This window comes from Aeromicrobium senzhongii (assembly GCF_014334735.1).
GTDB lineage: Bacteria > Actinomycetota > Actinomycetes > Propionibacteriales > Nocardioidaceae > Aeromicrobium > Aeromicrobium senzhongii.
On the sequence record NZ_CP060587.1, the window covers coordinates 2,889,869 to 2,947,007 of the forward strand.

A 57,139-nucleotide genomic window follows, 5' to 3' on the forward strand; every position below is an offset into this window, starting at 1 on the left:
CCTGATGAACGTCTACTCCTCGTTCCTCGGCATCCGCAGCCTCTCGATCCCCACGATCGCCGCCGTGCAGGGCGCCGCCGTCGGCGCCGGGCTCAACATCGCCCTGGCCTGCGACGTGATCATCGCCGGTCCGCAGGCAGGCTTCGGCCCCACGTTCAGCCGCATCGGCCTGCACCCCGGCGGTGGCTGCACCTGGATGCTGACCCAGCGGATCGGCTCGGCCAACACGGCAGCGGCGCTGTTCAACGGCGACATCATCGACGCCGAGACCGGACTGCGCCTGGGCATCGCCCAGGAGATCGACAAGGACCCGAAGGCCCGTGCGGCGGTCCTCGCCCAGAGCTGGGCCAAGCGCAACCCCAAGCTGATGGCCGACATCAAGAAGTCCGTCGGCGTCGCGGTGCGGTCCGACCTGCACGAGTCGCTGAACTTCGAGTCGTGGGCGCAGGCCGAGTCGCTCAGCAGCGAGGAGTTCGCGGCCTTCGCCGCGAAGTTCGCCTCGCGCTGATCCCCCGCGACGGTCGACCCCGACCCGTGGGAAAGTAAGGGTCCATGTGGACCCTGCATGGTGACGGCACGAACGTGAAGCCCGGCGCGATCGTCCTGCCCGAGGAACGACTGTCGTGGCCGCGCACGATCGGGTTCGGCGCCCAGCACGTCGTGGCGATGTTCGGTGCGACGTTCCTCGTGCCGCTGCTCACGGGCATGCCGCCGACGACGACGCTGTTCTTCTCCGGCTTCGGCACGCTGTTCTTCCTGCTCATCACGTGGGGCCGCCTGCCCAGCTACCTGGGCTCGTCGTTCGCGTTCATCGCCCCGGTCAAGGCGCTCGTCGAGGACGGCGACATGGGCTCGGCGCTGTTCGGCATCATGTGCACGGGCATCCTGCTGGCGCTCATCGGCGCCCTCGTGCAGATCACCGGCGCGGCGTGGCTCGACCGGCTCATGCCGCCCGTCGTCACGGGTGCGATCGTGGCGCTCATCGGCTTCGCCCTCGCCGGCGCCGCGACGGAGAACTACGGCAAGGCGCCCCTCGTCGCGACCATCACCCTCGCCGTCGTCTGCCTGTCGGCCGTGGTGCTGCGCGGCTTCGCCGCCCGCCTGTCGATCCTCTTCGGCATCATCGTGGGATACCTCGTGGCACTCGGGCTGGGTGACGTCAGCTTCGACAAGGTCGACAAGGCCGCGTGGATCGGGCTGCCCGACTTCCACCACCCCACGGTCGACTGGTCCGTGCTGCCCATGTTCCTGCCCATCGTGCTCGCGCTCGTCGCCGAGAACGTGGGTCACGTGCGCAGCGTCGCGCACCTCACGAACCGCCCCGCGATCAACCGCGAGTCGGGCCGTGCGCTGATCGCCGACGGGGTCGCTACGACCGTCGCCGGCGGCTTCGGCGGCTCCGCCACCACGACCTACGGCGAGAACATCGGCGTCATGACCGCGACGCGCGTCTTCTCGAGCGCGGCCTACGTCGTCGCCGGCGTCGTCGCGATGCTGCTGAGCCTCTCCCCCAAGTTCGGCGCCCTGCTCATGACGATCCCCGAGGGGGTCATCGGTGGCGTCACCGTGGCCCTCTACGGCCTCATCGGCCTGATCGGCGTGCGGATCTGGTCGGACAACCACATCGACTTCGCCGACCCGGTGAACCTGTACACCGCGGCCGCCGCCCTGATCATCGGCATCGGCAACCTGACGGTCGCCCGGGGCGACGTGTCCCTGTCGGGCATCACGCTCGGGTCGATCGCCGCGATCGTGATCTACCACGTGATGCGGGCGCTCCAGCGCGATCCGCACGAGACGGTCTCGAAGGACCCGGTCGACCCGGGCGCCTGACGCGCCACCCGGCGCTGCGGGCCTCGAGACGGTAGACACGTCCCGTGGGCCTGGAAACGGTGGTGCTCGTCGGCGTGTGCGCCGTCGCCACCTCGGCGCTCACCGCGGTGCTCGGCTTCGGCGGCGGGATCGTGCTGCTGGCCGTCCTCGTCGCCTTCGTCGACCCCCTCGTGGCCATCCCGTTGCACGCGGCCATCCAGGTGGTCTCCAACGGCACGCGTACCGTCGTCCGGCACCGGGACGTCGACTGGTCCGTCGTCTGGAAGACCTCGCTGCTGCTCCTGCCGGCCGGAGCGCTGACGCTCCCCCTCGCGCGGGAGGCGCCGGAGGCGGCGTTGCAGGCGCTCATCGCCGTGGCCGTGCTGGCCGCGACCTGGCTGCCCGAGTGGCTCTCGCGGCCCTTCCGTGCCCCGGGCACCGCCGGGTGGATCGGTCTGGGCGGCGTGATCGGCGCGCTGAATCCCGTGGTCGGTGCGACCGGCCCGCTGGCTGCGCCCTTCTTCCGAGCCGGCACCAGCGACCGACTGGGCTTCGTCGGCACGTTCGCCGCCACCCAGGTGTCCGGGCACCTCGCCAAGCTGGTGCTGTTCGGCGTGGTCGGCCTGCTGCCCGCGTCCCAGGCGCCCGCGGCCGCCGCCGGCATCGCCGGTGTCATCGGCGGGACCTGGCTGGGCAGCCGGTTCCTCGACCGCATGCCCGAGCGCAGGTTCGACCGGCTCTACCTCGTGGCCATCACCCTGGTCGCCCTCTGGCTGCTGGTCGACGCCGCCCGGTGAGGGTCAGAGCGCGCCGTGGCGATCGGCGACGGCGCGAGCCTCCTCGCGCAGGGCCTGCACCACGAACCGCACGCTGGGCCGCTCGAAGCGGTCCGGTCGCAGGACGGCCGTGATGTCGCGCCGGGCACGGATGCCGACCAGCGGGCGCGTGACGAGCCCGTTGTCGCGGGTCCGGGTCGTGAACCGCGGCAGGATCGCGATCCCGTGCCCCGCGCCCACGACGGCCTCGACGACGCCGTTGTCGTCGAACCGCTGGGCGATGCGCACCGACTCGCCGGTGACGGTCACCAGATGCTGCAGCACGCGGTCGTAGGGGAAGTCGCGCGGTGCGCCGATCCAGGTCTCGCCGACGACGTCCTTGGGCGAGAGGCTCGGCCGGTCCGCGAGCCGGTGGTCCTCGGGCAGAGCGACGTCGAGGGGCTCGCGCATGAGCGGGACCAACTGCAGGCCGCGGTCGTGCCACTCCTCGGTGGCCGACGGGGAGTCCGCGACGACGATGTCGAAGTGGGCCACCATGTCCAGGACCTCGAACCGCTGCGTCGGGTCGCGGTCCGAGCAGATCAGGTTGACCGCCGGCTCGGCGCCCACCCGCGACAACAGTCCCGGCAGGAGCATCTCGCCGCCGGTCGGGAACACCGTCAAGGTGACGTCGCCGGCGGGGCCGCCGAGGTACTCGCGCCACTTGGCCTCGGCCCGCTCGAGTGCGACGGCCACCTCGGTCGCCGTCTCGGCCAGCGCCCGCCCTGCGGCAGTCAGCCTCACGCCGCGGCCGGCCGGCTCTAACAGCGGCACTCCCGCCTCTGCCTCGAGGATCTTCAGCTGCTGCGACACGGCCGAGGGAGTGACGTCCATCTCATCGGCGACCGCCCCCACGGTGCCCCGTTCGGCCAGTTCCCGCAGCATCGCAAGGCGTCGCGCATCCATGTAGACAAACTACATCTTCGATGAAGTTCTGTTGGATTGTCCTTGACAGTGGCACGACGCAGAATGGAGGGAGAACGAAAGGAGCACCCATGACCTTCCTCACCCTCGCCGCTGTCGTCGCCCTCACCGCGGGCACCATCCACACGGCCTACCTGGTCGCCACCGACGGCCTGACCCGCGTCCCTACGCGTCGCGTCTGACGGCACCTCCCCAGAACCGACCCGCTCTCCGCACGGAGACGGGTCGTTTTTCTTTCCGGGATCGCCTTTCGCACTGGTACGACGCTGGAGTACGATCTAGTTACTGGCCAGTAGAACCCGCCAGTAACACTGGCAGCTTCATCTTCCCGGAGGTCCACGGCCCATGAGCCACTACAAGAGCAATCTGCGCGACGTCGAGTTCAACCTCTTCGAGTTGTTCGACCGCCAGTCCGTCCTCGGCACCGGTCCCTTCGACGAGGTCGACGTCGACACGGCGAAGAGCATCCTCGCCGAGGTCGAGCGCCTGTCGCGCGAGGACCTCGCCGCGTCGTTCGTCGACGCCGACCGCAACCCGCCGGTCTTCGACCCGGCCACCCACACGCTGAAGCAGAACCCCGAGTTCGCCAAGAGCTACCAGGCCTGGATGGACGCCGAGTGGTGGCGCCTGCAGCTGCCGACCGAGCTCGGTGGCCAGCCCGCCCCCTCCTCCCTCGTGTGGGCCATGGGCGAGTTCGTCCTGGGCGCCAACCCCGCCATCTGGATGTACGGCGCCGGCCCGGCCTTCAGCCGCGTCGTGTGGGAGAACGGCAACGAGCGCGACCAGAAGATCGCGCAGACCATGATCGACCGCAAGTGGCTGACCACGATGGTCCTCACCGAGCCCGACGCCGGCTCCGACGTCGGCGCCGGCCGCACCAAGGCCTTCCCGAACGAGGACGGCACGTGGCGCATCGAGGGCGTCAAGCGCTTCATCACCTCGGCCGTCAGCGACCTGGGCGAGAACACGATGCACATGGTGCTGGCGCGTCCCGTCGGCGTCGAGGGCGCCGGTGGCCCGGGCACCAAGGGCCTGTCGCTGTTCCTGGTCCCCGAGCACCACTTCGACCTCGAGACCGGCGAGCTGACCGGCGAGCGCAACGGCGTCTACGTCACCAACGTCGAGAAGAAGATGGGCATCAAGGTCTCGGCCACATGCGAGGTCACCTTCGGCGATCCCCAGCTCGGCGGCCCGGCCACCGGCTGGCTGCTCGGCGAGGTGCACGACGGCATCAACCAGATGTTCCGCGTCATCGAGAACGCCCGCATGATGGTCGGCTCCAAGGCCATCGCGACGCTGTCGACCGGCTACCTCAACGCGCTCGAGTACGCCAAGGAGCGCGTCCAGGGCGCCGACATGCTGAACCCGGCCAAGGACGCCCCGCGCGTCACGATCACGCACCACCCCGACGTGCGCCGCTCGCTGCTCACGCAGAAGGCGTTCGCCGAGGGCCTGCGGTCGTTGATGATCTACACCGCGTCCTTCCAGGACGAGGTCATGGTCAAGAAGGAGTCGGGCGAGGACGCCAGCCTCGAGCACTCGGTCAACGACCTGCTGCTGCCGATCGTCAAGGGCTACGGCTCCGAGCGCTCCTGGGTCCTGCTGGGCACCGAGTCGCTGCAGACCTTCGGCGGCTCGGGCTTCCTGCAGGAGTACCCGCTCGAGCAGTACGTCCGTGACGCCAAGATCGACACGCTCTACGAGGGCACCACGGCGATCCAGGGCCAGGACCTGTTCTTCCGCAAGATCGTGAAGGACCAGGGCCGCGCGCTGGGCTACCTGTCGGACCAGATCAAGGCGTTCATCGACAACGAGTCGGGCAACGGCCGCCTCAAGGTCGAGCGCGACCTGCTGGCGAAGGGCCTCGAGGACACCACCGCCGTCATCACGGCGATGTTCAACGACCTCATGGCCTCGAACCCGGCCGACGAGAACGGCGACGCCCGCAACGTCTACAAGGTCGCGCTGAACACGACGCGCCTGGTCTACGTCCTGGGCGACCTGGTCGTGTCCTGGCTGCTGCTGCGTGGCGCCGAGGTCGCGCAGAACAAGCTCGATGCCGGCGCCACCGGTGCGGACAAGTCGTTCTACGAGGGCAAGGTCGCCGCGGCGTCCTTCTTCGCCAAGACCGTCCTGCCCCGCCTGGCCGCCGAGCGTGCGATGGCCGAGGCCGTCGACCTCGACGTCATGGAGCTGGACGAAGCGGCCTTCTGAGCCACTGACTCACTCGAGCGGCGCGCACCCGGTGGGTGCGCGCCGCTCGTGCGTGGGGACGTCCCTCACCCCGACCCCGGCTCCACTTTTGGAACCGGATCCACGTCGATCGGCCGGTGGAACGTGGATCCAGTTCCAAAAGTGGAGGGAGTAGGACGGGGACGAGCGACGGTCAGGCCGGCGGGCTCAGCAGTGCGTCGGCGTCGACCGAGGTCTCCCAACTCGGGTTGGGGCTGCGGCCCGGCCACACGTAGTTGCCGCCCCTCGAACCCTTCAGCCGTGCCAGACCGACGTAGGCGTCTGCGCCCCGGGTGGAGTCCGGTCCGACGACGATCAGCACCTGCTCGCCAACCCCGGCGTGCTCCACGCCGTCGGACCGGAAGTCGACCCACTCGTCAAGCTCGCCCGGTTCCAGTTCTCGGCCGAGCTTGCCCTCGAAGTCCGAGCGGACCTGGGAGACCTGGACCAGACCACCCTGTTCGCGGACCTCGACGGTCGTCGGCCGCGAATCGTCCCGCTGCCGAGTGACGTCCACGGTCAGGATCGTCTCGACGACGTTCGCGGGCTGGGTCACCAGCGGGCGAGTCGCGGTGACCGTGCCCTCGATGACGTTCGTGACGGAGGCCTCGTGCGCGAACTCCGCGAGCGTCGGCACAAAGAACGTCCTCACCCGTTCGCCTTCCATCTCCACCACGTGGCGTGGGGTCGGGACCGTCGGGCTCGGGTCCGTGCGCCATCGGTAGCCGGGCGCGTCGCCGCTCTGTGCGTTGGGGGTGCACGAACCCAAGGCCACGACGGCCGCCAGCAGCAAGCCTGCTGCATGCCTGCGGCCCCACTGTCGGGCTGGAGTCATCACTCACCCATCCGTCGGACCGATCTCTGAGAGCGCACACTATCGACCATGTGACCCGGAGTTACACCCAACAGGTTGAACCGGCCGGAACGACCCCACGCCGACGAGCACCGAAGAATGAACGGGACGCGCTCCGCCGATGAGTCCTCGACGAGATCGCGGCGGCGGCCCTCTAGGCTGACGAGGTGCACCTGACCCGACGGCGTTGGTACCTCGTCGCGGCGCTGATCGCGGCGCTCGCGTGGGTCGCCGGTACCGCGTTCGCCGCCTCGGCGTGGGATCCGTTGCGCTCGGCCGAGGTCGTCCCGGTGGGACAGCCTGTCGCGTCCAGCGGCGAGGACGACCTCGCCGTCCTGACCGACCTGCCACAGGCCGAACGTGACATCAGGTGCGTCGCCCGATCCGGCAAGAAGCGCACGCCGGTGCCTCCGGCCACCGTCGACATCGTGGTCGACAGTGACGGCAGCCGCTGGCACCTCCTGGGGGTGGTGTCCGACGCCCCCGACCAGACCCGGATCGTCTGCAAGCCCCGGGACGGTCAGACCGACACCGCTCGCTACGGCACCGCCCTGGTGGACCTCTCGAGCCGGGTCGGCACCGGACAGGCGATCGCCTGGACCGGCTTCATCGCGGGACTGGGGCTGGCCGGAGCCACCCTGACCGCTCGCACCCGCAGGACGTTGGCCCATGACTGATCTGTCCCCCTACCTCGACGCCTGGCGTCAGTCCGTCTCCTCCGTGCTCGCGCTCGAGCCCGACGACTGGGACGTCCCGACGGACCTGCCCGGGTGGACCGCGAAGGACGTGCTGGCTCACCTGGTGCATCTGGAGCGCGTCATGGTCGAGGGCGAGACCACGCCGATCGGCGGTTCGGCCGTGCCGGGCGACTACACCGACGCCGGCGTCGCCGCCCTGCGCGACGTCCCCGTGGAGCAGCTCAAGAAGGACCTCACCGACCTCGTCGAGCGGCGGGCCGGGGCACTGGCCGACCTGCCCGATCCCCAGGCCCTCGCGGTCAACACCCCGGCGGGCGTGGAGTGGACGTGGGAGGTGGCGCTGCGCAACCGGGCCATCGACCTGTGGACCCACGAGCAGGACATCCGCCGCGCGGTGGGCCTCCCGGGCGGCCTCGGCGACATCGGCGCCCACGTCACCACGGCGACGTTCGCGGCCGCACTTCCCTTCATCCTGGGTCGGCGCGCGAAGGCCCCGGTCGGCAGCGTCGTCCGTTGGGTCGTCACCGGCCCGGTCCCGGTGGACGCCACGATCGGCGTCGGCGAGGACGGCCGAGCCCGACCGACCGACGCCGCACCGACGGCGACCCTGACCATGGACACCGAGACGTTCACGGTGCTGGGCGCCGGCCGCCGTGGTCCCGACGCAGTGACCGTCGAGGTCCAGGGTGACGAGGAGCTGGCCGGGCGCGTCCTGGCGTCGATGGCCGTCACGCCCTGATGCGCGTGCGGCCCGCGGACCCCGTCCGGGCGGTCGTGCGCCTGGCGCGGTGCGGGCTCGCTCGGTGGCAGCGGCCTGCGGCAGCGCGTGAGCGCGGACCCGCGACCGCCGTCACCTGGCCACCCGAGGTGATCGGCCGACTCGAGGCCCACGTCTCGCAGCTGTCCGTCGCCGAGCGACGAGCCCTCGACCCCACCACGCATCCTCGCGACTTCCGCCAGCCCGACCAGCTGTCGTGCGGGGCGGCCGCCCTGGTCGTCTCGCGCCTGGTGCACGACCGCCCGTACGCCCTGTGGATGGCGACCGGCCACGACCCGCACGGCGATCGCACGGACTCGTCCACCGCTGCGGATCGGTGGCGGTCCGAGGTGCTCGCGATGCACCGCCGGGTGACCGGCCTGCGGGACCACGACGGCGACCTGCAGTGGCCGTGGCTGCGCATGGTCGGCACCTCGCCGTGGGGTGCCGCACGGCAGATGACCGGCGACGGCGGCTCCGGCGTGCCCGGCGCCCGGTACACGGCCCGCACGCTGGACCCGGAGGATCTCGGCACGGAGTTCGATCGGCTCATGGCCGCGGTCGAGGCGGGGCACACGGCACCGCTCTACGTGGGCAACGACCTCCGCCCGGCCCATGTGGTGCTGGCGGTGCGCGCGGCCGGCCACGACCTCGAGGTGTACGAGCCGAGCGCCGGCCGGATGGTTCGTGTCGCGCGCGACGAGTTCGCCGCCGGTAGGTTCAGCCTCGGCGGATGGACGGTGCCGTGGTTCGCGGTCCTGCCTCGCTGAGATCGGAGAGAACATGGGTTGGGACACGTCCGCGATCGGTGACCTGACGGGCCGCCGCGCCCTGGTCACCGGGGCCACGAGCGGGATCGGCACCGAGACGGCGCGCGAGCTGCTGCGCCACGGCGCCGAGGTGGTCATCACCGCACGCGACGATCGCAAGGCCGCCGCCACGGTCGCCGAGCTCGGTGACGTCGAGGTCGTCACGCTCGACCTGGCGGACCTGCCCGGCACGATCGCGGCCGCCCAGGGCGTGGTCGACGCGGGCCGTGGCTTCGACATCGTCGTGAACAACGCCGGCGTGATGATCCCGCCGTTCACCCGCACGATGGACGGCTTCGAGCTGCAGATCGCGACGAACCACCTCGGCCACTTCGCGTGGAACGCCACCCTCTGGCCGCTGCTGCGCGAGGGAGGCACCCGCATCGTGACGGTCTCGTCGCTGGCCCACTCGATGACCAAGGGCATCGACCTGCGCTCGCTGGAGCCGAAGGGCGACCCCCGCCGCTACAAGAAGTGGCGCTCGTACGCCGAGTCCAAGCTGGCGAACCTGCTGTACACGAAGGAGCTCGATCGCCGGGTCAAGGCAGCCGGGCTCGACGTCGTCTCCGTGGCCGCGCACCCGGGCCTCAGTTCGACGAACCTGACCAAGCCCGGCGGCATCGCGCTGCACAGCCTCTCGACCGCGTTCACCCAGCCGGCCCGCGCCGGGGCGTGGCCCTCGCTGCGCGCGGCCACCGACCCGGAGCTGACCGGCGGTGAGTACCTGGGCCCGGACGGCTTCCGCCAGACCCGCGGCCGGCCCCGGTTGGTCGGCATGACCCCGGCCGCGCGTGACCCCGAGTTGGCGGCCGAGGTGTGGTCGGCCAGCGAGACGGCCACCGGCGTCGTCTTCGACGTGGCCTGAGCGCCTCCCCCCGTCCCGAGATTTGCTCTCTTTTCCACCTTTCAACCGGTCTCAAAGGTGGAAATGGGAGCAAATCTCGGGACTGGGCGGGACGGGGTGGGTCAGCCGATCCGCGCGTGGCGGGCCCAGCGGCCCGGGTCGTCGCGGATCATGCGGGCGCGGGTCTTCACGCGGTAGCGCCAGACCTGCAGCAACCCGAGGGCCCAGAGCACGTACTGGAAGCTCATCGCGGCCTTGAAGTTCTGGCCGGTGGCGTCGAGGATCACGCCGACGGCGATGACCGTGATGAGACTGGCGAGGAACCCCGCCTGGTTGACGATGCCTGTCGCGGTCGACAGCCGGTCGATCGGGTTGGACGTGCGCACGAGGTCGAAGCCGATCATCGAGGCCGGTCCGCCGACGCCCACGACGATCACCATCACGACCAGCAGCCACCCCGGAGCGTCGCCGGGCCACGCCAGCACGGCCGTCCAGACCACGACGATCGCCGAGACGATCGTGAGGACGATCGTCGACCGGTGCCACGGATGGTTGCCGATGAGCCGGCCCAGCACGGGCCCGGCAATCATGACCGCGACGACCATGAGGGTCAGCAGCGTGCCGGCGAACGTCTCGGAGGTGTGCTCACCGCGCACGAAGAACGGGTAGCCCCACAACAGCCCCAGCACCGTCGAGCTGAACTGGGTCACGAAGTGCATCCAGAAGCCCAGCCGGGTGCCCGGGTGCTCCCACGAGGCGCCGAGGGACGTGCGGATGTTGGTCCATGACAGCGCGGCGCCGCGCACCGAGCGCGCCTTCGGCTCATCGCGGACGAACGCGAGCACGGCGACCGTGATGACCAGGCCGAAGCCCGCGGCGAGCAGATAGGCCTTCGTCCAGCCGAGCTGGCTCAGGGCCCAGGTCATCGGGACGGCCGCGATGATCGCGCCGAGCTGGCCGATCGGACCGGTCAGCAGCGTGATCTGGGGGACCTTCCCCGGCGAGAACCAGGCGTTCACCAGGCGCAGCAGGCAGACGAAGGTCATGGCGTCGCCCATGCCGACGAAGAAGCGCGCCGCCAGCGCGGTCGCGTAGGACTCCGAGAACGCGAACGCCGCCTGCGACAGGGTCAGCACGACGGCGCCGGCCAGCATCACCGCGCGCGGGCCGAACCGGTCGACCGCCAGACCCACGGGGATCTGCATGCCGGCGTAGACCAGCAACTGCAGCATGACGAAGGTCGAGAGCTGCGCGGCGCTGATGTCGAAGCGCTCGGAGGCGACCAGACCAGCGACCGCGAGGGACGAGCGGTGGAAGACGGCGAGCAGGTAGGCGGCCAGACCGACCAGCCAGACGAGGTAGGCGCCCCGGTGATTCTGCTCCTGGACGCTCACCCACCCATCCTAGGTTCGTGTCACCGGGGACGTCGCGCCGGATCAGTAGGCGAGAGCCATCGCCGGGTCCTGCAGGATCGTCGCCACGTCGGCCAGGAACCGGGAGGCCTGTGCCCCGTCGGCGACGCGATGGTCGAACGTGACGGCGAGCGTCGTGACCCACCGCGGGACGACCTGCTCGTCGACGACCCACGGACGACGTGCCACCTGGCCCAGCGCGAGGATCCCGGACTGCCCCGGCGGCAGGATCGGCGTGCCGCCGTCGACCCCGAAGACCCCGACGTTCGTGAGGGTGAAGGTGCCACCCGACATCTGGTCCGGCTGGATCCGGCCGGCCCGGGCCGTCGCGACGAGCTCGTCGATGGCCCGGCCGAGGTCGACCAGCGGCAGACGCTCGGCCTCGCGCACCACCGGGACGACCAGTCCGCGATCGGTCGCGGCGGCGATGCCGAGGCCGACCGACGCCGGGTGCTCGATCGTGGACTCGTTCCACCGGGCATGCAGGTCCGGCGTGCGCGCCAGCGCGAGGCAGACCGCCCGCGCGGTGAGCAGCGTCGAGGTGACCTTGACGTCCGCGAAGCGGCGGTCGGCCTTCAACCGGTCCATGAGATCGACCGTCGCCGAGACGTCGACCGTCACCCACTCGGTCGCCTGGGGAACCTGCACGGACGCGATCATCGCCTCGGCGGTCGCCCGACGGACGCCCGTGACCGGAGCCGCTGTCGTGGCGGTGCCGGACATCACCCGGGCGAACTCCTCGACCTCGGCGCGGGTCACGGCATCACCGCGGGACGGCACCTTCGACAGGTCGATGCCGAGGTCCTTGGCCAACTTGCGCACCGGCGGCTTGGCGAGCACGCGCAGTGACAATCCGACGCTGCCGTTCCGGACGCGGTTGCGGGTGCGGCGCCGACCCGAGCTGGGGCCGTAGCCGACGAGGACCTCGCGCCTCTCCTCCGCAGCCGGGGACTCGACGAGCGGCTCCGCCAGGGGCACCCCGCCGCCGATGTGCACGATCGCCGTGCCGACCTGGACCATCTCGCCCTCCTGCACGAGCAGCGCGCCGATGCTGCCGGCGAACGGGCTGGGCAGCTCGACGATCGACTTCGCTGTCTCGATGTCGACGAGCGGGTCGTTCACCTTGACCTCGTCGCCCACCGCGACGTGCCACGTCACGATCTCGGCCTCGGTGAGACCCTCGCCCACGTCGGGCAGGCGGAACACCTGCGGGCTGTCGGCGCTCATCAGAACTCCCCCGTGACGGCCACGGCGTCGAGGATCCGCTCGACGCTGGGCAGGTGGTCGTGCTCGACCCGGCACGGCGGGTACGGCAGGTCGTAGCCGGTGACGCGCTGGACCGGCGCCTCCAACGAGTAGAAGCACTCCTGGGTGATCCGGGTCGCCAGCTCCGCGCCCAGGCCCAGGGTGCGGGCCGCCTCGTGCACCACCACGGCGCGTCCGGTGCGACGCACCGACTCGAACACCGGACCGAGGTCCAGCGGCGACAGCGAGCGCAGGTCGATGACCTCCAGCGGGACGTCGGACTCGTCGGCGGCCGCCAGGCAGGTCTTCACGACCGGTCCGTAGCCGACGACCGTCACGCCGTCACCGTCGCGGACGACGCGACTCTCGTGCAGGCCGAGGCCGGGCTCGTCACCCACCTCGCCGGTGTCCCAGTAGCGCTGCTTGGGCTCGAGGAAGACGACCGGATCGTCCGACGCGATCGCCTGCTGGATCATCCAGAAGGCGTCGTGCGGGTTCGACGGCGAGACGACGGTCAGGCCCGGCGTCATGACGAACTGCGCCTCCGGGCTCTCGGAGTGGTGCTCGACCGCGCCGATGCCGCCGCCGTACGGGATGCGGATGACGATCGGCATCGCGACCGCGCCCTCGCTGCGGAAGCGCAGCCGGGCGACCTGGCTGACGATCTGGTCGTAGGCCGGGTAGACGAAGCCGTCGAACTGGATCTCGACCACGGGCCTGAACCCGCGGTACGCCAGTCCCACCGAAGCGCCGACGATCGCCGACTCCGCCAGGGGCGTGTCCATGACGCGCTGGTCGCCGAAGTCCTTCTGCAGACCGTCGGTGACGCGGAAGACGCCACCGAGCCGGCCGATGTCCTCACCGAGCAGCAGGACCTTGGGGTCGTTCTCCATCGCTGCGCGCAGGCCCGCGTTGAGGGCCTTGCCGATGCTCAGCTCCATGACCGGACCTCCTCACGCTGCGCGACGAGCTCGGGTGGGATCTGGTCGTAGACGTGCTCGAAGAGCTCGGCCAGATCGGGATCGGGCAGCTCGCCGCAGACCTGGCGCAGGTGCTCACCGAGCTCCTCGGCCTCGGCCTGGACCTCGGCGTCGAAGTCGGCGAAACCGGGGTCCGTCCGCTCGAGCAGCGACCGCAGCCGCAGGAGCGGATCGCGCTCGGCCCACTCGTCGGCCTCGTGGGGGTCGCGGTAGCGGCTCGGGTCGTCGGACGTCGTGTGCGCGCCCATCCGGTACGTGATCGCCTCGACGAGGGTCGGACCACCGCCGGCACGGGCCTTCGCCAACGCCTCGGTGGTGACCTGGTGGACGGCCAGCACGTCGTTGCCGTCGACGCGGACGCCCTCGAAGCCGAAGCCGGCGGCACGCTGGGCGATCGGCACCCGGGTCTGCCGCTCGAGCGGGACGCTGATCGCGTAGTGGTTGTTCTGGCAGAAGAAGACGACCGGGGCGTTGTAGGACGCGGCCCACGCGAACGCCTCGTTGGTGTCGCCCTGACTGGTGGCCCCGTCACCGAAGTACGCGACGACGGCGTCCTCCTTGCCCTCGAGCGCCAGACCGATGCCGTAGCCGACGGCGTGCAGCGTCTGGGCGCCGATGATGATCGCCGGCAGGGCGATGTTGTGGTCGGACGGGTCCCAGCCACCCAGGCTCGTGCCGCGGAAGATGGCCAGCAGCAACGCCGGGTCGAGTCCGCGGCACCACGCGACGGCGTGCTCGCGGTAGGACGGGAAGACGAAGTCGTCGGGGGCCAGGGCCCGGCCGCTGCCGATCTGGGCGGCCTCCTGGCCGAGCATCGGGGGCCACAGGCCCAACTCGCCGTGCCGCTGCAGTGCGAACGCCTCGGTGTCGATGCGCCGGGCGAGGACGAGGTCGCGATGGAACGCGCGCAGGTCGTCGGTCGTGAAGTCGTGCGCTGCGACGAGCTGGCCGTCGGGCGCCAGGGTCTGGGAGATGGGTAGGCCCATGACTGCCTCCTGTGCCGAGGGCGGGATCGCCGCCCTGTGGACGTGCCCCTGACTCGAGGTGGTGAGTCGTGGGACACCGATGTGACAGGCATCACATCTGCTCCGAGGCTATCAGGCAGGTGTCTCCCGCAGGAACGTCGCGGCGCGCTCAAGGAAGGTCGTGTTGATCTCCGGAGTCCCGATCGACACGCGCACTCCCTCGGGGAACGGGCGCACCGAGATCGGCCGGACCTGCTCGGCGAATTCGGCCGAGCGGTCCCCCAGGGGCAGCCACACGAAATTGGCGTGCGAGTCGGGCACGTCCCAGCCCTGCTCCCGCAGTGCCGCGACGACACGGGTGCGCTCGTCGACGACGGACGCGACCCGCACGGCGAGCTCGGCCTCGGCCTCGATCGACGCGAGCGCGGCGGCCTGGGCCACGTCGCTGACCCCGAACGGCGGCAGGGCCTTGCGGATCGACTCGGTGATCGCCGGGGCGGCGATCGAGTATCCGACGCGCAGGCCGCACAGACCGTACGCCTTCGAGAACGTCCGCAGGACGACCACGTTGGAGTACCGCGCGAGCGCGTCGGCGCCGGCGAGCGCCTCGGGATCGCGGACGAACTCCAGGTAGGCCTCGTCCACGACCACGACCACGTGCCCGGGCACCTGCGCCATGAACGCGTGGAACTCCTCGGCGCCGACCGTCGTGCCGGTCGGGTTGTTGGGCGTGCACACGAGCACGACCTTGGTGCGGTCGGTGATCGCCGCGGCCATGGCCGGCAGGTCGTGCCGGTGGTCGGCGGTCAGCGGAACCCGGACGGAGGTGGCGCCGGGCAGGTCGACCGCGATCGGGTAGGCCTCGAACGAGCGCCACGGGTAGACGACCTCGTCGCCGGGTCCGCACCAGGCGTCGAGGAGGGCGAACAGCACGGACACCGAGCCGGTGCCGAAGGCGAAGTGGTCGGGGGTCAGCCCCGCGCGCTCGGCCAGCACCTCACCGAGGGCCGTCACGCCCGGATCGGGGTATCGGTTCATCCGGCCCAGCTCGACGGCGGCGGCCTCGATGACCCCGGGCAGCGGCGGGAAGGGGTTCTCGTTGCTGGAGAGCTTGTGCTCTTCGTTCGTCGAGGGCAGTCCCGGACGATACGCCGGGATCGTGGCCAGGACCGGTCGGGGACGAGGCTCGGACATACCCCGAGCGTACGACCGTGGAGTCACCCCTCTTCCGCCGCAGTCTGGTGCCACACTTGACAGGTGTCACAGCCCCACCCGCGCCGTGGGCTCGTCCTCGTCGTCACCGCCGCGGTCTTCTTCGGGATCAATGCCGGGGTCACCCGCATCCCGATCGAGGCGGGCCTGCCGGTGGCGACCTACACGACGATCCGCGTCACCTTCGCCTGGCTGGTGTTCTTCGCGATCGCCGTGGCCTTCGACCGCTCGGCGCTGCGCCGGCCGCGCGGACGCGACTTCCTGCTGGTGCTGGCGCTGGGCGTCGTCGGCGTCGCCTTCGTGCAGTGGACCTACAACATCGCCATCGTCCGCCTGCCCATCGGCGTGGCCCTGCTGCTGGAGTACCTCGCGCCGGTCCTGGTCGTGCTGTGGGCGCGGTTCGTGCGGCACGAGCGGGTCCACCCCCGGGTGTGGCCGGCGATCGCCCTGGCGCTGGTCGGGCTCGCCCTCGTCGGGCAGGTCTGGGGCGGCCTCGAGCTGGACGGGATCGGCGTGCTCGTGGCGCTGACCGCGGCGGTGTGCTTCGCGGCCTACTTCCTGATCGGCGAGGAGTTGACCGCCACGTCCGCCGAGCCGCTCTCGGCCCTGCAGACCGTCGTGTGGTCCTTCGGGATCGGCGCCATCGTCATGAACGTGCTCGGCGGCTGGGAGGGCACGAGCGCACTGGGCACGACGGCGTCCATGCTGGGCCGGCTCGACCACCTGACCGTCCCCGCGTGGCTGGCGATGACGTCGGTGGTCGTGACGGGCACGGTCGTCCCCTTCTTCCTCTACCTCGCCTCCCTGCGCGACCTGTCCAGCGCGAAGGCGTCCGTCATCGCGATGCTCGAGCCGGTCGTGGCGGTCATCGTGGGCTGGGTCTGGTTCGCCGAGTCGCTGTCCCCGGTCCAGACGGCAGGCGTCGCCGCCGTGATCGGCGGCATCGTGCTGGCCCAGACCGCCCGTCACACGCCGGACGACGAACTGCCTCCGACGCTCTAGGGTGTGGGGCATGGAACGCTTCCTGTCCACCTGGTTCGTCAGCAGCCTTGCGCTCGGACTGTCCGCCCTCATCCTCGGCAGTCACATGAGCATCGGCGTGGAAGGCGAGACGACACTGAACCGCGTCCTCGCCCTGGCCGCCGTCGGCCTGGTCTTCACCATCGTCCACGAGATCGTCGGCACGATCGTCAAGCTGATCTCGCTGCCGTTCATCGTGTTGACCCTGGGCCTGCTGCTGGTCGTCATCAACGCCCTGCTGTTGCTGCTGACCGAGTGGATCACCTCGCAGTTCGGCGTCGAGTTCGTCCTCGACGGCTTCTGGTGGGCGGTCCTGGCGGCGATCGTGGTGTCGATCTGCCAGTCGATCCTGTCCGCGATCATCTCGGACTGAGTGGAGTCCATGACCCGCCGCATCGCACTGGTCTGCCTGGGCAACATCTGCCGCTCCCCCATGGCCCACGTCGTCCTCGAACAACGCCTGGCCGACGCCGGGATCGACGACGTCGTCGTCACGTCCTCGGGCACCGGCGACTGGCACGTCGGCCAGCCGATGGACGAGCGCGCCGCGGCCACCCTGACCGCCGCGGGGTACGACGCCACGCGCCACCGTGCCCGGAACTTCACCCCGGACTGGTTCGGCGAGCAGGACCTCATCTTGACCATGGACGCCAGCAACCACGCCGACGTCCTGGCGCTCGCCCGCAGTGACGAGGACCGCGCCAAGGTCCGGATGTACCGCTCGTTCGACCCTGAGGCGGACACGCCGGACGCCGAGGTCCCCGACCCCTGGTACGGCGGCCCCGAGGGCTTCGACGAGGTGCTGAAGATGGTCGAGCGCACCACCGACGGGATCGTCCGGTACCTCTCCGACGCCTCGTGACGCACCGACCCTCCGGCGAGATCCTGCGACTGGTCACGCCCGACGACGCCGAGGAGCTCGCCGCCGTGTGGTCGAGGAACCGCACATTCCTCGCGCCGTGGGAGCCGCTGCGCGACGACGCGTTCTTCACCCCCGAGAGCCAGCGCGCCGGCATCGAGCGCGACCTCGCCGAGCACGAGGCGGGGCGGATGGTCCCCTTCGTCATCAGCGGGCCCGACGGTGGCATGGCGGGCCGGCTCACGCTCAGCGGCGTCACCCGCGGCGCGTTCCAGTCGGCGGCGATGGGCTACTGGGTCCGCGAGGACCTCAACGGGCGCGGCCTGGCGACCCGCGCCGCGCGGGAGGCGGTCGACCACGCGTTCGCGACGCTGGGCCTGCACCGGCTCCAGGCCGAGACGCTGCTGCACAACGTGGCGTCGCAGAAGGTCCTCCGTCACGCGGGGTTCACACCCTTCGCCGTCGCGCCGGACTACCTGAGGATCGCCGGCCGCTGGCAGGACCACCTGCTCTTCCACGTCCTCGCGGCGGCGTCCGAGCCCGCGACCGCCGAGGAGCAGGCGGCCGCGGAACCCCCCGGAGGTGCGGGGCAGCAGTGACCACTGTGACCTCGCCGCTGGCGCCGAGCCGGTAGGTTTCAGGCATGGCACGTATGGCTGGAACCGCTGCACTGGCGGAGTCACTGTTGGACGTCGCGGTGGTCTCGACGACCTCCGTGGCCGGCGGTGACATCTGCACGACGACACGGTTGCGGCTCACGGACGGACGCAGCGCCGTCATCAAGACCCGGCCCCAGGCGCCGCCGCGCTTCTTCACCACCGAGGCCGAGGGCCTGCGCCGGCTGGGCGCGGCCGGCGGCGCCCCCGTCCCCGAGGTCCTCGCAGCCAACGACGAGTGCATCATCCTGGACTGGATCGAGCCGGCCAAGCCGTCCGCCGACCTGGCCGAGGGGCTGGGCCGGGGACTGGCCGCCACCCACGCCGCAGGCACCGGGGGCTTCGGCGCCGACCACGACGGCTACGTCGGGCTGGCTCCGCTGCCGAACCGGCCGCTGCCCACGTGGGAGGAGTTCTACGCCAGCCGGCGCGTCATGCCGTACGTGAAGGCCGCCGTCGATCGTGGCGCCCTCTCGCTGGAGCAGGCCGCGACCATCGAGAAGGTCATGAAGCAGCTGCCCTCGCTCACCGCCGATCCGGAGCCGCCGGCCCTGCTGCACGGCGACCTGTGGTCGGGCAACCTGGTCTGGTCCGCCGACGGCGTCCGCCTCATCGACCCGGCCGTCCACGGCGGGCACCGCGAGACGGACCTGGCGATGCTGGCCCTGTTCGGCGCCCCGCACCTGCAGCGGATCCTGGACGCCTACAACGAGGCCGCTCCCCTGCAGGAGGGCTGGATGGACCGGGTGCCGCTGCACCAGCTGCACCCCCTGCTCGTCCACGCCGTCATGTTCGGCGGGGCCTACGGTCCCCGTGCCGCCGCGGCGGCCCAGAGCCTGCTCGACGGCAAGTCGTAGGAGCGGAGGCGGAGCATGCGGATCCTCATCGTCGACGACGACCGCGCGGTACGTGACTCGCTGCGGCGTTCGCTGGAGTTCAACGGCTATGCGGTGGACGTGGCCGCCGACGGCGCCGAGGCACTGGCGAAGGTCGCCCAGTCCGCCCCGGACGCCATCGTGATGGACGTGATGATGCCTCGCCTCGGTGGCCTGGACGCCACCCGCGCCCTGCGGGCCGCGGGCAACGACGTGCCGATCCTCGTGCTGACCGCTCGCGACGCCGTCAGCGACCGGGTCGACGGCCTGGACGCCGGCGCCGACGACTACCTGAGCAAGCCGTTCGCGCTCGAGGAGCTGCTGGCGCGGGTCCGGGCGCTGCTGCGCCGCGTCGTCCGGTCGCGGGAGGAGCTCGACGACGAGCCCGCGCTCACGTTCGCCGACCTCACGCTCGACCCCGTCACCCGCGAGGTGCGCCGCGGCGAGCGACCCATCTCGCTGACGCGGACGGAGTTCGCCCTGCTGGAGTTGTTCATGCAGCGTCCCAAGCGCGTGCTGGAGCGGTCGTTCATCCTCGAGGAGGTGTGGGGCTTCGACTTCCCCACGACCGCGAACTCCCTCGAGGTCTACGTCGGGTACGTGCGCCGCAAGCTCGAGGCCGAGGGCGAGACCCGCCTGCTGCACACCGTGCGCGGGGTCGGCTACGTGCTGCGGGAGACACCCCCGTGACGGTGCTGGAGAAGATCCACGCGCGGGCGCACACCCTGTTCGAGCCGATCACCACCCGGCTGTCACTGGCCGGGCGCGTCGCGCTGCTGACGACCGCCGCCGTGGCCGCCGTCCTGACGATCATCAGCATCAGCGTCTTCGTGCTCGTGCGTCAGGAGATCATCGGCGCCCTGGACGACTCGATGCTCAAGCGCGCCAACCAAGCGGTCGAGGCCGGCTACACCCCTCGCAACCTGACCGTCAACGAGGCGAACCTGCTGGCCATCGCCGGCATCCAACTGCTGACCATCCGCAGCGGCGGCGGCGAGTTCCTCGTGCACTCGGCCGACGCGTTCCCCTACGACAACCGCGAGCGGGAGGTCGCCCTCGGGCTGGTCGACCACTCCGCCCGCACCGCGCACGTCGACGGCGTCACCTACCGCGTCGTCGCCGTGCAGGCCGGTCCCGGACAGGCCTTCGTGCTGGCCCAGTCCATGGAGTCGACCCGGCGCGCGCTGGAGCGGCTGCGGGTCGTGCTGACCCTCTCGACGCTCTCGGGCATGATCCTGGCCGGTGTCGCCGGGTGGGCGGTGGCCGGCAACGGCCTGCGCCCGGTCCGCCGACTCACGGCGGCCACGGAGCGGGTCGCGGCGACCCGCGACCTCACGCCGATCGACGTCGGCGGCAAGGAGGACGAGCTGGCACGCCTGACCCGCTCGTTCAACGCCATGCTGCTGGCCCTGGACGACACCCAGCGCCGCGAGCGCCAGCTCATCGCCGACGCCGGCCACGAGCTGCGCACGCCCCTGACCAGCCTGCGGACCAACGTCGACCTGCTCCGCCAGGCCAGCGGCCAGTCCGATCGCCGGCTCGACCCCGCCGCCCACCGCGAGCTGCTCGACGACATCGGCGCCCAGCTCGACGAGCTGACCACCCTCGTCAGCGACCTGACCGAGCTGGCCCGTGACGAGCCGCTGCACCGCGACCCCGAGCCCCTCGACCTGGCCGAGGTCGTCCAGCGCGCCGTCGACCGCGTGCAGCTGCGCGCCAGCACCGTCACGTTCGACGTGCTGCTGGACTCGTCCTGGATCCTCGGCGACAGCCGGTTGCTGGAGCGCGCCGTCACGAACCTGCTGGACAACGCCGTGAAGTGGAGTCCGCCGGGCGGCACCGTCCGGGTGCGCCTCAGCCGCGGCACCGTCACCGTGGCCGACGAGGGCCCGGGCATCGCCGCCGAGGACCTGCCGCACGTGTTCGACCGCTTCTACCGCTCGACCGAGGCGCGAACCCTGCCCGGCTCGGGGCTGGGGCTGGCCATCGTCAAGCGCGCCGCCGATCGCCACGGCGGATCGGTCGACGTCGACTCCGAGTTCGGCCACGGGGCCACCTTCACGTTCCGCGTGCCGTTGGACGAGGAGTGAGCGCCCCGACGACGGCGAGCGGCCGACCCCTGAGGTTGCTCGCGCCGGGGCCCCGTGAGGCAATGGGTGGGAGCCCACTGCTCCCCCGGCTCTGCGCCCCGCGCCCGCCTTCTGGGATGGTCCCCAGCGCGTTCACAAGTGATTCTCAGGTCACCGCAGGAAGGTGTAACCATGACAGACCAGCGTGATCCGTACGCCGACCGTCCGTACGTCCCGCCGACGGCACCCCAGGAGTCGCAGCCCACCGGCGCGTCCGGTGGCTGGCCCTTCTCCGAGCCGCGCGCGCAGGACGCGCCGACCGGCGATCTCCCGACCCATTCCCCCACCACCGACCACGAGCCCACCGTGGCCATGTCCGAGCCGACCGTCGCGTTCGGCGGCGGCCCCGGCGGCCCTCAGGGTCCCGGCAACGGCGGCCCCCAGGGCCCCGGCCCCGTCGCACCGCAGCCGCGCAAGAAGCGCCGCGCCGGCCGCCTGGTCGCCGCCGCCACGGGTGTCGTGCTGCTGGCCGGCGCCTCCGCCGCCGGCGGTGCCGCCATCTACGCCGCGATGGAGGACGACGGCCCCGTCACCAGCAACACCGGCACGACCCTCGACAAGCCGGTCTCGTCGTCGCAGACCACCAGCGACGTCATGGCCGCGGCCGAGGCCGTCCTGCCCGCCACGGTCAAGATCAACGTCACCGGCAGTGGCGAGTCCGGCACCGGAACCGGCGTCGTCATCAGCGAGAACGGCACCATCTTGACGAACAACCACGTCATCGAGGCGGCCGCCGACGGAGGCTCCATCACCGTCGCCTTCAACGACGGCACCAACGCCAAGGCCCGCATCGTGGGCCGGGACGTCGCCACCGACGTGGCCGTCATCCAGGCCGAGGACGTCGACGACCTGCCCACCGCGACCCTGGGCAACTCCAAGGACGTCAAGGTCGGCCAGACCGTCGTGGCCATCGGTTCGCCGTTCGGCCTGGAGTCGACCGTCACCACCGGCATCGTCTCCGCGCTCAACCGGCCGGTCTCGCCCGGCGACGGCTCGGGCTCGGGTGGCACGACCACGACGTTCCCCGCGATCCAGACCGACGCGGCGATCAACCCCGGCAACTCCGGCGGCCCGCTGGTCGACATCCAGGGCAACGTCATCGGCATCAACTCGGCCATCAACACCGGCGGCAACGGCAACGGCTCCGTCGGCCTGGGCTTCGCGATCCCGATCAACCTGGTCAACAGCGTCGCCTCGCAGATCCTCGACGGCAAGACCGTCGAGCACGCCCAGATCGGCGTCCAGGTCAGCAACGCCACCAGTGAGGACCAGGTGACGACGACCGGCGCCGAGATCAGCGAGGTCAGCGCCGGCAGCGCGGGCGAGAAGGCCGGGCTCAAGGCCGGGGACATCGTCACCAAGGTCGACGGCAACCCGATCTCGAGCAACGGCGCCCTGGTCGCCACGGTCCGCGGCTACCGGCCGGGCGACACGATCGACCTGACCGTGCTGCGCGACGGCAAGACCCGCAACATCTCGGTCAAGCTCGGCAGCGACAACGGCGCGGCCGCGAAGGCCCAGGACTGAGCCAATCGCAGCACGAGGCGGGCCCCGTCACCGATCGGTGACGGGGCCCGCCTCTTTCACTGGTCAGGACCGGCGGATCACCACCAGCGACCCCACAGGTGCCCGTGGCGCTTGAACCGGGGCTTGCGCTTCGCCTCCTTCGGGTAGGCGGCATCGACCTCGACCTCGACCAACCAGCCGGCGACCGGCAGGTTCGCGACCTGGACCATGAACCGCGACGGACGTGCCGCCGTCGCGACGAAGGGAGGAGCAGCCGGAGCGGTGCCCAGACGCACGTCGATCGCCTTGCCGGTCGACACCGAGGTGTTCGCGAAGTACTGACGGTAGCCGCGGTTGAATCCGTTGAAGTCCGCGGTCGAGCCGTCGGGCGACGCGACGAACACGCGCATCGCGTAGACGTCGTCGAAGTCCAGGCCCTGGGCCTGCAGATTCTCACCGATGCGCCGCATGACGTTGATCGCCTGCGCCTCGGTGACCGTCACACCCTCGGGCAACACCCCGCCGGGGAAGATGGCCGTGTCGATGTAGCGCTCCGGGGTTCCAGCAGGTGCCGCCGAGTTCAAACCCGACGGGCCGAGCCCACTGGACTTGTAGGTCGGCGTGTCCTTGCCGATCGCGACGCCGTTCGCGATCTGCGGGTTGTCGGAGCCCTCGGGCAGGACGGAGGACGTCGTTCCGGGCTTGGGCGGGTCGGGCTTGACCGATGCGGCGACGACCGCGGTGCCCGGGACGAGCACGATCGCCATCACGGCGGCGATGAACCCGATCTTGCGTGTGGACATGGTTCTCCTCTGGATGGTGGAGCGGGAAGGACGGGGCGACGTCATCGGGACGTGACCCGCTGATGGATCTGCTCGACGACCTCACGGGCCGACACGATGCCGCCGTGCTGCCAGGCGATGGTGTGGGAGAGCCAGTCACCGGCGAAGTAGACGTTCTTCGTCGGGGCGACCAGACGGTCGTAGTGGCCGTCGGTGCGCGACCGCCAGCCGACCCAGGCTCCTTCGATGTGCTTGACGGTCGACCAGTTGACACTGAATGCCGAGGCGACGTTCTGCTTGTAGGCCTGGCCGTGGATCTCCGCACCCTGCTCCAGCGCCTTGGCCAGCCGCTGCTTCGGTGTCAGCGCGCCGTAGGTGTTGGCGCTCGATCCGGTGTTGTAGTAACCGACCATCACGCCGCGCTTGCTGTGGAACCCCGAGCTGGGGTACCACATGTTCCCGAGCTCGTTGTTCGCGTTGGTGATGCCGCCGTAGATCTGGTGATCGAGCTCCCACCACCGGCGGGAGTACTCGATGCCGATCTTGCCCGCGTTGGTGACCGTCGGCGCCTGGAGCGCGGTGATGACCTCCGTCGGCAGGTTGCTGGGGATCTTCGCCGCGATCTGCGGCGGGACGGTGCAGATCGCGAAGTCCGCCTCGATCTTGCGCTTGGACTGACCCTGTTGATAGACGACCTCGACCCCCTTGGCCGTGTTCTGCAGCGACAGGGCCGGCGCGCCGAACTTGACCCGGTGCCGGCCGATGGCACGGACGAACGCCTCGGAGATCGCCTGCATGCCGCCCTTGGGGTGAAGCATCTGCATCGCCTGGTCCCAGCCGCTCTCGAAAGAGAAGTAGTTGCCGATCCCACTGGCGAACACGTCGGAGAGGCTGAAGGGCTCGGTCGGCGTACCGGCGGTGACACCGGGCTCGACCGAGTAGCCGCGCCGGCCGCTGCCGGTGTACTTGAAGCTCGCGGCCGGGTCGCCGGGCACCTTGGGACCGATCGATCCGAAACTGCGGGCGAAGGAGATGATGCGTTCCTTGTCCTCGGTCGTCACGTACTGGTCGAGCGCACCCTGGTCGGTCGCCTTGGCCAGCAGCTCGGCCACGTAGCCGTACGTGTCGGCCTTGGCCTCGCGGTGCCTGATCGCCTGGCCCGACAACCCGTGATCCCCCGAGCGCCACAGGTAGCCGTGGGCGTTCTGGTTGACGAACGTCTCGAGCTCGACCCCCAGTTCGCGGCAGTAGTCGACCGTGACGTGGTGCTGCGGCAGGCGCCCCGCACCAGCGTTCATCCACTGGCCCCGACTGAATCCGGCGCGCTGGGTCTGACCGACGGTGTCCGTCACCTTGTCTCCACCCTGGACGGTCCAGGCGCGGCCACCGGGCCGCTCGTTGGCCTCCAGCACCGTGACGTCGTAGCCACCCTTGAGCAGCTCGTACGCGGCGGTGAGGCCCGCAACGCCAGCGCCGAGAATCACGACGCTCTTGCGACCGTGACGCCCCAGCGACCCCGGCTTGAGCGGGTTGAACGGAGGGGTGTTGGCCTGGGCGGCCGAGGTCATTCCCAGCGAGCCCATCGTGTGGAGCATGACTCCGGCGCCACCGGCGACGCCCACCTTCTGAAGAAAGTCCCTCCGAGTTTGTTGCATGTGTTTCCTCCTGGACCAAGGTCTGTGACTGCGAACGGTCGCCCGAGAACATCCACCGGACGAACAGGAAGTTATGGAGGGGCCGTTTCGGCCACGGCACTCGTGGATGCCACTGAGGTAAACAGTCACTTACTCCGGCGACGGCAGACGCCGGGACCTCCGACAGCCTCGGATCCCAAGGAAAACATCGGGGCGACGGCCAGCTGGTGACCGTCTCGAGCGCATCCGCGTCGAAACACCAACGTCATCGGGGCACGTCACCGGATCGGTCGCGGGCAGCGGCCGAACGCGTCGCCGGCTGGCGGGGAGGGGGCGGACCGCGGGCGCCCGGCCGCGCCGGACTGCGGCCCGTGACGGTCAGCGGCGCTGGGCGTCCTCGTCGGTCGAGAAGTACTCGTCGAGGTCGAGATCGGCCTTCAGGTCCAGGTCGATCTGGGACTCCAGGTCCTCGCGCAGCCGCTGCGAATGCTCACGGAGCTCGCGGATCGTACGGCCGGCCGTGCGGGCCATGTGCGGCAACCGCTCAGGGCCGAAGACCACGAGCGCCACGAAGGCGAGCAACGCGAGCTCCAGCGGGCCGAGTCCGAACATGCCGCGACGCTAACACGCACCGCTGGTCCGGTCGCAAGGCTGAATCGGCCGGGAAACACAGGTTTCACGCGATCGTCTCGACGGTGAAACCCGCCATCTGGGGTGCTGGCTAGCGTGATGAGGGCACACCCACCACGGATGGAGAACCATGCCTCATCTCGGCCCCACCGAACTGCTCATGATCGTCGGCGTCGTGGTCCTGCTCTTCGGCGGACGCAAGCTGCCCGAGCTGGCCCGCGGCACCGGACAGGCCCTGCGCATCTTCAAGTCCGAGGTCACCCAGCCCGACGAGCTGACGGCTGAGACCGACTCCCGGCCGACGTCGGACGTCGATCCGATCGCGACCGAGGTCGTCGCCGAGCCGACCAACCCGCGTTCCTGAACCCTTGTCCACCGTCGGCACGCTCCGGGCCAAGCTCCGGCGCCGCACGGCCGCGAGCCGGCCCGGTGCGGCGATGACCTTCACCGACCATCTGCGCGAGTTGCGCCGACGTTCGGTCAGGGCCGTCGTCGCGATGGCCCTCGGAACCGCTGTCGCCTGGCTCTTGTTCGAGCCGATCTTCACCTGGCTCGTGGCCCCGTATGCCGAGGTCAAGCCCGTCCTCGCCGAGCGGGGCATCGACACCACTCTCGTCTTCACCGGGATCGGCGGCGCGTTCCAGTTCCAGCTGAAGGTCTCGATCGTCGCGGGATTCGTGCTGTCGAGCCCGTGGTGGATCTGGCAGGTGTGGGCCTACGTCGTGCCCGCGCTGCACCACGGCGAGAAGCGCGCCGCGCTCACCCTCAGTGCCGTCTGCACGCCGCTGTTCCTCGCCGGCGCCTGGTTCGGCTACCTGATCCTGCCGCGTGCCATCGAGTTCCTCGTCGGGTTCGTCCCCCAGAACGCCGAGTCCCTGCTCACCGGGGCGGACTACCTGGACTTCTCCTTGCGCATCATGCTGGTGTTCGCCGTCGCCGCGCAGCTGCCCGTCGTCATCGTGATGCTGCACCGCCTCGGGATGATCAACGGACCCCAACTCGTGCATGCCCGACCGTGGATCATCACCGGCATCTTCGCGTTCGCGGGAATCGCCACCCCCACGGTCGACCCGGTCACGATGGCGCTGCTCGCCACGCCGATGGTCGTGCTGTACGGCGTGGCCGAGGTGATCGTCAGGGTGCGCGAACGCCGGGGCGCTGTGACGCCGGTCGCCGCGCCCTGACCATCGCTCAGCCCAACAGCGCCTCGGACAGCTCGCGCAGGATGCCGTAGCCGTTCTGCGTCAGGATCGACTCGGCGTGGAACTGGATCCCGCGGTAGTGCGGTCCGGCGACGAGGTGGATGTCGCCCGGCTCCGGGTCGGTCTCGACCGTGACGCCCTCGGGCAGGCCCGCCTCGGGGACCCGGCCGACGAAGGTGTTGTAGAAGCCCACCGTCTCGGTGCGGCCCAGCACCGGCAGCGCGCTCTGGGTTCCCTGGAAGACGATGTCCTTGTAGACCAGGTCCAGCCCCAGCGCGTCGCACAGCGTCTGGTGACCCAGGCAGATCGCCAGGAACGGCTGGCCCCGGTCCAGGAGCCGGCGGGTGGCACGGCGCAGCACCGAGATCTTGGCGTCGTCACCGTCGCGCGGGTCGCCGGGGCCGGGGCCGATCACGACGAGGTCGTGGTCGTCGAGGGCGCCCTCGGTCCACTCGTCGTGCCGGACGATGTCGGTGGTCATGCCCATGACGCCGAAGACGTGCGACAGCATGTTGACGAAGTCGTCCTCACCGTCCAGGACGACCACGCGCTTGCCCGACAGCGAAGGAACCTGCGGCGTGCCGGACTGGTCGCTCAGCCAGAACTGGCTGAGTCGCTGGTTGCGCGAACCCAGCGCGATGAGCACGTCGTCCTCGCGGGTGAACGCGTCGAACCCCTCGACCGGCTCGGGCGCGGACTCGACCAGGCCGAAGGCGCTCAGGACGCCCGAGGCCTTCGCCCAGGTCTCCTTCGTCTCGTACTCGGCGTCCGAGTCGCGCACGAGTGTCGCACCGGCCGCAACGGTGAGGTGTCCGTCCAGGTCGACGTCGGCCGTCCGGATCAGGATCGGGGCGTCGAGACGCGGGGCGCCCTGCTCGTCGCGCCCCATCAGCGCCGCGACACTGGCGTAGTAGCCACGACCCTGCGGCTCGTACTGCTTGATCAGGCGACACGCGTTCTCGACCGGGCTGCCCGTGACCGTGGCGGCGAACATCGAGTCGCGCAGGATGTCGCGCGGATCGAGGTCGGTGCGGCCGGCCAGCAGGTACTCCGTGTGCACGAGGTGGCTCATCGGCTTGAGGTACGGCCCCAGCACGAGGCCGCCCTCGTGGCAGAGGTCGCACATCATCTTGAGCTCCTCGTCGACGACCATGAAGAGCTCGTAGATCTCCTTCTCGTCGGACAGGAACCTCAGCAGCTCGCGCTTGCGGTCGGCGTGGGTCTCGAGGCCGCGCATGCGGAACGTGCCGCTGATCGGGTTCATCCGCAGCTGTCCGGCGTCGAGGCTGACGTGCCGCTCGGGGCTGGCCCCGATCAGGTAGCGGTCGCCGGTGAAGATGCAGAACGTCCAGAACGCCCCCCTCTCGCGCTCCAGCAGCCGGCGGAAGACCGACAACGCCGCCGCGTGGCCCCAGTCGGCGACGGTCGCGCGATAGCGACGTCCGATGACGAGGTTGGCGCCCTCGCCCTGACCGATCTCGTCGTCGATGATCCGCTGGGCCATCGCCGCGTACTCCTCGTCCGAGGTCTCGAAGCCACCGCGGTCGGCCAGTTCGATCTGGTCCGACGGCAGCACCTCGAGCAGATCGGCGAGGGCGACGTCCTGGTTGAACCGCGCCTCGATGACCGACAGCGGGGTCCCGTCCTGGTGTGCCTCGAAGCCGCGCTCGGCGACCTGCGCGAAGGGCACCAGCACGAGGTGGTCCCACGCCGGGCCGGGCCCCTCCGCGAGGGGGACCTCGGCGAGCTTCTCGACGTCGTGGCGCGGGCCGCCGATGAGCGTGACCCGATCGGTCTCGCGCCCGCGGATCAGGGCGAACGCCGGCTGGGCCAGCAGGTCGTCGAGCATCTGGTGCGTCATCGTGGTCTTCTTCCCGCGGTCGGACGAACGACGCCCAGACCGCCATGTGGGGGTCTGGGCGTGGGTACGTCGACAGTCCTCCTAGCGGAGGTGCCACCAGCAGCTGGTCGTCGACATGGCGCCAGCGTACCCGTCCCGGCCGGGCGTTCGCGGGCGGAGTCAGGCGAAGAGACGGCGCACCCGGTCGCGGGCGCGGCGCCACGTGGCGCGCGCGAACCCGGCAGTCGGCACCGGCTGGGCGCCGAGCATCGCCTCGGGAACCTTGCCGCCCCCGACGACCTCGGGCAGACCACTGGCGTGGACCAGACCCATCAGCGCGGCGGCACCCAGCTCCGGCGGCACCGAGGCGGTGGGCGTGCCCGCACCCTTGGGCCGCACACCGGAGGTGGGCATGGCGCCCAGCGACGCGGGATCGCCGACGACATGGACACCGCTGGCCGCGATCCACGCGCCCATGCGACCACCGAGCTCGGCGGCCTCGCGGGCGGCCCACCGAGGCGTCAGCAACCGCGGCTCGTCCGGCGCCGGGGTGCGCTGCTGGAGGTACCGCGCGACACCGAACCGGATGGCGTGGTGATGCACCGCCTGTGGCAGCCCCGACTTCGCGAACTGGCGGTTGAACTCGCGCAGCAGCTCGATCTCGGGCCAGGTCAGGGAGCGGTTGTCGACGACGGGGGTGCGCAGGGTGCCGGCCCGCAGCGAGAACAGGCCTTCGACGTCGCGCAGCAACTGCTCGGGGTCGGACTCGTCGAGCACCACCACGACGACTCGGTCCGGACCGACGACCTCGGCCCACCGGGCGACCAGCTGGTCGTGACGGTGCCGCCACCAGAACGACGGGGTCAACCGCGTGGTCTCGGCTTCGCGCAACATCGCCTTGAGCCACTTGCCGTAGCCGGTCTTCACCCCGTTCTGGACGTACTGCTGCCACTGGGACGGCATGATCCGCGGCAGCGGTCGCAGCGTCACCAGCACGTAGGGGTTCTCGCCGCCGAGCTCGGCCACCGCGCGGCGGATCGCCGACTCGCGGGCGTCCGCGAAGAACTCGCTGCTGACCAGCACGACCCGGTCCCGGCTCTCCTGGACCTCCTTGACGAGGCGCCGCCACGGCCGGTCGGTGGCAGGAGCGTCGACCGGCGGCCGGGGGTTCTCGCCCGCAAGCATCGACAGGACCTCGTCGATCGGCTGGCTGGTGGTTCCGGCGTAGTGCAGACCCTGGGCCGCCACCGCGTCGCGCGCGTCGTGCAGGGACCGCTGCACCGAGGTCGTCCCCGTCTTGTGCGGGCCGATGTGCAGCACCCGCGCACCGGGCGGGAAGTGGAAGCTCGAGCGGAAGGTCACGTCACCCTCCTCAGGGCGCCGCTGCCACGGGCAGGGTCGTGTACGCGCCGACGTCGATGACGGCACCGGGCTTGAACGTGACGACCTGGAGGCCGACGGCACGGCCGTCCTCGAAGGTCAGCACGGCCACCTGGGCGTCGCGACGCAGCTTGGTGCCGAGCGCGAACGCGTAGACCGCGCCACCGGTGGAGCCGATCGTCAACTGGGTCGACGTGCCGTTCGGCCCCTCGGTGCTGACCGGGCCCTCCTGACGGTGGAGGTGTCCGCTGATGGCCAGGTCGACGCACCCCTGCGCGACGGTGGCCTTGGCGGAAGCGGCGCTGTGGGTGGCCAGCAGGCTGACCTCGCCGTCCTCACACGCCGTGTCGGCCAGCGCGACGTTCTGGTCGGTGATGGCGGAGATGTTGTCGTCCTCGTTGCCGTTGTAGCCGGCGGTCAGGCCCGAGCTGCGCGGATCGCTCTCACCGAGGATCCGCACGCCCTCGACCTCGACCGGCTCGCCGTCGAGCACGATGAAGTCGTGACGCTCCATCTCGTCGAGCACGTGGTCGCCGGTGTCGTGGTTGCCCGCGACGGCGACGATCGGCAGGTCGGCGAAGGTCTGACGCAGCGACTTGATGCTGAAGGCCTCCCAGGACGCACCGTTCGACGTGTCGTCGCCGAGGTCGAGCACGAAGGACGCGTCGGCGGCGTCGGCGACCTCGCGGGCAACGGGGTCCATGCCGACGTTGTTGTGCCGATCGGTGACGACCAGCGCGGTGGTCTGACCCGGCTCGGGGGCGCGGACGGCGATGCCCTTCGCCTTCTCGGCCAGGTCCGAGTAGAACGACAGCGACGCCTGGTAGGTGTCGAGCGCGCCCTGGACGATGGCCTTGCTGGTGGCGGTGGCCGCCCCCCGCGAGATCTCGACCTTGTCCAGGCGTGGCTCGTCGGGCAGCTCGGGGAACTCCTGGCGGATCGGGACCCAGGCCACCTCGCGCTCGGTGTCGGGGTCCTGCGCATAGGCCATGACCGCGCCCAGCACCACGATCACCAGGACGCCCATGACCAACGCGGGGCGCGGGTCGGGCGGCCACGCCTCACGCAGCTCGCGGCGACGCCGGGGACCCAGCGCCCACCACACGCCGCCCACGACGACCATCGCGACGACGCCGGCGGCGACGCCCCGCTGCAGGGCCGCCAGGGCCATGTCGGTCATCTCGGAGGTCATCGCGGCGATCTCGCCCTCGGGCTGGCTCGCGATCGCCGCGTCCTGCGCGAGGACGCGCTCGAGGTCGGTGTCGGGGCTGTCCCGCAGCACGACCTCGGCGCCGATGCCCAGCACGGCGTCCGAGGGCATGCGCAGCTCGGGCAGCAGCGGTCCGGCCACGATCGTCACGTGGCCGTCGAAGGTGGGACTGGCGGTGGCGTTGTGGGCGCCGATCGTGACGGCCCGCTCCGTGTCGAGGAACGTCGCCGCGGTGACGGGCACGGCCACGACCAACCCGACGATCGCCAGGGCGAGCGCCGCGAGGGCACGGCTCACTCGGCCACCCGATCGAGCCACCGGCGCGAGGTGCCCACGGTGACAAGTCGCTGGGTCGCACGGGTCAGCACGACGTAGAGCGTGCGCCAGCCCGCCGCGGCCTCGGAGACCACGGCGTCGGGATCGACCAGCACGACACCGTCGAACTCCAGTCCCTTGGTGTCGAGCGGCTCGAGCACGCGGAGCCGTTCGTCGGCCGGCACCGCCGCGCTGACCTCGGCCAGACGTCCCGCGGGGGCGACGACGGCGACGGTGCCCTCGACCTGCGTGAGCATCTCGGCGGCCATGTCGGCCACCCGGCCGAGCAGCTCGTCGCCGGGCACGACCTCGTGGCGCGGGTCGACTCCGGTGCGGCGGACCGCGTCGGCGAGATCGGGACGCTCGATCGCGTGGGTCGCGACCTGGGCGGCGAACTCGTAGATCTCGGCGGAGTTGCGGTAGTTCGTCGAGAGTCGGAAGCGGTGGACCGGCATCGTGCCGAGCGCCTCGTCGCGCGCGGCGGCCGATTCGGACGGGACCGGCCACGAGGACTGTGCCTCGTCGCCCACGATCGTCCAGCTGGCGGTGCGGCCACGACGGCCGAGCATGCGCCACTGCATCGGCGAGAGGTCCTGCGCCTCGTCGACCAGCACGTGCGCATAGCCCACGTCGTCGATGCTGCCGGTGGCCTGGACCCGGTCCTCGCGCTCGCGCTGCTCGAAGCTCATCATCTGCTTCGGCGTGGCCCAGTCGTCCTCGGAGCGGGCCGGCGCCTCACCGAGCAGGTGCCGCAGCTCGTCGATGAGCGGGATGTCCTCGATCGTGGGGTGGTCGGCCCACTCACGGCGCAGGACCTGCTGCTCGAACGAGGTGTAGAGATCGGACGCGACCTCGCCGAGGCGCGACGGGACGGACCGCCAGACCTCGACCGGGTCGAGCTCGGGCCACCACTCGTCGACGAACGTCTCGAACGTCAGGTCGCCGTCGAGCTGGTCGGCGAACGCCTCCTCGCCGCGGTCGAGACCGCGATCACCGGTGACGCGCTCCCACAGGGCCTTGACCAGTTCCTCGCGCGCGACGGCCTGGGTGGTGTTGGGCAGGCCGTTCGCCAGCACCCGGCGCCGGATGCGGGCCAGGTCGGAGGCCTCGAGCACGAGGCGGTCGTCGCGGTAGAACAGGTCGAAGCGGTGGGGTGCCCCCGCCTGCGGCGACCTCGCGACGCGGGCCAAGACCTTCGCCATGCGGGCCGAACCCAGCAGAGCCGCCATCTCGGGCGACGCGTGGCGGTCGGCCCGGATGCCGTCGACGACCTCGCCGATCGACCGCAGCACGACGCTGGTCTCGCCCAGACTGGGCAGGACCCGCTCGATGTAGTTCATGAACACGCCGGACGGACCGACGACCAGGACGCCACCGGACTCGAATCGGCGCCGATCGGTGTAGAGCAGGTAGGCCGCGCGGTGCAGCGCGACGACCGTCTTGCCCGTGCCGGGACCGCCGCCGATGATCGTGGCGCCCCGGGCGGGGGCGCGGATGGCCTCGTCCTGCTCCTTCTGGATCGTCGCCACGACCGAGTGCATCGAGCTGTCGCGGGCCCGGCTGAGGCTGGCCAGCAGGGCGCCCTCACCGATCACGACCATGTCGTCGGGCGCGGCCTCGGCGTCGAGCAGCTCGTCCTCGATACCCACGACGCGGTCGCCCCGGCACCGCAGCACGCGACGACGGACGACGCCGGCCGGATCCTGGGCGGTGGCCTGGTAGAAGACGGCGGCCGCGGGGGCACGCCAGTCGACCAGGATGATCTCGCGGTCCTCGTCCCGCACGCCGATCCGTCCGATGTAGCGGGCGTCGCCGCCGTTCAGGTCGAGGCGGCCGAACACGAGGCCGTCGTGGGCCGCGTGCAGGGCACTGAGCCGGCGCGAGGCCTGGTAGACCATCGCGTCGCGCTCGACCAGTCCACCCTCGTGGCCGATGTGGCCACGGGCCAGTCCCTCGGCGACGAGCGACTTGGCGACCTTCGTGGACTCCTCCAGGCGCTGGTAGACCGTGTCGACGTACGCCTGCTCGTGGGCGAGCTCGCGTTCATCGGGTGAGGGGCTGCTCATCAACGTCCTTCGCTGGCATGGGGGAACTCTCCATTCTAGGCACCGGATGCCAGCCGGTCGCCCCCACCGCCACGCTTCAGGCGTCAGTTGATGCGCAGGACCTTCGTCACGGTCTTCGCAGCGACCTTCCCATCGCCGCTGTACGTTATCGAGAACGTGTGCTGACCCTTCGGCAGGTTGCTCGCCGTCAGGATGCTCACGCCGAGGAAGACCCGGCCCTTCGCCACGGTCCTGTCCCCCAGCTTCACCGTCACGGTGCCGGTCGGGACGGTGCCCTTCGCCGACACCCCGACGGTGAAGACCGCCGAGCGCCACAGGCAGACCGCGCCGACCTTGACCGTCGGGGCGAGCAGGACCGGACCGCTGGTCGGGCCTGTCGTCGGCGCGGTGGTCGGCGCGGTCGTCGGCTCGACCGTGAACTGGGTCGTCGGCACGGTGCTCGGCTCGGTCGTGGGCCCGGGTGTGGGTCCCTCGGTCGGCTGCTCTTCGATCTCGAAGCTGCGGATCAGGCGGTCACTGGGTCCCGTGCAACTCACGGTCGACGGGATCTCGTCGCTGTCCGTGTAGACCGAGAGATCCAGCCGGAACGTGGCGGGCAGGCCCAATGTGACGGCGCCCCTCGTGTCGCTCGCCAGGGAGATGAACGGGACCTCGCCCCGTCCCGCCAACACCCACGGCTCGCCCGCCTGCTGCGGGACGGGACTCCGGGGGAACTGCACGCCCACGGGAAGGTCGAACGGGGCTCCGTTGACCGTCACCGCCAGCGGCAGACCCGGGACCGAGCCCGAGGATTCCCGTCCGCCCACGATGTCGGCCACGGTGCCGCGCAGCAGCTCCGGCATGTGGAGCCGCAGGTAAAGCGGGCTGGGAGGCAGGACGTTGTCGCCGTAAATCACCCCATAGTCCGTCGTCGCCGTGACCGCGACGTCCCGGGTGCCCAGGTTCAGGCCACCGACGATCGTCTCGCACCGGTACGCGATCGTCCGCGAGAGCTGACCGCCCCGTGGGCACCTCGCCACCGGGCTCACCGGGCGGGTCCGTGGGGAACGGCGGAGTGGTCGGGTCGGTCGGCGGAGTCGGAGAGGTCGGCGGAGTCGGAGAGGTCGGCGGAGTCGGAGGGGTCGGCTGGCTCGGGAGATCGAGCACGGGCGGCTCCGGGGCGGTCTGACCGGCCAGCGCGATGCCGCCGAGCAGGCGGTCCTGACCGGCGGCGCACGTCGCCACCATCGGGTACGTCGAGTTGTCCGCCTTGTACAAGACCTGGGTGATCGTGAAGTTGTCCGGCAGCCCCAGCCAGACCGCGCCGGTGGCGTCCTGCGGGACGGTGATCGCCGGGATCGTGGCGGTGCCCTGCATCGTCCACGGCGGGTCGGCCGTCTCGGAGACGGACGCCCGCGAGAATGCCAGCGCGGTCGGCTCGAGCTCGGTGGTCCGGCCCGCAGTGGTGACCGACAGCGCCGCATCGGCAGCGGTCCCCTCCGCCTCCGTCGCCCCGAGCAACAGCGCCACGGACTGCCGCAGCCGCTCGCTCGACGTCCACCGGACCGTCAGTTCACGCGCCGCCAACACGTCCCCGGGCGCCGCGGTCTCGGGGTAGTCGGCCGTGGCCGCGAGGGAGAAGGCCTGGGTGCCCAGGTTCAGACCTGCCGCGGTCACCGCGCACTGGTAGGAAGCGGCTCGGGACAACGTCCCGGGTCCGACCGGGACCGCTCCTCCGGGCCCGGGCACCGGGTCGGTCGGCGGATCGGTCGGGTCCGTCGGGTCAGTCGGCGGGTCGGTGGGATCGGTGGGGTCCGGGGACGGGTCGGTCGTCGGATCGGACGGCACGGGCTCGGTCGTGGGGTTGACCGTCGGACGGTCCGTCGGGGGCGTCGGGTTGGTCGCCCCTGCGACGCGGATACCGCCGATGGTGTGATCCTCCGGGGCCTCACATGTGAGCGACGTGGGGATGCTGCCGCCGTCAGCCGACACGAAGGATCCGGCGATGGCGAAGGTCCTCGGCAGTCCCAGCCAGAGCGCCTCGCGAGCATCGTCGGGCACGGTGATGGCCGGCACCGTGGCCTCGGCGTCCAGCGTCCAACTCCCCGATGCAGGCAGGTCGGCCCGCGCGATCGTCAGCGAGGTCGGCGGCAGACCGGACCAGCGGCCGGCGGTCTCGATGGCGAACTGGACACCGTCGGCCTCTCCCTCGAACGACCTCGCACCCAGCAGGTCGTACGAGGCCTGCCTGATGAAGTCGGGAAGCACCACGGACATGTCGAGCGCCCGGGCGGGGAGCACGTCACCCGGTGCGGCGGTCTCGGGGTACGTCACCGACGGGGTCACGACGACCGGGCGAACTCCCAGGTCCAGGCCGCCGGACTCGACGTGGCAGTCGTAGAGCAGGTTCGTCGCCAACTCGCCCGGACCGACGGGCAGGTCGCCGGCAGCAGCTTGCGCCTGGGAACCGCCGAGGACCGCTGTCAGCGTGGCGGCGACGGTGGCCGCGGGTACAACGGCGGCGATGAAGGACTTGACTGGCGACACGACGACTCCTGGCTCCCACAGGCCCCCGAGGCCAGCCTGTCACTGACAGTTACAGTGTGACGGTACTCACATCCGGGCGCGATGACCAGCCCCCGGGCCACGGAGTGGGCGCGGCCGAGGCGCAGCCCGACTCCAAGTCGGAGGTATCAGGAGCGAACGGCACGGCTCTTCAACGACGGCGCCCCGCGAGCGCCGAACGTCGAGGGGGGACGGCCGGAGCCCGCGGGGCGCTCCCGGGCGAAGTGGGACGAATGTGGCAAATGTTTCTGACGTAACTCCTGTTGTCACCTCGCGGCGCCGCGAGCGCGCCTAGCCTGAGGACCCATCCCCCGAGGTCAGGAACCACCATGCGCCTGGGCTGACCCGCACAACGGTCGTTCGAGCGCCCCCTTCAGCTCGGGGGAGGGGGCGCTGCTCGATCGTCACCACGTCTGCGCCGTTCAGGGCGCACGACGGGTCGGTCTTCGCCAGGTTCGGGGCGATTCGTCACTGATCTCGGGGAGTGTGTCGTCATGCGCGTGCGCATCATCGCCGTGGCCGCTGTGCTCGGCCTCGTCGTCTCACTCGCGCCCGCCACGGCCGCCGAGGCGGCCGGGAAGCCTCGCTCCCGGTGCCGCACCGGTGCCCATCCGCCACACGCTGACCGGCCGTCGGGTCCTCGGCCTGGGCGACATGGGGAACACCGCAGTCGTGATCTCGCCACGGATCCGTTGCTCGCTCAACGCACTGCCCGCACTGCCGCTGCCGTGAGCCACGGCGCTTCGGCTGATTTCGGCGTTTCGACGGACGGGCCGAGCCGGACTCGTTAAATTGTGGCGACCACAAATACATCTCGGGGAGAACATCCATGCGTCCACGCTCCATCGCCGTCGCCGCTGCCGTCGGCCTGATCGTCTCGCTCGCGCCCACGGCCTCGGCCGAGGCCGCGAAGAAGCCGACCTACAAGGTCTCGATCAAGTTGTCGACGACGAAGGCCGACGTCGGTCAGACCGTCAAGGTCTCGGGCAAGGTCCGAGGGCCCAAGGCGGCCAAGAAGCGCCTCGCCGTCCAGGTCAAGGTCGGCGCCGGGAAGTGGAGGACCGTCAAGAAGGTCCGCACCACCAAGAAGCGCGGCTACGCGACCCGCATCAAGGTCTCGACCGCCGGTGCTCATGCCGTGCGCGTCGTCGCGCCGAAGTCCAAGCGTGCTCGCGCCGGTAAGAGCACGGCGCGCCGGTATGTCGGCTGGCGCTGGCTCGACCTCACGCAGCAGCCGATCGACGCGGAGGCGAATGCGGTGACCACCGGGCCCGCCACCGTTGCCGGCCGGACCTACCCGAAGGCCTGGCTCGTCTGGCAGTACGTGTCGCTCTTCATCGCGCCCGCCGGCTCGTGCGACACCTTCAGGTCGACGGTCGGAGTCCTCGACGAATCGGAAGGTGACGCCACGCTCCTCACCGTGAAGTCGCCTTACGACGTGCTGGACGACGATCCGAAGCCCGCGGAATCGCATTTCCAGGTCAAGGCGAAGACGGCGCCGCGCGCCTTCAACGCCTCGCTGACCGGCCAGCGTCTCTTCGGCTTCATGCACGGGTACACCCAGCGGATCGCGGTCATCGCCCCGCAGGCGCACTGTTCGGTGAACGCACTGAAGCCGGTTCCGTCGCAGGACTGACCTGCGCACGACGAGCGCCCCTCCCAGTCTCGGGAGGGGCGCTCGTCGTGGGGCCTGGGTCAGCCCTTGCGGGACAGGAACGCCAGCATGGCCTCGCGGGCCTCGTCGCTGCCGAAGAGCCGCGCCGACTGCTCGGCCACCTGGTCGCCCAGCCGATCGATGCGCTCGACGAGGTCGTGGTTCAGCAGCGCCTTCGTCTCGCGGAACCCCTGCGGGTACCCCTGGGCCAGGTCGGCGAGCACGGCCTGGAGCCCGGACTCGAGCTCACCGTCCTCGACGACGCGGGTGACCAGGCCGATCTCGGCCGCCTCGACGGCGTCGAACTTGCGCCCCGTGAGGAAGAGGTCGGACGCCGCTCGCGGGGCCAGCCGCGGCAACAACGACAGGCTGATGACCGCGGGTGCCAACGCCAGCCGGACCTCGGTCAGCGCGAACGTCACCGGACGCGTGGCCAGCACGATGTCGGCGGCACCGACCAGGCCGAGACCACCCGCGCGCACGGGACCGCCGAGCACCACCACGACGGGCTTCGCGCTCGTGGCGAGCCGACGCTGCAGGTCGATCAGCGCTGCCGCGCCCTGCTGCATCGAGCCCTCCGCCGCCTCCGACAGATCGGCACCCGAGCAGAACACGCGGTGAGCCGAGCGCAGCACGATCACCTTCGCGTCGGCGTCGGCCTCGGCGCTGGCCAGGTGGTCGCGCAGCTCGGTGACGAGCTGGCGGCTCAGCGCGTTGCGGTTGTGCTCGCTGTCGAGGGTGATCGTCGCGACGCCGTCCGCGACGTCCAGGTGGACGAGTTCGGTCATGGTGCTCCTCCGACTCAGTAGGACTTCGGCAGGCCGAGCGAGAACTGGGCCACGAAGTTGAGGGCCATCTGCTTGCTCACCGGCGCGATGTTCGACAGGCGCGACGCGGCCAGGGCCTGGACGAGACCGTACTCGTTCGCCAGGCCGTTGCCGCCGTGGGTCTGGATCGCCGTGTCGACGGCCCGGGCGGCCGCGTCACCGGCGGCGACCTTGGCCATGTTGGCGGCCTCGCCGGCGCCCATCAGGTCGCCCGCGGCGTAGAGCGCCGCGGCCTTCTGGGTCAACAGTCGCGTCATCTCGATGTCGATGTGCAACTGCGCCAGCGGGTGGGCGATCGCCTGGTGCGCGCCGATCGGCTTGCCCCAGACGTCGCGCTCCTTGGCGTAGGCGACGGCCTTGTTGAGCGCCCAGCGCGCGGTGCCGGTGCCCATCGAGGCCGCCATGATGCGCTCGGGGTTGAGGCCGGCGAACAACTGCTCCAGACCGGCGTCCTCGCTGCCGACCAGGGCATCGGCGGGCAGGCGGATGTCGTCGAAGAACAGGGTGAACTGCTTCTCGGGACTCGTGATGCCCATCTCGATCTCCTGGGCGCTGAAGCCCTCGGCATCGGTCGGCACCATGAACAACGCGGGCTTGAGCTTGCCGCTCCTGGCGTCGGCCGTGCGACCGACGACCAGCACGTGGCTGGCCTCGTCGACGCCGGAGATGTAGGTCTTGCCGCCCTTGAGGATCCAGCCGCCGTCCTCGGTCTTCGTGGCCGTGGTGACCAGGTTGTGCGAGTTCGACCCGGCATCCGGCTCGGTGATGCTGAAGGCGTACGTCTCGGTGCCGTCGGCCAGGCCGGGCAGCCAGCGCTGCTTCTGCTCGGGCGTGCCGTACTGCGCGATGACCGTGCCGACGATGGCCGGCGAGACGACCATCAGCAGCAGCGGGCAACCGGCGACCGCCAGCTCCTCGCACACCGCGGCGAGATCGCCGATGTCGCCGCCACCGCCGCCGAACTCCTCGGGGATCGAGACGCCGAGGTAGCCGAGCTTGCCCGCCTCGGACCACAGCTCGGTGGTCTTGCGACCGGAGTTCGCGGCGTCGTAGAAGTAGTGCTCGCCGTACTTGGCGCCTAGGGCCGCGACGGCCTTGCGCAGTTCGCGACGCTCCTCGGACTCGGTGAAGTTGCTCATTCTGCTTCCTCCTCGATGACGGCGAGGACGGCTCCGGCCTCGACCTGCTGCCCGACGGTGACCGCCAGGTTGCTGACGACGCCGTCGGACGGCGCCGTGATGGTGTGCTGCATCTTCATGGCCTCGAGGACGACCACGGGGTCGCCCTTCGAGACGCGATCGCCGTCGGCGACCTGGACCGCGGTGACCGCGGCGGGCATGGGCGCCAACAGCGAACCCTCGGCAACGACGTCGGCGGGATCGACGAAGCGCGGCACCGGCGTCAGGCTCGTCGAGCCCTCCGGACCGTCGACGTCGACGTGCTTCTCGCCGGTCTCGACCCAGTAGCGGCGGGTGACGCCGTCAGCCTCGAGCAGCACCTCGGCCGCCGAGCCGAACGTGTCGAGTGAGACGACGGTGACCCCGTCGACGGTGAGCCGTCCACCAGCGCTGCGGTACCGGACGGGCTCGTGACCCTCGTACTCGCGCGTCAACGGCTGGCTCGGGACGTTGCGGAACCCGGCGGGGATGCGCGAGAGCACCCGCCCGGACGCGGCCGCGATCGTGGCCTCGGCCAGGGCTGCCGCGACGGGCACCAGCGGGTCGCCGGCCTCCGTCGTGATCCACGCGTCGGCGTGCTCCTCCAGCATCGAGGTCCACAGGTCGGCGTCCTGCACCGGCTGGGCCTCGAGGATCTGGCGCAGGGCCGACCGGTTCGTCGTGACACCGTGCACGCTCGACCGACGCAGGGCGTCGACCAGGATGCGCAGCGCCGTGGTGCGGTCGGGGCCGTGCGCGATGACCTTCGCGATCATCGCGTCGTAGTGGATGCCCACGACGCTGCCCACCTCGACCGCGGAGTCGACGCGGACCGTCTCGGGGAAGTCGAAGACGCGGATCGTGCCGGTCTGGGGCGACCAGTCGTCGGCCGGGTCCTCGGCGTAGAGGCGCACCTCGATGGAGTGGCCCTGCGGCGCCGAGACCTCGCCCTCGAGCGGCTTGCCCTCGGCGATCGCGATCTGCGCGGCGACGAGATCGATGCCGTGCACCTGCTCGGTGACGGGGTGCTCGACCTGCAGACGGGTGTTCATCTCCAGGAAGAAGACCCGGTCGCCGTCGACGAGGAACTCGACCGTGCCGGCGCCGCGGTAGCCCACGGCCTCGGCGGCCGCCCGGGCCGCGGTGTGCAGGGTCTTGCGCGCCGTGTCAGACAGGTTCGGCGCGGGCGCCTCCTCCACGACCTTCTGGTGACGACGCTGGATCGAGCAGTCACGGTCGCCGACGGCCCAGACGGTGCCGTGCGTGTCGGCCAGGATCTGCACCTCGACGTGGCGGGCACGCGGCAGGTACGGCTCGACGAAGACGGTGCCGTCGCCGAACGCGGACTGGGCCTCGGCCTGCGCCTTGGCCAGCTCGCCGTCGAGGTCCTCCAGCCGCTCGACCACGCGCATGCCGCGACCACCACCGCCGGCACTGGCCTTGACCAGCAGCGGCAGGTCGGCGTCCGTCACCGAGGCGACGTCGACCGAGAGGATCGGCACGTCGGCCGCGGCCATGATCTCCTTGGCGCGGATCTTGCTGCCCATCTGGTCGATGGACTCCGGGCTGGGGCCGATCCAGACCAGACCGGCCGCCTCGACCTCACGGGCGAAGGCGGCGTTCTCGGACAGGAAGCCGTAGCCGGGGTGGATCGCGTCGGCACCCGTGCGGCGCGCGGCGTCGATCACGAGGTCGCCGCGCAGGTAGGTCTCCGAGGGCGCGCTGCCGGGCAGGCGCACCGCGAGGTCCGCCTCGGCCACGAACGGCATGTCGGCGTCGGCGTCGGAGAACACGGCGACCGTCTCGATGCCGAGGTCACGGGCCGTGCGGAACACGCGGCGGGCGATCTCGCCACGGTTGGCGACGAGGACTCTTCTGATGGTCACCGGGTTGACTCCTTGCTGGACGGTGGAGGCGCTCACAGGCGGAACACCCCGTAGCCGCGGGCGCCCTCGACGGGCGCGTTGGCGATGGCGGACAGGCAGATGCCCAAGATGGTGCGGGTGTCGCGCGGGTCGATGACACCGTCGTCGTAGCCCAGGCCGCTGGTGAAGTACGCCAGCGACTGCTCCTCGATCTGCTGCTCGACGAGGTCCTTGATGCCCTGGAATCCCTCGGAATCGAACGGGATGCCCTTGGACTCGGAAGACTGGCGGGCCACGATCTCCATGACGCCGGCCAGCTGCGCCGGGCCCATCACGGCGGACTTGGCGCCGACCCAGCTGAACATGAAGCGCGGGTCGTAGGCGCGGCCGCTCATGCCGTAGTGACCGGCGCCGTACGACGCCCCCATCACGATCGAGATGTGCGGGACCTTGCTGTTCGAGACGGCGTTGATCATCTGCGCGCCGTGCTTGATGATGCCGCCCTGCTCGTACTCCGCACCGACCATGTAGCCCGTCGTGTTGTGCAAAAACAGCAGTGGCGTGTCGATCTGGTTCGCCAGCTGGATGAACTGCGCGGCCTTCTGGGCCTCCTGGCTGAACAGCACGCCCTGGGCGTTGGCCAGGATGCCGATCGGGTGCCCGTGCAGCTGGGCGAAGCCGGTGACGAGGCTCTGGCCGTAGAGCGGCTTGAACTCGTCGAACTCGCTGCCGTCGACCAGGCGCGCGATGACCTCACGGGGGTCGAACGGGATCTTCAGGTCGGTGGGCACGATGCCCAGCAGGTCCTCCTGGTCCAGCAGCGGCTCGCTGTAGACCGAGGCGGGCACCGGGCCGGCCTTGCGCCAGTTGATCCGGCGCATGATCTGGCGGCCGAGGCGGATCGCGTCGCGTTCGTCGACCGCCAGGTAGTCGGCCAGGCCGGACTGCTTGGCGTGCATCTGGGCGCCGCCGAGCGACTCGTCGTCGGACTCCTCGCCCGTGGCCATCTTCACCAGCGGCGGTCCACCGAGGAAGACCTTGGCGCCGCCGTCGACCATGACGACGTAGTCGCTCATGCCGGGCACGTAGGCGCCGCCCGCCGTTGAGTTGCCGAAGACCAGCGCGACCGTGGGACGGCGGTCCTCACTGGCCTGCGTGATGTTGCGGAAGCTGGCGCCGCCGGGGATGAAGATGTCCTTCTGCGTCGGCAGGTCGGCGCCGCCGGACTCGACGAGGTTGATCGTGGGCAGCCGGTTCTCGGCCGCGATCTGCGCGGCGCGGAAGCCCTTCTTGACCGTGACCGGGTTGGACGAGCCGCCCTTCACGGTGGGGTCGTTGGCGATGATCATGCACTCGACGCCCTCGACGACACCGATGCCGGTGATGATCGAGCCGCCGACGGTGAAGTCGGTGCCCCAGCCGGCCAACGCGCCCAGCTCGAGGAACGGCGCGTCCGGATCGACGAGCAGCTCGATGCGCTCGCGCGCGGTCAGCTTGCCCCGTTGGTGATGACGGTCCACGTACTTCTCGCCGCCGCCGGCCAGCGCCTTGGCGTGCTGCTCGGCGAGGTCGGCGACGCGTTCGAGCGCCGCCTCCCGGTTCTGGGCGTACGCGGCCGACGTCGGGTCGACGGCGGTCCTGACTGCACTCATGCGTGGTCCTTCCACTGCAGGTCGACGGTGGTGTCGAGGTGGTCGATGAGGGAGGCGGCATCGGTCTCGATGCGCTCGCGGTCGGTGGGCGAGAGGGCTCGCACGGGGGTGATCTCCAGGCGGACCGGGTCGGCCTTGCGCTGTGGCTTGAGGCGGCGCCAGGTCCCGGCGACCACGCCGTCGAGCAGCGCCAGGTTGCCGCCCCAGACGTCGATGATGCCGTCGCGCGCGGTGGGCACCTCGTAGTGCGAGCGGTCCTGGTAGGCGATGACGAGCTCGTCGAAGAGGCTCAGCAGGAACGCGGTGCCGTCCGAGGTGGGCGCCTCGAACGCCTCGGGCTCGACCTGCTCGAACGCGCGCCGCGCGTCGGTGAGGGTCAGGCCGGCCCACCAGGCGAAGTCGCGGGCGGTGGCGGGCGCGTGTCCGGCCAGGTACATCGACGCGAGACGGACGAGCGCCTCGTCCCGGTCGATCGGCGCGGTGGGGATGCGCGACGCGTAGGGGACGAAGGTGTCCCAGCTGCCGCGGCGAGGGCCGGTCGTCACGATCTTGTCCAGCTCGGCGCCCATCGTGACGTGACCGAGCGCCATGCCCTTGAGCTCGACCCCGCGCTCGGCCAGGGCCGCTCCGATCTCCTTGCGGGTCAGCGGGACGTCCGCGGCCTCGACGATCTGGCCGACCATGGCGACGAACCGGTCGCGGTCCTCGAGCAGACCGGTGGACCGCAACTGCGGGCGCGACTGCGCGCGGATCCGGTCGGCCGTCAGATCGAGCATCCAGCCGAGGTCCTCGACGCGGACGACGTGCCACGTCGGGCGCAGCACGTGGTGACGCACGAGCGAACCCTCGGCGATCTCGGTGGCGATGGCCTCACGGCTCGGGCGGTCCTTCGTGCGGCGGGCGAGCGACCACAGCGAGTCCTCGAACTCCTGGAACTGCACCGCACCGAGGGTGCCGACGCAGGACCGCAGGTCCGGGAACGGCTCGCCGATCAACCGTTGCCGCGCCATCCGCTCTCCGCGGACCTGTGCTGGGCTCATGCCCGCCACCCCTCTCCACTTTTGGAAACGGTTTCACCTTCCACGGACGAAAACACGTGGATCCGTTTCCAAAAGTGGCGCGAGGGTGGGCAGCTGGGAGTCACTCAGTACCCCAGCAGCTTCGCGGCGAGATCCTTCATGACCTCGGTGGCACCGCCGCCGATGCCCAGGATCCGGGCATCGCGGTAGTGACGGTCGATCTCGGACTCACGCATGTAACCCATGCCGCCGAAGATCTGCACGGCCTCGTGGACGACGAACTCGGCACACGCGACAGCCTGGTTCTTCGCCACGACCGCGTCGAGGATCAGGGTCGGGTCGGACTTGGGGGTGTCGAGGGCGCGCTCGACGACCTCGCGGGTCAGGGCGCGGGCGGCAGCGGTCCGCGAGTGCATCTCGACGAGCTTGTGGCGGATGACCTGGCGGGCGATGAGCGGCTTGCCGAAGGTCTCGCGCTCCTTGGCGTACGCGGCCGCCAGGTCGAGGGCGCGCTGGGAGGTCGCGTAGGCCTGCGTCGCGAGGTTGATGCGCTCGCCGACGAACTGCTGGGCGATCAGGTAGAAGCCGCTGTTCTCCTCACCCACGACGTTCTCGACGGGGACGCGAACGTCCTCGAAAAAGAGCTCTGCGGTGTCGGAACAGTGCCAGCCCATCTTGCGCAGACTGCGGCCGACGGTGAAGCCGGGTGTGTCCTTCTCGATGACCAGCAGGCTGATGCCGCCGTGGCCCTCGTCGCCCGTGCGGACGGCGGTGGTGACGAAGTCGGCGCGGACGCCGCTGGTGATGAACGTCTTGGCGCCGTTGACGACGTAGTGGGCGCCGTCGCGGACGGCGCGGGTGCGGATGTTGGCCACGTCGGAGCCGCCACCGGGCTCGGTGACGCCGAGGGCGCCGATCATCTCGCCGGCCAGCGTCGGGCGGACGTAGCGGTCGATCAGGTCGGTGTTGCCCGAGTCGATGATGTGGGGCGTCGCGATCGAGTGGGTGAACAGGCTGGCCTGCAGACCCGTCGATCCACCGGCGGCCAGCATCGCCTCGGTGGCGATGCCGGCGTCGATCATGTCGCCGCCGTCGCCGCCGACCTCCTCGGGGAACCCGACGGCCAGGAAGCCGGCCTTCGCGGTCTTGAGGTGCAGCTCGCGCGGGAGCTCGCCGTCGTCCTCCCACTGGGCGATGTGCGGTGCGATCTCGGCACGGGTGAAGGCCTCGACGGCCTGGCGCAGCGCCTGCCGCTCGTCGGTGTTCCAGGGGTTCATGCGAGCAGCTCCTCGGGGATGGTGACGATGCGGGCGCGCAACCATTCGCCGAGCGCCTTGGCCTGGGGGTCGAAGCGCGTCGACGAGGCGACGCCCTCCCCCAGCAGGCCGCGCAGGATCAGGTTGATGCCGGACAGGTTCGGCAGCGGGTGGACGTCGATCTCGAGGTCGGCGGCCTCGGGCAGCAGCTCGCGGACGCGGTCCTCGGTCAGGAAGGTCTCGAGCCAGGCGTAGGCCTGCTCGCGGCGCGGATGGCCCGCGGGGATCCACACGCCGACGTTCGCGTTGCCGCCCTTGTCGCCCGAGCGCGCGTGGACGAGGCGGCCCAACGCGATCGGCTGCCCCGGGCCACTTTTGGAAACGGATCCACCATTCTCTGCCGAGTTTGCGTGGATCCGTTTCCAAAAGTGGCTCTCAGGGTCGGCCGTGACGGCGGGCGGGGCGATCTCGGTGCGCGAGCCGTCGGCATGGACGACCACGTGGGGCACCTCGGACTGCGGCACGTAGGCCGCCCGGTAGATGCCGTAGGGGGCGCCGCGGCCGGGAGGCGCGGTCATGGTGAAGCCCGGGTACGACGCGAGCGCGATCTCGACGGCGGCGCCACTGAACGCGCGGCCGACCTTGTCCTGGTCGGCGTCCTTGACGTGGCAGCGCAGGATCGCGGCGGCCGCGGGCTGCGAGGCGGGGTCGCGGTGGTCGGTGCGCGCCAGGTCCCAGACGATCTCGGCGGGCGGGTTGCCGGCCAGAGCCGCCTCGATCTGGCGGCGCACCCACGCCGCCTTGTCCTCGATGTCGAGGCCGGTCAGGACGAACTCGACGCTGTTGCGGAAGCCGCCGAACGCGTTGAGACAGACCTTCGTGGTCGCCGGCGGCGCACCGCCGCGTACGCCCGAGATGCGCACCCGATCGGCGCCGTCGGCGGTCAGGTCGATGCTGGTCAGGTCGACCACGACGTCGGGGTTCAGGTACCGCTGGTCCTGGATCTCGTAGACGAGCTGGGCGGTGACCGTGTCGACCGTGACCGCGCCGCCGGTGCCGTCGTGCTTGGTGATGACGACGTCGCCGGTCTCGCTGATCTCGGCGATGGGGAAGCCGAGCGGCCGGCTGGTGTCGATGTCGAGGAAGCCGCTGAAGTTGCCACCGGTCGCCTGCGCACCGCACTCGATGACGTGGCCCGCCACGACCGCGCCGGCGAGCCGGTCGAAGTCCTCGCGGCCCCAACCGAACTCGGCGATCGCCGGCCCGACGACGACGGAGGCGTCCGTGACGCGGCCGGTGACGACGATGTCGGCGCCGGACTTCAGCGCCTCGGCGATGCCGAAGGCACCCAGGTAGGCATTGGCGGTCAGCGCGTCGCCGAAGCCGAGCTCAGCCGAACGTGCCAGCAGGTCGTCACCCTCGACGTGCGCCACCGAGACGTCGACGCCCTGCTCGGCGGCAACCTTGCGAATGGCCTCGGCCAGGCCGGCCGGGTTGAGGCCGCCGGCGTTGGCGACGATCCTGACGCCGCGCTCCTTCGCCAGCGCGAGGTTCTCGGTCAGCTGCTTGAGGAAAGTCTTGGCGTACCCGAGGTCGGTGCTCTTCATCCGGTCGCGGCCGAGGATCAGCATCGTCAACTCGGCGAGGTAGTCGCCGGTCAGGTAGTCGAGCTCGCCGCCCTCGAGCATCTCGCGCATCGCCGAGAAGCGATCGCCGTAGAAGCCCGAGCAGTTGCCGACACGAAGAGTACGCACGGGTTGAGTGTCCCCCGTCACAAAGAAACAGTCAAGCCTGCTTTTTAGTTTCCGCAGCTGCGTTCCCGGCGACCTTCAGTCCGTACCGAGGTCGAGGCTCCCGAAGTAAGCAGTCAGCGCCACGGCGGTCACAGCCACACTCACCGCGACGACCTTCTTCTCGCGGGACGTTCCGTCATGGCCACGCAGCAGAACCGCGCCGAGCGCCAGGTTGGCTGCGCTCCACGCCAGATTCGGCACGCGCCCGGACAGGCCTCTGCCGGGCGGGTCGGCGAAGGGCGTGGGGAACGGCCGGCCGATCAGGCCCGCGACGCCGTGGGGCACGGCGTTGACCAGCAGCGCGCCGGCAGCGGCACGGGTCAGGACGCTGCGAGAGCTCATGCATCCTCCTGGACGACACGGGGCGCGAGTGGGTTCACTCTCACACGTCGGGCCGCGAGTTGCCTGTCGCCATGTCCGACGTGATGGGTGCCTGCAGCAGTCCGGCGAGCGCGTCACACAGGAAGATGCCCGCCTCGGCCCAGCGCGCCGGTTCACCGGACCGCTCGGCGAGCTCCTCGATCTGCGCACACGTGGTGCTGATGATCTGTGCCGTCAGTTGGGCCCGCGCCCGGACCACGTTCGCGTCGAGGTGGGCCAGCCGCTGGACGACGGAGCGCGCGACGGCACCGGCCATCGGGTTGCCCAACGGCCCGGACCGCAGCAGCTCGGCCGTCGGCGGGTCGTGGAGCGCCTGGTCGAGGAAGCGCGCGCGCCACGACGGCGTCGGCAGCTCCGCCAAGGCCGACGTCAGCGGGATCACCGCTGACCGGATGTCGCCCAGCAACGAGTCCGACTCCTCGAACATCGCGCGACGACGAGGCTCGAGACCGGACTGGTGCCGTTCGAGGAGGGCCTCGATCAGGCCGCGACGACCACCGAAGTAGTAGCTCACCGCCGAGTGGTTGGTGTTGCCGGCGGCGTCGGCGATCTGACGGTCCGAGACCGTCGAAATGCCGTGCTCGGCGAACAGGCGCTCGGCGGCGTCGAGCAGGAGGTTCCGGGCGTTGGGGCGCGCCATGAGTTCCTTCCGCGAGCCGAGGTGACGAGGACAACCCTAGCGAGACTCCGCCGAATTAAGCCACGTGCCTTACGCTGGAACGTGGCGGTTCCACCGGCCATCCCCCTTTTCACCCTTCGCGCCTGTGCGCGCCTCGAGGAGTCACCCGTGTCAGCAGACCCAGCAACGGCCGAGCCGCGCGCCCAGGAGAAGTACCCGCCGCCCCCGCCGGAGACGCCGGCCGAGCGCAAGGGCCGCCTCATCGCGCTGTTCGTCATGCCGTTCCTGATCGTCACGATGATGTACGCGACGTACATGGGGACGATGCACAACCCGCACCCGCGCGACCTGCCGGTCGCCGTCGTCGGGCAGGGTGAGGCCGCCCGGCAGCTCGCCACCGGCCTCGAGGCCGACTCCGGCGGTGCCCTCGAGGTCCGTCGCGTCGAGAGCGCAGCAGCGGCTGAGGAGCTGATCCGGGACCAGGAGATCGGCGGCGCGATCGAGGTGCCGGTGTCCGGCACGGTCGCGAAGGTCCACCACGCCATGGCCTCCGGTGCCTCGCAGGCCACCACCGTCGACAAGCTCCTCGTGCCGGCAGCGGTCGCCAACGGGTGGCAGGTCGAGACCAACGACGTCGTGCCCCTGCCGGAGTCCGACGGCACCGGCACCATGGTGCTGTTCGCGGCAATGGGCATGATGTTGGCCGGATACGTGCCGCTGAGCACGCTCCTCGCCGGCCTGCCGAACCTGCTGCGCGTGCGGCGCTTCCTTCCGATCGCCGTCGGCTGGGGCGCCCTGACCAGCTCGCTGGTCTGGCTCATCCTGGGACCCGTCGTCGGAGCGGTCGACGGGCACTACCCGCTGTTCCTGGGCGTCGGAACGCTCGCGGTCGTCGCGGTCGGCGTCTCGCAACTGCTGTTCACCAAGGTGCTCGGTCCGTTCGCCGTCCTGCTGGGCATGCTGCTGTGGGTGATCTTCGGCGTCCCGTCGTCGAACCTGGCGATGTCGGTCCACACCATGCCCGAGTTCTTCCAGTGGATGCACGAGATCCTGCCGCTGCCTGCTGCCGGCGAGGCGCTCCGGTCGGTCATCTACTTCGATGGCGACGGCTTCGGCAGGCACGTGCTGACGCTCGCCGCGTGGCTGGTCGTCGCGCTCGTCCTGGCCATCGTGAAGGAGCGCCGCTCCGGCCACCTCGTCGTGGGCGGCCCGCTCTACACCGAGCCGGACGCGCCACTGGCCGCCCTGCCGGGAGGCCCCGTGGCGCCCTACCGCACGCGCTTGGTGGCGGTCGCGATGTTCCCGCTCGCCATCATGATCACGGTCGTCACCTTGATGAGCTTCTCGATGCACGAGGCCAAGGTCGCCGACATGCCCGTCGCCGTGGTCGGCCCCGCCGCCCAGGCCGGTGCCTTCGTCGACGGCGTCGAGCCGCAGCTCGGTGAGTTCGTCGACCTGCGGGTCGTGGACTCCGCGGCCGAGGCCGAGGACCTGGTCCGCAGCCAGGAGATCGTGGCGGCCTACGTGCTGCCGACGGCGGCCGGTCAGGACCCGACGCTGGTCACGGCCGGTGGCGCGGGCTCCAGTCAGCAGTCGGCCGTCACGCAGATGTTCGCCGCCGTCGCCGCCGGATCGGGATCCGAGCTGGCGCACGACGACATCGCCCCGCTGAGCGACGACGACGTCAACGGCAGCAACAGCCTGTACGTCGGCATGGGCTGGATCATGGCGGGCTTCCTGTTCTTCGCCGTGATGCGCGGCGGCGCCCCGGACCTGACCCGCACGCGACAGCTGTTGCCGCTGGTGGCGGGCTGGTCCGTGGGGATCTCGGTGTGGCTCTGGTTCCTCTACGACGTCCTGATCGGCGCCGTGAACGGCCACCCCCTGGAGCTGATCGGCTTCGGTGCCCTGACGGTCTTCGCCGTCGCGTGGGCGAGCGCGGCGGTGATCAGGGTCTTCGGACTGGGCGGCCTGGTCCCGGTCATGATCGTCGTGATGCTGGCCGGCGTGCCCGCGTCCGGCGGTGGCCTGTCGCTCTACATGGTGCCGGAGTTCTTCCGTCCGCTCGCCGACATCCTGCCCCTGCCCGCGGCCGTCGACATCGCCCGCTCGGTGGTCTACCTGGACGGCGTCGGCATCGGTGGCGACGTCATGGTCATCGCGATCTGGGGCCTGGTCGGCCTCGCGGTGAACTTCCTGCTCGTGGATCCTTGGCTCAACCGGGACGGGGCGCGCCCGCCGGCGCCCCTGGGCCCGCGCCACATGCCTGAGCGGGGCAAGCCGAAGGCACCCGTCGACGCCGAGGACGACCTCGTCGTCGCCGCCGCGGAACCGCGCCGCCCGGGGTCGCGCCGCCGGAACTGAGCGATCAACTCGGGCGCCTCGTCGGAGGCGCCCGAGCTTGTCCTCAACTCACGGGGACGACGTACGACTCCACCTCTGCGATGAGGTCGCCGCGGAAGGTGAACAGGTCGCTGTAGACGAAGCCGAAGCGGCCAGCCTGGCGGTGGTGGCCCACTCCAGCACCGGTGATCACGATGACGTCGCCGGCCTCGATGGTGCGGTCGACCGTGAGCTCCGGGCTGCCCGCGAAATCCGGGTTCTCGATCTCGGAGTCGAACTCCGCCTTCCCGGTCGTGGTGCGCACGCCGTGCACGTGCCACACGACGTCATCAGTCAGACAGCCGAGCACCATCTCGTGGTCGCTACGGCGGAACCCCTCCATGTAGCGATCGAGCACGTCGAGGCGCTTGCTCTTCGTCATGGTCGACATCCTCGCCGCAGGCCCGCCGCATTCCAATACGTGGCGGCGGTACGAATTCGCTCGCGCCCGTCTCTCCATCGGCGACACCAGCGACTCACGACGACGGAGAATCTCATGCCCAGGAACCCAGCGACCACGAACATCAACAACGCCTCGCGGGGCAGGCGGCCACTCATCCGGCCCCTCCTCCTGTCGGCCGCGATCGCCGTCGGACTGCTCGCCGGCGCGCCGACCGCCCAGGCGCAGGAACGCACCACGACCGATCCGCTCGGCGGCGGGACGAGCGCCTTCGACCTCTACAAGGTCAAGGTGGTCAACAACGCCAAGGGCGTACGGATCACCGTGAAGATGAAGGCAGTCGACTGGGACGCGGAGACCACCCCCGTGGGCGAGTTCCGCCTGCTGCTCGACACGAACCACCGCTCGCGCGGTGCCGAGTTCGCCGAGGAGGTCGGCATCCCGGGTGACGGCGGCTTCCGCGCGCTCAAGGGGTCGAAGAAGCACCGCACGAGCTGGCGGACCTACCCGTTCGCCGGGAAGTGCGGCAAGACGGTGACCGAGCGGTACGACCTCGAGGCCGGCAAGGTCGTCGTTCACGTCAAGCCGAAGAAGGGCTGCCTGTACCACCCGAAGTACGTCCGGGTGAACGTGCGGACCATCCAGTCCGGTCAGATCGACGAGTTCGGCTACCACGAGTACACACCGGCTCGCATCGATCACCTGCCGTACAAGAACACGTTCACGCCGTGGGTGAAGTACTCACGGAAGTGATCTCCCAGGTGACTGCGCGAGCGCCGGCCGGACTCAGCCGAGCGGTCAGCGCTCGGCCAACGGCTTGGGGTCGTTGCCGGGCAGACCGGCGAAGGCCTGGACGATGTCGAGCCAGTGGTCGGCGGCGGGACCGGAGGCGGTGACGTCGACGTCGGAGCGGTGACGGCGGCGGGTGGCCAGCAGGGCGAAGTCCCAGGCGTCGCCGGTGACGCGCTCGGGCGAGTCCTCGGGGCCCCAGGTCCACAGCTCGCCCGACGGGCCGGTCAGCTCGACGCGCGGCTGGACGTCGGGCGCCTCCTCGCCGCGCATCAGGTGAGTGAATGCGAACGTCCGCACGCCGATGTGGCACACGTGCTTGACGCGGTCGGTGCGCGGCACCGAGAGGCCCAGCGCCTCGGCGACGTCGTGGCTGTGCGCCCAGGTCTCCATGAGCCGCGCGGTCGCCATCGAGACCGGGCTCATCGGCGGGCCGAACCACGGGATCTTCTGACCCTCGGGGACGGACTTCAGCGCGTCGACGAGGTCGGAACGCCCGGCGCGCCAGGCCGGCAGCAGCGACTCCGGCGGCTCGAGTGCCAGCTCGTCGGTGGCCTGGTCGATGTAGCCCTCGGGGTTCTCCAGCGCCGCCATGATCAGGGCGTCGAACGCCGCCTTGTCGTTGATGGCGTGCGTCGAGGTGACGTCGGTCCAGTGCAGGTGCGCGACCTGATGGGCGACGGTCCAGCCCTCGGGCGTGGTGACCGTGGCCCACTCGTCGGGCTTCAGGCCGGCGACCCAGCCGTCCAGCTGCAGCGATTCGGCGGCCAGGTCGTCCAGGACGGTGTCAAGAGTGGTCATCGTTCCAGTTCTCGGTCGAGGGTTTCGGCCCAGGCGTCGAGGATCGAGGCCCGGCGTGCGGAGTCGTCGGTCAGGGTCGCGGCGAGGCCGAGGCCACGCAGCAGGTCGAGGGTGGCCTGGACCAGTTGACGGTTGCGTCCACGCGACTCGTCGACCTGGAGCAGCTCCACCGCGCGGGCGTGCGTCTCGCGGCCCACGCGGCGCTCGAACGGGGCGACCTTGGCCTGCAGGTCCGGATCCGTGCGCGCCGCGACCCACAGCTCGAGCGCGGCGAGGAAGACCGGGGAGGTGAACTGACCGGCCAACAGGTCCAGCACGGCGCGGGTGCGGCCCTGCTCGGGCAGCAGGTCGAGGTCGACGAACAGCTCCTCGCGGCGTCGCTCGGCGATGTACTCGACGGCGGCGACCACCAGGTCCTGCTTGCTGGGGAAGTGGTGCAGCTGGGCGCCGCGGCTGACGCCGGCGCGTTGACTGACGATCGTGGTCGACGTCCCGGCCCAGCCCAACTCGACGAGCGAGTCGACCGTGGCCTCGAGCAGCCGCTGGCGCATGAGCCGCGTCCGCTCGGTCTGCGGTGTCCTGGCAGGGCTTTCCGTCACCCCGACAGCATGACCTCGGCGAAAGAAACAGTCAAGTCTGTTGGTTTCTTGTCAGTGCCCGCCTCGTTACCCCTACGCCGCAGCGCCACGCGCGCCCGACCTCACGAGAGTTCGGTGCCGTTCCGCGACAAGTTGTGACGAATGTGTCACAACTACACTCTTGAGACCGGAGTAGTGAGTAACGTTTTGGCTGGCTGAGCCGTCTGCTCGTCTTCCTCCGCACCGAGAGTGACCCTATGTTCCACCGTTTCACCTCGGTCATCGCCAGTGCGCTCATGGTCAGCGGCGCTGCGGTGGCCCTCTCCCCTGCGGCTCAGGCCGCCACCCCGATCCACAGCGGTCACCTCCAGGTGATCGTTGAAGGCCAGATCATCGGCTGTGTCGCGGAGAGCGACAGCAGCCATGTCGCCGAGTACTCGACGGCCGCCTCCCGCGCCCATGACTTCACGATCAGCGAGGGCGCCCACCAAGTGCTCGCTCTCGCGAACGACCCTGAGTTCCGCCTCGCCGGCGAGACCGACCTCATGACGAAGGGCGACCCGGCGACCCACAGCCTCCTGGTGGTGGACACTCCTCAGCCGTGGAACCAATCCGCACTGTGGAGCATCGACCCCGTGACGAAGGTGCTCTCTACCACCTGGACCTGGCCGGATTCCTCCACGCAACAGGTCCACGCGTGGAAGCACGACGACGGGATCAACCGGTCCATCGGGCTGGCCCCCGACCTCGAGCGGTTCATCAGCGCGTACGGGCCTAGCCGGACAGTGGCTGTGACCTTCCGCCTCGGAGAGGCCTGCTCCGGACCGGTCGAGCTGCCACAGTCCGTCACGTTCACGTCGTCGGCCCCGACCAAGGCCCATCCCGGTGACACCTACACGGTGACCGCAACCGGCGGCGGCTCCGGCAACCCGGTCACGTTCTCCTCGACGACCCCGGATGCATGCACCGTCAGCGGCAGCACCGTCACCTTCACCGGCGTCGGCACCTGCACCGTCAGGGCGTCCCAGGCTGCGGGCGGCGGGTTCACCGCCGGGTCGGCCACCCAGAACATCTCCGTCGTCGAGCGCGAGACTCGCACCGGCCACATCCAGGTGCTGAAGGACGACGTCCTCCTCGGATGCCTCGGCCCCAACTTCCCGATGAGCATCACGACCTCGAAATCCTCGGCCATCGGGGTGACCATCGCCGAGGGAACCCAACAAGAGCTCCGGCACGTGTCGGCACCCACGACGGCCGTGGGTACCGACACCTCCTTCAGCGCGCTGGGGGGCTCCTCGGCCGTCGCCGTCATGCCTAGCCAGCACGTACTCGGGGAAGTACAGACGGGCCTGTGGCAGATCGATCCCGACACCGGCGTACTCACCGCTTCCTACGTAAAGCGGGACAACACGACAGCACCCCTGGTCACGTTCTACCACCAGCCCGAATCGGGGACGGGGGTCGCCAGCCTCACCCCGGACTACACCAACGTTGAGCACGCGTACGGAGACACTGCTTTCAGGGTCACCCTCCGCATCGGCGACCACTGCCAGATGGTCGATCAGGAGATCACGTTCACGTCGACTGCCCCGACCAAGGCCTACCCGGGTGACACCCACACGGTGACCGCAACCGGCGGCGGCTCCGGCAACCCGGTCACGTTCTCCTCGACGACCCCGGATGCATGCACCGTCAGCGGCAGCACCGTCACCTTCACCGGCGTCGGCACCTGCACCGTCAAGGCCGCCCAAGCCGGCGACAGCCTGCACGCCGCGGGGTCGGCCACCCAGAGCATCACCGTCACGAAGATCGCGAGCACCCTGTCGCTCTCGCTCGGCTCCGACACGATCCATGAGGAGCAGACCACGACGGCCACGGCGCAGGTCACGGTCGCTGCCGGCTCGCTGAGCGCCGCCGGTGGCGCCGTGCAGTTCGCGGTCGAGGGCACCGACGTCGGCGACCCGGTCGAGATCGACACCGACGGACGCGCGGTCAGCCCCGAGCTGACCGGCGAGATCGGCGACAACGAGGTCGCCGCGACCTACGTCCCCACCGCCTCGGCGACGTACGCCGGCTCCACGGACTCGGCGACACTGACCGTGCTGGAGAAGCAGTCCCAGGACATCACGTTCACCTCGACCCCGCCGACCGACGCGTACCCCGGCGACACGTACACGGTGACCGCGACCGGAGGCAGCTCGGGCAACCCGGTCACGTTCTCCTCGACGACCCCGGATGCATGCACCGTCAGCGGCAGCACCGTCACCTTCACCGGCGTCGGCACCTGCACCGTCAAGGCCGCCCAAGCCGGCGACAGCCTGCACGCCGCGGGGTCGGCCACCCAGAGCATCACCGTCACGAAGATCGCGAGCACCCTGTCGCTCTCGCTCGGCTCCGACACGATCCATGAGGAGCAGACCACGACGGCCACGGCGCAGGTCACGGTCGCTGCCGGCTCGCTGAGCGCCGCCGGTGGCGCCGTGCAGTTCGCGGTCGAGGGCACCGACGTCGGCGACCCGGTCGAGATCGACACCGACGGACGCGCGGTCAGCCCCGAGCTGACCGGCGAGATCGGCGACAACGAGGTCGCCGCGACCTACGTCCCCACCGCCTCGGCGACGTACGCCGGCTCCACGGACTCGGCGACACTGACCGTGCTGGAGAAGCAGTCCCAGGACATCACGTTCACCTCGACCCCGCCGACCGACGCGTACCCCGGCGACACGTACACGGTGACCGCGACCGGAGGCAGCTCGGGCAACCCGGTCACCTTCAGCTCGAAGAACACGGATCGGTGCACCGTCAGCGGTTCGACCGTGACGTTCCACGGCGGTGACTGCATCGTCGTGGCGAACCAGGTCGGCTCCTCGAGTCACTTCCCGGCCGACCCGGTCGAGCAGGAGATCGAGGTCAACGCGTTCGCGACGTCGGTCGACCTGACGTTCACGCCAGCCAACCCGGTCTTCGGCCAGGTCCCCACCGCGACGGCGCAGCTCGCCACGACCGGCGGCTCGCTGGACGACGCCGGCGGCGTCGTGGAGTTCCGGGTCGACGGCGACATCGTCGACCACGTCACCTACGACAGCGACGGCCGCGCCTCGCTGCCGCTCGAGCTCGGCGTCGGCGCCCACCAGGTCGAGGCGACCTGGTCGCCCGAGGAGAACTACGTCTATGCACGCAGCTCGGACTCTGCGTCAGTGACGGTGTCGGCCGCGACCACCACCACCACGGTCAAGGTCACGCCGAGCGAGCTGACCGCCACCGTCGAGGTCGTCGCCCCCGGCGTCGGCACCCCGACCGGCGACGTGAACTTCTTCGTCGACGGTACGAAGGTCGGCACCGCCGCCCTGACCAATGGCGTCGCCACACTCGCCCGCACGACTCCGGACGGACAGGACTACGCGGTCTCGGCCCAGTACGTCGGCAGCACCGAGTTCACCGCGTCGGTGACCTCGACGGCGCGCACCAACCCCGTCATCACAGCCCGGGTCGGCTCGACCACGAAGGCACGAAACGGCTGGCACCGCACGCCGGTCACCGTCACGTTCACCTGCGAGACGAAGAGCGCCGAGCTCGTCGCGGCGTGTCCCCCGCCCGTCACCGTCATCAGGCAGGGTGCCGGCAGCGTCACCCGCACCATCCACACGACCGACGGAGGCATCGCCACCGTCACCGCCGCGTTCAAGGTCGACCGAACCAAGCCCCGCGTCGCCATCAAGGGCGTCAAGGCAGGCCGCAGCTACTTCGACCCCCCGAAGCC

Annotated in this window: 50 protein-coding genes and 1 pseudogene (2 of these 51 cut by a window edge); 23 read left to right on the forward strand and 28 right to left on the reverse strand. The window is 70.6% G+C overall.

Going from position 1 to position 57,139, the window contains the following annotated elements; genetic code table 11:
* The 3 genes in view from H9L21_RS14180 to H9L21_RS14190 are tightly spaced (at most 44 nt apart) and all read left to right on the forward strand, a layout consistent with a single transcriptional unit that may run on beyond the window.
* On the forward strand, positions 1-508 hold the 3' portion of the coding sequence (locus tag H9L21_RS14180; protein ID WP_154597472.1) for an enoyl-CoA hydratase. 245 nt of this gene lie to the left of the window's left edge; the window shows 508 of its 753 coding nt (coding positions 246-753); its start codon lies off the left edge, out of view; the stop codon is at positions 506-508.
* Positions 509-552: 44 nt separating this feature from the next.
* Positions 553-1,833, forward strand: a complete 1,281-nt coding sequence (locus H9L21_RS14185) for a uracil-xanthine permease family protein (protein ID WP_154597471.1) — start codon at positions 553-555, stop codon at positions 1,831-1,833.
* Between the two features lie 44 nt (positions 1,834-1,877).
* The gene (locus H9L21_RS14190; protein WP_154597470.1) at positions 1,878-2,609 is read left to right on the forward strand and encodes a sulfite exporter TauE/SafE family protein; all 732 of its coding nucleotides are present in this window, start codon (positions 1,878-1,880) and stop codon (positions 2,607-2,609) included.
* Positions 2,610-2,612: 3 nt separating this feature from the next.
* Here the strand turns inward: H9L21_RS14190 and H9L21_RS14195 are convergent, their stop codons facing one another.
* Complete coding sequence (locus tag H9L21_RS14195; protein ID WP_154597469.1) at positions 2,613-3,533, reverse strand: LysR family transcriptional regulator; 921 nt, start codon at positions 3,531-3,533, stop codon at positions 2,613-2,615.
* Positions 3,534-3,896: 363 nt separating this feature from the next.
* Between H9L21_RS14195 and H9L21_RS14200 the strand changes: the two genes are divergently transcribed.
* Entirely contained in the window at positions 3,897-5,765 is a 1,869-nt protein-coding gene (locus tag H9L21_RS14200) for an acyl-CoA dehydrogenase (protein WP_154597468.1), read from the forward strand.
* A 172-nt stretch (positions 5,766-5,937) separates the two neighbouring features.
* Here the strand turns inward: H9L21_RS14200 and H9L21_RS14205 are convergent, their stop codons facing one another.
* Positions 5,938-6,435 (reverse strand): hypothetical protein, encoded by a 498-nt coding sequence (locus H9L21_RS14205; protein ID WP_154597467.1) that lies wholly within the window; start codon positions 6,433-6,435, stop codon positions 5,938-5,940.
* 368 nt (positions 6,436-6,803) lie between these two features.
* On the opposite strand from H9L21_RS14205, the gene H9L21_RS14210 reads away from it, so the two are divergent.
* Genes H9L21_RS14210 through H9L21_RS14225 form a run of 4 tightly spaced genes read left to right on the forward strand, consistent with a single transcriptional unit; the run spans position 6,804 to position 9,765 of the window.
* A complete protein-coding gene (locus H9L21_RS14210; RefSeq protein ID WP_154597466.1) occupies positions 6,804-7,313 on the forward strand; it encodes a hypothetical protein in 510 nt (169 codons plus the stop codon).
* Positions 7,306-8,073: a maleylpyruvate isomerase family mycothiol-dependent enzyme gene (locus H9L21_RS14215; protein WP_154597465.1), complete on the forward strand. Its 768-nt coding sequence runs from the start codon at positions 7,306-7,308 to the stop codon at positions 8,071-8,073. Before H9L21_RS14210 ends, H9L21_RS14215 begins: the two co-directional genes overlap by 8 nt.
* Entirely contained in the window at positions 8,073-8,861 is a 789-nt protein-coding gene (locus H9L21_RS14220; RefSeq protein WP_154597464.1) for a hypothetical protein, read from the forward strand. The genes H9L21_RS14215 and H9L21_RS14220 overlap by 1 nt, the downstream gene beginning before the upstream one ends.
* 13 nt (positions 8,862-8,874) lie before the next feature.
* Positions 8,875-9,765 carry an oxidoreductase gene (locus H9L21_RS14225; protein WP_154597463.1) on the forward strand — a complete coding sequence of 297 codons (891 nt, stop codon included), beginning with the start codon at positions 8,875-8,877 and terminating at the stop codon, positions 9,763-9,765.
* A gap of 101 nt (positions 9,766-9,866) precedes the next feature.
* Here H9L21_RS14225 and H9L21_RS14230 read toward each other — a convergent pair whose 3' ends face one another.
* From H9L21_RS14230 to H9L21_RS14250, 5 genes are all read right to left on the reverse strand, one after another.
* Positions 9,867-11,138: an MFS transporter gene (locus H9L21_RS14230; protein WP_187411591.1), complete on the reverse strand. Its 1,272-nt coding sequence runs from the start codon at positions 11,136-11,138 to the stop codon at positions 9,867-9,869.
* Between the two features lie 42 nt (positions 11,139-11,180).
* The gene (locus H9L21_RS14235) at positions 11,181-12,383 is read right to left on the reverse strand and encodes a dihydrolipoamide acetyltransferase family protein (RefSeq protein ID WP_154597462.1); all 1,203 of its coding nucleotides are present in this window, start codon (positions 12,381-12,383) and stop codon (positions 11,181-11,183) included.
* Entirely contained in the window at positions 12,383-13,342 is a 960-nt protein-coding gene (locus H9L21_RS14240; RefSeq protein WP_154597461.1) for an alpha-ketoacid dehydrogenase subunit beta, read from the reverse strand. The genes H9L21_RS14235 and H9L21_RS14240 overlap by 1 nt, the downstream gene beginning before the upstream one ends.
* Positions 13,333-14,367, reverse strand: coding sequence for a pyruvate dehydrogenase (acetyl-transferring) E1 component subunit alpha (gene pdhA / locus H9L21_RS14245; protein WP_154597460.1), 1,035 nt, complete (start codon positions 14,365-14,367; stop codon positions 13,333-13,335). Before pdhA ends, H9L21_RS14240 begins: the two co-directional genes overlap by 10 nt.
* 111 nt (positions 14,368-14,478) lie before the next feature.
* A complete protein-coding gene (locus tag H9L21_RS14250; RefSeq protein WP_154597459.1) occupies positions 14,479-15,540 on the reverse strand; it encodes a histidinol-phosphate transaminase in 1,062 nt (353 codons plus the stop codon).
* 63 nt (positions 15,541-15,603) lie between these two features.
* Here H9L21_RS14250 and H9L21_RS14255 point away from each other — a divergent pair, with 63 nt between their 5' ends.
* The 8 genes from H9L21_RS14255 to H9L21_RS14290 all read left to right on the forward strand — a co-directional run bounded on the left by H9L21_RS14255 (position 15,604) and on the right by H9L21_RS14290 (position 22,624).
* The gene (locus tag H9L21_RS14255) at positions 15,604-16,560 is read left to right on the forward strand and encodes an EamA family transporter (protein ID WP_154597458.1); all 957 of its coding nucleotides are present in this window, start codon (positions 15,604-15,606) and stop codon (positions 16,558-16,560) included.
* Positions 16,561-16,570: 10 nt separating this feature from the next.
* Positions 16,571-16,951 (forward strand): phage holin family protein, encoded by a 381-nt coding sequence (locus H9L21_RS14260; RefSeq protein ID WP_154597457.1) that lies wholly within the window; start codon positions 16,571-16,573, stop codon positions 16,949-16,951.
* A gap of 9 nt (positions 16,952-16,960) precedes the next feature.
* On the forward strand, positions 16,961-17,440 hold the full coding sequence (locus H9L21_RS14265) for a low molecular weight protein-tyrosine-phosphatase (RefSeq protein ID WP_154597456.1): 480 nt from the start codon (positions 16,961-16,963) through the stop codon (positions 17,438-17,440).
* Positions 17,437-18,036 (forward strand): GNAT family N-acetyltransferase, encoded by a 600-nt coding sequence (locus H9L21_RS14270; RefSeq protein WP_255467074.1) that lies wholly within the window; start codon positions 17,437-17,439, stop codon positions 18,034-18,036. The genes H9L21_RS14265 and H9L21_RS14270 overlap by 4 nt, the downstream gene beginning before the upstream one ends.
* A 44-nt stretch (positions 18,037-18,080) precedes the next feature.
* The gene (locus H9L21_RS14275; protein WP_154597455.1) at positions 18,081-18,950 is read left to right on the forward strand and encodes a fructosamine kinase family protein; all 870 of its coding nucleotides are present in this window, start codon (positions 18,081-18,083) and stop codon (positions 18,948-18,950) included.
* Positions 18,951-18,965: 15 nt separating this feature from the next.
* Positions 18,966-19,658 (forward strand): response regulator transcription factor, encoded by a 693-nt coding sequence (locus H9L21_RS14280; protein WP_154597454.1) that lies wholly within the window; start codon positions 18,966-18,968, stop codon positions 19,656-19,658.
* The gene (locus tag H9L21_RS14285; protein ID WP_154597453.1) at positions 19,655-21,058 is read left to right on the forward strand and encodes a sensor histidine kinase; all 1,404 of its coding nucleotides are present in this window, start codon (positions 19,655-19,657) and stop codon (positions 21,056-21,058) included. Before H9L21_RS14280 ends, H9L21_RS14285 begins: the two co-directional genes overlap by 4 nt.
* 171 nt (positions 21,059-21,229) lie before the next feature.
* Positions 21,230-22,624: a S1C family serine protease gene (locus tag H9L21_RS14290; protein WP_230081696.1), complete on the forward strand. Its 1,395-nt coding sequence runs from the start codon at positions 21,230-21,232 to the stop codon at positions 22,622-22,624.
* Positions 22,625-22,701: 77 nt separating this feature from the next.
* On the opposite strand, the gene H9L21_RS14295 is transcribed toward H9L21_RS14290, so the two are convergent.
* The 3 genes from H9L21_RS14295 to H9L21_RS14305 all read right to left on the reverse strand — a co-directional run bounded on the left by H9L21_RS14295 (position 22,702) and on the right by H9L21_RS14305 (position 25,631).
* The gene (locus tag H9L21_RS14295; RefSeq protein ID WP_154597452.1) at positions 22,702-23,406 is read right to left on the reverse strand and encodes a Rid family hydrolase; all 705 of its coding nucleotides are present in this window, start codon (positions 23,404-23,406) and stop codon (positions 22,702-22,704) included.
* A 41-nt stretch (positions 23,407-23,447) separates the two neighbouring features.
* Positions 23,448-25,040 carry a flavin monoamine oxidase family protein gene (locus tag H9L21_RS14300; protein ID WP_154597451.1) on the reverse strand — a complete coding sequence of 531 codons (1,593 nt, stop codon included), beginning with the start codon at positions 25,038-25,040 and terminating at the stop codon, positions 23,448-23,450.
* A 357-nt stretch (positions 25,041-25,397) separates the two neighbouring features.
* Positions 25,398-25,631 carry a twin-arginine translocase TatA/TatE family subunit gene (locus H9L21_RS14305; protein ID WP_154597450.1) on the reverse strand — a complete coding sequence of 78 codons (234 nt, stop codon included), beginning with the start codon at positions 25,629-25,631 and terminating at the stop codon, positions 25,398-25,400.
* Positions 25,632-25,779: 148 nt separating this feature from the next.
* On the opposite strand from H9L21_RS14305, the gene H9L21_RS14310 reads away from it, so the two are divergent.
* Together H9L21_RS14310 and tatC are read left to right on the forward strand one after the other, a co-directional pair.
* A complete protein-coding gene (locus H9L21_RS14310; protein WP_154597449.1) occupies positions 25,780-26,013 on the forward strand; it encodes a twin-arginine translocase TatA/TatE family subunit in 234 nt (77 codons plus the stop codon).
* A 4-nt stretch (positions 26,014-26,017) separates the two neighbouring features.
* Complete coding sequence (gene tatC / locus H9L21_RS14315; RefSeq protein WP_154597448.1) at positions 26,018-26,833, forward strand: twin-arginine translocase subunit TatC; 816 nt, start codon at positions 26,018-26,020, stop codon at positions 26,831-26,833.
* 7 nt (positions 26,834-26,840) lie between these two features.
* Here tatC and H9L21_RS14320 read toward each other — a convergent pair whose 3' ends face one another.
* The 6 genes and pseudogenes from H9L21_RS14320 to H9L21_RS15635 all read right to left on the reverse strand — a co-directional run.
* Positions 26,841-28,712: an anthranilate synthase family protein gene (locus H9L21_RS14320; protein ID WP_154597447.1), complete on the reverse strand. Its 1,872-nt coding sequence runs from the start codon at positions 28,710-28,712 to the stop codon at positions 26,841-26,843.
* A 159-nt stretch (positions 28,713-28,871) separates the two neighbouring features.
* Entirely contained in the window at positions 28,872-30,053 is a 1,182-nt protein-coding gene (locus H9L21_RS14325) for a hypothetical protein (protein ID WP_154597446.1), read from the reverse strand.
* Between the two features lie 10 nt (positions 30,054-30,063).
* A complete protein-coding gene (locus H9L21_RS14330; RefSeq protein ID WP_154597445.1) occupies positions 30,064-31,578 on the reverse strand; it encodes a metallophosphoesterase family protein in 1,515 nt (504 codons plus the stop codon).
* Positions 31,575-33,662: a HelD family protein gene (locus H9L21_RS14335; protein ID WP_154597444.1), complete on the reverse strand. Its 2,088-nt coding sequence runs from the start codon at positions 33,660-33,662 to the stop codon at positions 31,575-31,577. The genes H9L21_RS14330 and H9L21_RS14335 overlap by 4 nt, the downstream gene beginning before the upstream one ends.
* 83 nt (positions 33,663-33,745) lie before the next feature.
* The gene (locus H9L21_RS15570; protein WP_187411592.1) at positions 33,746-34,681 is read right to left on the reverse strand and encodes an Ig-like domain-containing protein; all 936 of its coding nucleotides are present in this window, start codon (positions 34,679-34,681) and stop codon (positions 33,746-33,748) included.
* A 226-nt stretch (positions 34,682-34,907) separates the two neighbouring features.
* Positions 34,908-36,188: pseudogene (locus H9L21_RS15635) on the reverse strand (DUF6801 domain-containing protein); the annotation flags it as partial.
* Positions 36,189-36,809: 621 nt separating this feature from the next.
* Between H9L21_RS15635 and H9L21_RS15530 the strand changes: the two are divergent.
* Both H9L21_RS15530 and H9L21_RS14355 read left to right on the forward strand, forming a co-directional pair.
* Positions 36,810-36,938 (forward strand): hypothetical protein, encoded by a 129-nt coding sequence (locus H9L21_RS15530; RefSeq protein ID WP_255467077.1) that lies wholly within the window; start codon positions 36,810-36,812, stop codon positions 36,936-36,938.
* Positions 36,939-37,035: 97 nt separating this feature from the next.
* Complete coding sequence (locus H9L21_RS14355; RefSeq protein WP_154597442.1) at positions 37,036-37,842, forward strand: hypothetical protein; 807 nt, start codon at positions 37,036-37,038, stop codon at positions 37,840-37,842.
* Positions 37,843-37,901: 59 nt separating this feature from the next.
* Here H9L21_RS14355 and H9L21_RS14360 read toward each other — a convergent pair whose 3' ends face one another.
* The 9 genes from H9L21_RS14360 to H9L21_RS14400 form a co-directional block, all read right to left on the reverse strand.
* Positions 37,902-38,648, reverse strand: a complete 747-nt coding sequence (locus H9L21_RS14360) for an enoyl-CoA hydratase-related protein (protein ID WP_154597441.1) — start codon at positions 38,646-38,648, stop codon at positions 37,902-37,904.
* Positions 38,649-38,662: 14 nt separating this feature from the next.
* Positions 38,663-39,826, reverse strand: a complete 1,164-nt coding sequence (locus tag H9L21_RS14365; RefSeq protein ID WP_154597440.1) for an acyl-CoA dehydrogenase family protein — start codon at positions 39,824-39,826, stop codon at positions 38,663-38,665.
* A complete protein-coding gene (locus H9L21_RS14370; RefSeq protein ID WP_187411595.1) occupies positions 39,823-41,730 on the reverse strand; it encodes an acetyl/propionyl/methylcrotonyl-CoA carboxylase subunit alpha in 1,908 nt (635 codons plus the stop codon). The genes H9L21_RS14365 and H9L21_RS14370 overlap by 4 nt, the downstream gene beginning before the upstream one ends.
* Before the next feature lie 32 nt (positions 41,731-41,762).
* Positions 41,763-43,361 carry an acyl-CoA carboxylase subunit beta gene (locus H9L21_RS14375; protein ID WP_154597438.1) on the reverse strand — a complete coding sequence of 533 codons (1,599 nt, stop codon included), beginning with the start codon at positions 43,359-43,361 and terminating at the stop codon, positions 41,763-41,765.
* Complete coding sequence (locus H9L21_RS14380; protein WP_154597437.1) at positions 43,358-44,401, reverse strand: winged helix DNA-binding domain-containing protein; 1,044 nt, start codon at positions 44,399-44,401, stop codon at positions 43,358-43,360. Before H9L21_RS14380 ends, H9L21_RS14375 begins: the two co-directional genes overlap by 4 nt.
* A 104-nt stretch (positions 44,402-44,505) precedes the next feature.
* Positions 44,506-45,657 (reverse strand): acyl-CoA dehydrogenase family protein, encoded by a 1,152-nt coding sequence (locus H9L21_RS14385; protein WP_154597436.1) that lies wholly within the window; start codon positions 45,655-45,657, stop codon positions 44,506-44,508.
* Complete coding sequence (locus H9L21_RS14390) at positions 45,654-47,390, reverse strand: acyclic terpene utilization AtuA family protein (RefSeq protein WP_187411596.1); 1,737 nt, start codon at positions 47,388-47,390, stop codon at positions 45,654-45,656. Before H9L21_RS14390 ends, H9L21_RS14385 begins: the two co-directional genes overlap by 4 nt.
* 75 nt (positions 47,391-47,465) lie before the next feature.
* Positions 47,466-47,771, reverse strand: a complete 306-nt coding sequence (locus H9L21_RS14395; protein ID WP_154597435.1) for a hypothetical protein — start codon at positions 47,769-47,771, stop codon at positions 47,466-47,468.
* 40 nt (positions 47,772-47,811) lie between these two features.
* Positions 47,812-48,450, reverse strand: a complete 639-nt coding sequence (locus H9L21_RS14400) for a TetR/AcrR family transcriptional regulator (protein WP_154597434.1) — start codon at positions 48,448-48,450, stop codon at positions 47,812-47,814.
* A gap of 147 nt (positions 48,451-48,597) precedes the next feature.
* Between H9L21_RS14400 and H9L21_RS14405 the strand changes: the two genes are divergently transcribed.
* Positions 48,598-50,793, forward strand: coding sequence for an ABC transporter permease (locus H9L21_RS14405; RefSeq protein ID WP_154597433.1), 2,196 nt, complete (start codon positions 48,598-48,600; stop codon positions 50,791-50,793).
* Between the two features lie 43 nt (positions 50,794-50,836).
* Here H9L21_RS14405 and H9L21_RS14410 read toward each other — a convergent pair whose 3' ends face one another.
* Positions 50,837-51,193 (reverse strand): nuclear transport factor 2 family protein, encoded by a 357-nt coding sequence (locus tag H9L21_RS14410; protein ID WP_154597432.1) that lies wholly within the window; start codon positions 51,191-51,193, stop codon positions 50,837-50,839.
* A gap of 114 nt (positions 51,194-51,307) precedes the next feature.
* Here H9L21_RS14410 and H9L21_RS14415 point away from each other — a divergent pair, with 114 nt between their 5' ends.
* Entirely contained in the window at positions 51,308-51,964 is a 657-nt protein-coding gene (locus H9L21_RS14415) for a hypothetical protein (RefSeq protein ID WP_154597431.1), read from the forward strand.
* Between the two features lie 45 nt (positions 51,965-52,009).
* Here H9L21_RS14415 and H9L21_RS14420 read toward each other — a convergent pair whose 3' ends face one another.
* Positions 52,010-52,801, reverse strand: a complete 792-nt coding sequence (locus H9L21_RS14420) for a TIGR03084 family metal-binding protein (RefSeq protein WP_154597430.1) — start codon at positions 52,799-52,801, stop codon at positions 52,010-52,012.
* Positions 52,798-53,400, reverse strand: a complete 603-nt coding sequence (locus H9L21_RS14425; protein WP_187411597.1) for a TetR/AcrR family transcriptional regulator — start codon at positions 53,398-53,400, stop codon at positions 52,798-52,800. Before H9L21_RS14425 ends, H9L21_RS14420 begins: the two co-directional genes overlap by 4 nt.
* A 236-nt stretch (positions 53,401-53,636) precedes the next feature.
* Here H9L21_RS14425 and H9L21_RS14430 point away from each other — a divergent pair, with 236 nt between their 5' ends.
* Positions 53,637-57,139, forward strand: partial view of an Ig-like domain-containing protein gene (locus H9L21_RS14430; protein ID WP_154597429.1) — the 5' portion only. Its footprint extends 427 nt past the window's final position; 3,503 of the gene's 3,930 nt are visible here — the first part of the coding sequence; the start codon lies at positions 53,637-53,639; its stop codon lies off the right edge, out of view.

Excerpts from the sequence above, each read along its gene's own strand:
- H9L21_RS14185 (WP_154597471.1), top strand. The coding sequence starts at position 553 with ATGTGGACCCTGCATGGTGACGGCACGAACGTGAAGCCCGGCGCGATC.
- H9L21_RS14195 (WP_154597469.1), bottom strand. The coding sequence starts at position 3,533 with ATGGATGCGCGACGCCTTGCGATGCTGCGGGAACTGGCCGAACGGGGC.
- H9L21_RS14200 (WP_154597468.1), top strand. The coding sequence starts at position 3,897 with ATGAGCCACTACAAGAGCAATCTGCGCGACGTCGAGTTCAACCTCTTC.
- H9L21_RS14215 (WP_154597465.1), top strand. The coding sequence starts at position 7,306 with ATGACTGATCTGTCCCCCTACCTCGACGCCTGGCGTCAGTCCGTCTCC.
- H9L21_RS14220 (WP_154597464.1), top strand. The coding sequence starts at position 8,073 with ATGCGCGTGCGGCCCGCGGACCCCGTCCGGGCGGTCGTGCGCCTGGCG.
- H9L21_RS14225 (WP_154597463.1), top strand. The coding sequence starts at position 8,875 with ATGGGTTGGGACACGTCCGCGATCGGTGACCTGACGGGCCGCCGCGCC.
- H9L21_RS14235 (WP_154597462.1), bottom strand. The coding sequence starts at position 12,383 with ATGAGCGCCGACAGCCCGCAGGTGTTCCGCCTGCCCGACGTGGGCGAG.
- H9L21_RS14240 (WP_154597461.1), bottom strand. The coding sequence starts at position 13,342 with ATGGAGCTGAGCATCGGCAAGGCCCTCAACGCGGGCCTGCGCGCAGCG.
- pdhA (WP_154597460.1), bottom strand. The coding sequence starts at position 14,367 with ATGGGCCTACCCATCTCCCAGACCCTGGCGCCCGACGGCCAGCTCGTC.
- H9L21_RS14250 (WP_154597459.1), bottom strand. The coding sequence starts at position 15,540 with ATGTCCGAGCCTCGTCCCCGACCGGTCCTGGCCACGATCCCGGCGTAT.
- H9L21_RS14260 (WP_154597457.1), top strand. The coding sequence starts at position 16,571 with ATGGAACGCTTCCTGTCCACCTGGTTCGTCAGCAGCCTTGCGCTCGGA.
- H9L21_RS14265 (WP_154597456.1), top strand. The coding sequence starts at position 16,961 with ATGACCCGCCGCATCGCACTGGTCTGCCTGGGCAACATCTGCCGCTCC.
- H9L21_RS14275 (WP_154597455.1), top strand. The coding sequence starts at position 18,081 with ATGGCACGTATGGCTGGAACCGCTGCACTGGCGGAGTCACTGTTGGAC.
- H9L21_RS14280 (WP_154597454.1), top strand. The coding sequence starts at position 18,966 with ATGCGGATCCTCATCGTCGACGACGACCGCGCGGTACGTGACTCGCTG.
- H9L21_RS14290 (WP_230081696.1), top strand. The coding sequence starts at position 21,230 with ATGACAGACCAGCGTGATCCGTACGCCGACCGTCCGTACGTCCCGCCG.
- H9L21_RS14295 (WP_154597452.1), bottom strand. The coding sequence starts at position 23,406 with ATGTCCACACGCAAGATCGGGTTCATCGCCGCCGTGATGGCGATCGTG.
- H9L21_RS14300 (WP_154597451.1), bottom strand. The coding sequence starts at position 25,040 with ATGCAACAAACTCGGAGGGACTTTCTTCAGAAGGTGGGCGTCGCCGGT.
- H9L21_RS14305 (WP_154597450.1), bottom strand. The coding sequence starts at position 25,631 with ATGTTCGGACTCGGCCCGCTGGAGCTCGCGTTGCTCGCCTTCGTGGCG.
- H9L21_RS14310 (WP_154597449.1), top strand. The coding sequence starts at position 25,780 with ATGCCTCATCTCGGCCCCACCGAACTGCTCATGATCGTCGGCGTCGTG.
- H9L21_RS14320 (WP_154597447.1), bottom strand. The coding sequence starts at position 28,712 with ATGACGCACCAGATGCTCGACGACCTGCTGGCCCAGCCGGCGTTCGCC.
- H9L21_RS14335 (WP_154597444.1), bottom strand. The coding sequence starts at position 33,662 with ATGAGCAGCCCCTCACCCGATGAACGCGAGCTCGCCCACGAGCAGGCG.
- H9L21_RS14355 (WP_154597442.1), top strand. The coding sequence starts at position 37,036 with ATGCGTCCACGCTCCATCGCCGTCGCCGCTGCCGTCGGCCTGATCGTC.
- H9L21_RS14360 (WP_154597441.1), bottom strand. The coding sequence starts at position 38,648 with ATGACCGAACTCGTCCACCTGGACGTCGCGGACGGCGTCGCGACGATC.
- H9L21_RS14365 (WP_154597440.1), bottom strand. The coding sequence starts at position 39,826 with ATGAGCAACTTCACCGAGTCCGAGGAGCGTCGCGAACTGCGCAAGGCC.
- H9L21_RS14375 (WP_154597438.1), bottom strand. The coding sequence starts at position 43,361 with ATGAGTGCAGTCAGGACCGCCGTCGACCCGACGTCGGCCGCGTACGCC.
- H9L21_RS14380 (WP_154597437.1), bottom strand. The coding sequence starts at position 44,401 with ATGAGCCCAGCACAGGTCCGCGGAGAGCGGATGGCGCGGCAACGGTTG.
- H9L21_RS14385 (WP_154597436.1), bottom strand. The coding sequence starts at position 45,657 with ATGAACCCCTGGAACACCGACGAGCGGCAGGCGCTGCGCCAGGCCGTC.
- H9L21_RS14395 (WP_154597435.1), bottom strand. The coding sequence starts at position 47,771 with ATGAGCTCTCGCAGCGTCCTGACCCGTGCCGCTGCCGGCGCGCTGCTG.
- H9L21_RS14400 (WP_154597434.1), bottom strand. The coding sequence starts at position 48,450 with ATGGCGCGCCCCAACGCCCGGAACCTCCTGCTCGACGCCGCCGAGCGC.
- H9L21_RS14410 (WP_154597432.1), bottom strand. The coding sequence starts at position 51,193 with ATGACGAAGAGCAAGCGCCTCGACGTGCTCGATCGCTACATGGAGGGG.
- H9L21_RS14415 (WP_154597431.1), top strand. The coding sequence starts at position 51,308 with ATGCCCAGGAACCCAGCGACCACGAACATCAACAACGCCTCGCGGGGC.
- H9L21_RS14420 (WP_154597430.1), bottom strand. The coding sequence starts at position 52,801 with ATGACCACTCTTGACACCGTCCTGGACGACCTGGCCGCCGAATCGCTG.